We start from the raw sequence: 56,656 nt of genomic DNA, 5'->3' as shown, positions 1-56,656 counted from the left end.
CTGCCGGCTACACGGCAGCGGTCTACGCGGCGCGCGCCAACCTCGCGCCGGTGCTCGTCACGGGTCTCGCGCAAGGCGGCCAGTTGATGACCACGACCGACGTCGAAAACTGGCCCGCCGACGCCAACGGCGTGCAAGGCCCGGAACTGATGGCGCGCTTCCTGGAGCACGCTGAGCGCTTCAACACCGAAATCATCTTCGACCACATTCACACGGCGAAGCTCGACGAAAAGCCGATCCGCCTGATCGGCGATTCGGGCGAATACACGTGCGATTCGCTGATCATCTCGACGGGCGCGTCGGCGCAATATCTCGGCCTGCCGTCGGAAGAAGCGTTCATGGGCAAGGGCGTGTCGGCCTGCGCAACCTGCGACGGCTTCTTCTACAAGCAGCAGCATGTGGCCGTGGTCGGCGGCGGCAATACCGCGGTCGAAGAAGCGCTCTATCTGTCGAGCATCGCGAAGAAGGTCACGGTGATCCATCGCCGCGACAAGTTCCGCGCCGAGCCGATCCTGATCGACCGCCTGCTCGCGAAAGAGAAGGAAGGCGTGGTCGAGATCAAGTGGAACCATACGCTCGACGAAGTGACGGGCGACCAGTCCGGCGTGACCGGTGTGCGCATCAAGCACACGCAAACCGGCGAGACGACCGACATCGCGCTGCAGGGCCTGTTCGTCGCGATCGGCCACAAGCCGAACACGGACATCTTCGAAGGCCAACTGGAGATGAAGAACGGCTACATCATCACGAAGGGCGGCCTGAACGGCTTTGCCACCGCCACCAGCGTGCCGGGCGTGTTCGCGGCCGGCGACGTGCAGGACCACGTGTACCGTCAGGCAATCACGAGCGCAGGCACCGGCTGTATGGCCGCGCTCGACGCGCAGCGCTATCTGGAAACCATCAACGAGATGGCGGGCGAGCACGCGATGAGCCAGGAAGCCGAGCGTTGATCGGCAGCGCTTTCGTGCGAACGCAACGGTAAAATAGCGGCTGGGCGTTGCCCGGCCGCTCGTTGGATCAAAGGCCGCGGCTCATGAGCCGGCGGCCTTTTTTATTCGAAGCCGCACCAGGATCGCGCGAGGCGCCGCGCGACCGAATCGTTATCCGCGTCTACTACCGCCATGCCGAAGAACCACCCTCATCCGAACGAGCCGAAGCGCGTCCGCGCCCCGGCTGCAACGCCCGCGCGCGAACCGGCTGCGCCCGCCGCGACGCCGAAGATCGAGCCGGCCGCGGGCCTAGCCGGCCTCGGCGCATTGCGCGACACGTTGAAGGTCGACGCGCAAAAGCGCGAGCGCGAACGCGCCGCCGCGACGGCTGCACGGCGCGAAGCCGCGGCGGACGCCGATCTGTTTCGCCGCGAAATCGGCGAAGTCGCGCCGCTCGCCGTGCCGCCGCGCGCATCGTTGCCGCGCAATCCTCCGCCGCCGCTGCCCGTGCAAACCCTGCTCGATGAAGAAGCCGTGCTGCACGAAGCGATCTCCGACGAATTCGATCCCGAGGTGCTGCTCGAAACCGACGAAACGCTCTCCTATTGCCGCCCCGGCGTGAGCCAGGAAGTCGTGCGAAAACTGCGGCGCGGCGACTGGATCGTGCAGGCGCAAATCGATCTGCACGGCATGCGGCGCGAGGAAGCCCGCGAGGCCCTGGCGGAATTCATCCGCGAGTCGGTCAAGCGCGGCTTGCGCTGCCTGCGCGTGATTCACGGCAAAGGCCTGGGATCGATCGGCAAGGAACCGGTGCTCAAGGGCAAAGTGCGCGCGTGGCTCGTGCAGAAGAACGAAGTGATCGCGTTCTGCCAGGCGCGGCCGCACGACGGCGGCGCGGGCGCGGTCGTCGTGCTGCTTCAGCCGGGCGCCGCGCCGGCTCACGCCAGGCCGCTGACGGAGCCGCAGTGATCCATCCGAGACTCACACTCGCGCTCTCCCTCATGGAGGCGCTGGCCATCTTTGCCTACGCGATTTCCGGTTTCATCGAAGCGAGGACGCGCCGCCTCGACGCGGTCGGCACGTTCCTCGTCGCCATCGCCACGGCCTTCGGCGGCGGCACGTTGCGCGACGTGCTGCTCGAGCGCCGGCCGTTCTACTGGGTCGAGCATCAGGGCTATCTGATCGCGATCTTCGTGATGTCGCTGTTCGCGCCGACCTTGCTGAAAATGACCTCGCGCCTGCTGTCCGAGCGCGTGCTGCTGGTCGCCGATGCGATCGGCCTTGGCCTCTTCAGCATCGCGGGGACCTCGATTGCGCACGACGCGCAAATGCCCTGGTTCACGTCCGTGATGATGGGCGTGGCGACGGGCGTGTTCGGCGGCGTGATCCGCGACGTGCTGTGCAACGAGGTGCCCCTGATCCTGCGCGATTCGCGGCCTTACGCGACGTGCGCTTTCGTCGGCTGCTGGCTGTATGTGCTGCTGGACTACGTGAATTTCGACACCGTGTATAGCGTGCTGTTCGCCACGGGGTTCATTCTGCTGGCGCGGCTCGCGACGTTCCGCTTCAACGTGCGCCTGCCGCATTAGCGGTTTCTGGCGCGGCGTCAGCATGGCTCCAATAGGCGGCGGCGTGTCGATCTGCGCCGCGCTCGCTCGTCGTGATCTGAACGGCCTTGGGGGGCCGTAACAACCGTACAACCGTCGAAGGCGATCACGATGAAGCTCAAGCTCTACGCACACCCTTTCTCCTCGTACTGCCAGAAGGCGCTCATCGCGCTGTACGAGAACAGCACGCCGTTCGAATTCCGCCTGCTCGCGCACGACGACCCGCAAATCATGGCCGAATTCGCCGAACTGTGGCCGATCAGGCGATTTCCCGTATTGGTCGACGGCGAGCGCACGGTGACGGAGGCGAGCATCATCATCGAATATCTCGGCCTGTACTATCCGGGGCCGGTGGCGCTCGTGCCCGCCGACGCCCGCGCGGCGCTCGACGTGCGCAGCATGGACCGCTTCTTCGACAACTATATTTCGACGCCGCAACAGAAGATCGTGTTCGACAGCCTGCGTCCTGACGCCGAGCGCGACGCGCGCGGCGTGACGGAAGCGCGCGCGATGCTCGATACGGCCTACGCGTGGCTCGACAAAACAATGGCGGCGCGCGAATGGGCCGCGGGCGACACCTTCAGCCTCGCCGATTGCGCGGCGGCGCCGGCGCTCTTTTACGCCGACTGGAGCCACGCGATCGACCCGGCGTTCGCCCATGTGCGCGCCTATCGCGAGCGCTTGCTGGCGCGTCCGTCTTTCGCTCGCGCAGTCCACGAAGCGCGGCCCTACCGCCCGCTGTTCCCGCTCGGCGCGCCGGATCGGGACTGAGCGGCGACGAGCGTGGAACGAGCGGAGACTGAGCCGGATCAGCGGAGTCGCGCGCCAACCCCTTGCGACAACATTATTCCGAGCCTATACACTTCACGTCGAAACCAATTTCCGCTCATTACACATAAGAAGGCCAAACATGGACCGTTTTGAAGCGATGGAGATCTTTACGCGTGTGGTCGAGGCGAACAGCTTCACGAAAGTATCCGAATCGCTCGACTTGCCGCGCGCGAAAGTGAGCCGCACGATTCAGGCGCTGGAAGAGCATGTCGGCGTGCGCCTCCTGAACCGCTCGACGCGCCAGGTCAGCGTCACCGAAGACGGCGCGCTCTTTTACGATCGCTGCGTGCGCATCCTCGCGGAAGTCGCCGACGCGGAATCGTCGCTGTCGAACAAGCGTGAGAATCCGGTGGGCACGATCCGCGTCGACACGTCGGGCACGCTCGCTCGCGCGCTGCTGCTGCCCGCGCTCGACGACTTCTACCGGCGCTACCCTGAAATCGACGTGCGTCTGGGTCTCGCCGACCGCAACATCGACCTGATTCAGGACGCCGTGGATTGCGTGATCCGCATGGGCACGCCGGAAGAATCGAGCCTCGTCGCAAGGCGCATCGGCCATGCGCGTATCGTCACCTGCGCTTCGCCCGCATATTTGGAGAAGTACGGCACGCCGAGCACGCTCGATCAATTGAGCGAGCACCGCGCGGTCAACTACGTGTCGGCGCGTACGGGCAAGACCTTTCCGTTCGAATACGAAGTCAACGGCGAGACCGTGAAAGTCGCGATGAAAAGCGTGCTCGCGGTCAACGACGGCTCGGTCTACATTCGCGCGGGCGAGCTCGGCCACGGCATCATTCAGCCGTCGCGCTTCATGGTCGCGCATCTGATCGAGCGCGGCGTGCTAAAGGAAATTCTCACTGACTACACGAGCCCCGGCACGCCGCTGTCGATCCTGTACGCGCATCGCCGCAATCTGAGCTCGCGGCTGCGCGCGTTCACCGAATGGGTAACGGAAGTCGTGCGCAATAATCCGGACCTGCGCATTCCGGAAGCCTGACTGGCGCCGCCGGCCCAGGCGAAGAAAAGAAAAGCCCCTTGCGTCGCGAGACGCAAGGGGCTTTCTCAATGAGGCAAGGCCAAGCGATCAGACCAAAAAATCAGGCGATGCGCTCTTCATTCGACGGATCGAACAACACCGCTTTCGACGTATCGAACAGCAGCGTCGTATTCGTCAGCGGCTGCGGATTCGACGCCGGGTGTACGCGGCTCACCACGCGCTTGCCGTTGACCTGCGCGAACACCAAAGTGTCCGGTCCGGTCGGCTCGATCACGTCGACCTTCACTTCGATCTGTTGCAGCTTCGCGTGATCGCCATGCGCGCCGCGAGCATCGGTAATGCGCTCGGGACGCAAGCCGAGAATCACTTCACGGCCCACGTGCGACTTGACCTTCGCCGAGTCGAACGGCAGATTCAGCGCCGTGCGCGCAATGCCCGTATCGAGTTCGAGACCCACGCCCGCGCCCTGCTCGACGAGCTTGCCCTGGATGAAGTTCATCGGCGGTGCGCCGATAAAGCCGGCCACGAACAGGTTCGACGGCGAGTCGTAAATCTCCTGCGGCGCGCCGAACTGCTGGACGATGCCGTCTTTCATCACGGCGATGCGGTCGCCGAGCGTCATCGCTTCGATCTGATCGTGCGTCACGTAGACGATCGTCGTGCCGAGGCGTTGATGCAGCAGCTTGATTTCCGAACGCATCTCGATACGCAGCTTGGCGTCGAGGTTCGACAGCGGTTCGTCGAACAGGAACATCACCGGGTCGCGCGCCAATGCGCGGCCCATTGCCACGCGCTGACGCTGGCCGCCGGACAGTTGACCCGGCTTGCGATCCAGCAGATGCGTGATTTGCAGCGTGTTCGACACGCGGTCGACAATCTGCGTCTGTTCCTGCTTCGGCACCTTGCGGATATTCAGACCGAACGAGATGTTCTCGCGCACCGTCATCGACGGATACAGCGCGTACGACTGGAACACCATCGCGATATCGCGATCTTTCGGCGACAGGTTGTTCACCGTCTTGCCGTCGATCTGGATCTCGCCCTTGGTCACCGTTTCGAGGCCGGCGATCATATTGAGCAGCGTCGATTTACCGCAGCCCGAGCCGCCGACCAGAATCAGGAACTGACCGTCTTCGATGTCGATGTTGACACCCTTCAGAACCGGCACCCCGTTCGGGTAGGTCTTGTACACGTCACGGATGGAAAGGCTTGCCATGCTGTGAATCCTCTAGTCTCTGGTACTGCTTGAAAACGTCTTGTTTATGCGCCGGGACACGCCGCCGCGCTCGGATGGTTTGCGAGGCGTTAGCCCTTCACCGCGCCGGCCGTCAGCCCGCGCACGAAATAGCGTCCGGCGATGATGTAGACGAGCAAGGTCGGCAATGCGGCGATGATCGCGCCGGCCATGTCGACGTTGTATTCCTTCACGCCCGTCGACGTATTCACGAGGTTGTTCAGCGCCACCGTGATCGGCATCGAATCGACGCCGGAGAACACGATACCGAACAGGAAGTCATTCCAGATCTGCGTGAATTGCCAAATCAGACACACCATGAAAATCGGCAGCGACACGGGCAGCAAAATCTTCGTGAAGATCGTGAAGAAACCCGCGCCGTCGATACGCGCAGCCTTCACGAGTTCAGCCGGAATGCTCACGTAGAAGTTGCGGAAGAACATCGTCGTGAACGCGATACCGTAGATCACGTGCACCACCACCAGACCGGTCGTGGTGTTCGACAGGCCGAGAAAGCCTTCGAAGCGCGCCATCGGCAGCAGGATCGCCTGGAACGGAATGAAGCAGCCGACCAGCAGCATCGTGAAGATCGGATCGGCGCCGCGAAAACGCCAGTGCGTGAGCACATAGCCGTTGAACGCGCCGATGATCGACGAGATCAGCACCGCCGGAATCACCATCCGCACCGAGTTCATGAAGAACGGCTGCATGCCGTCGCAACGCACACCCGTACACGCGCCGCTCCATGCCTTGATCCAGGGATCGACGGTCCAGTGCGTAGGCGGCGTCAGCAGATTGCCGGTGCGCAACTGGTCGATGTCCTTGAACGACGTGGACAGCATCACGTACAGCGGAAACAGGAAGTACAGGGCAAACAGGACCAAGGCCGCGTAAATGACGGCACGGCTGATCGTCATCTTAGGCTGCATTGCGGGTGCTCCTCGATTCCAGATACATGAGCGGCACGAGCACGGCCACGACGGTTGCGAGCATCATCATCGACGATGCCGCGCCGACGCCGAGCTGCCCGCGATTGAACGAAAACGTGTACATGAAGATAGCCGGCAGCGACGACGACGTACCCGGACCGCCCGCCGTCAACGCGACGACGAGGTCGAAGGTCTTGATCGTGATGTGGCAAAGAATCAGCAGCACCGAGAAGAACACCGGACGCATGCTCGGAATCACGATCTTGCGATAGATGGTGGGCAGATTCGCGCCGTCCATCTGCGCGGCCTTGAAGATTTCGCCGTCCACGCCGCGCAGGCCCGCAAGAAAGAGCGCCATCACGAAGCCGGTGGATTGCCATACCGCCGCGATCACTACGCAGAAAATCGCCTTGTCCGGGTCGCCGAGCCAGCTAAACGAAAAGCTCGTCCAGCCCCAGTCGTGGAAAACTTTTTCGAGGCCGATGCTCGGCGTCATGATCCATTGCCACGCCGTGCCGGTCACGATGAACGACAGCGCCATCGGATACAGAAACACCGCGCGCAATGCGCCTTCGTTGCGGATCTGCTGATCGAGCAGGATCGCGAGAAAGAGACCCAGGCCGATGCAAATGCCGATGAACGGAATGCCGAACCAGCCGAGGTTCGCAGCCGAGGTCCAGAACACGTCGTTATCGAACAGTTCGCGATAACGGTCCAGACCGACGAAATCATAACGAGGCATCAGTCGCGAATTGGACAGCGACAGATAGCCGGTGATGGCGATAAAGCCATAGACGAAGATCAGGCTGATCACGACGCTGGGTGCGAGCACCAGCTTCGGAATCCAGCGATCGGCAAGGGCCGCCATGGGCGACGTGCGGCGGGCGACGCTAGCCGTTTTCCCGTTTCCGCTGATAGAAGCAGTCACTACTCGACTCCTGCTGAAACTGTCAGGTGAAGCCGCGTGCATGCGAGGCGCAGTGCAAACAGCGCACACCGCATTGCGCGAATTCACGCGATCAACGGCGCGAAGGGCGCGCCCGCTTAATACATTCGACGGACGCGCCCTTCGCTACTTCACTTACTTGGTCTTCGCTGCCTTCGCGAGCGCGGTCACTGCGCTCTTCGAATCCTGCTGCGAGTTCATGAACTTCGTGACGACGTCGGAGATCGCGCCGGCTGCCGCATCCGGCTGAGCCATGCCGTGAGCGAGCGACGGCACATAGCCGCCCGACTTGATCGCCGTTTGTTCATCCGCGTACGACTTCTTCGCGCAGTCGTCGAACTTCGCCATCGAGACGCCCAGACGAACCGGAATCGAGCCCTTGTTCAGGCTGAACTGCTCCTGGAACTCCGGCGTCATGATCGTCTTCGCGAGCGCAAGCTGACCCGGCGTTGCCGCCTTCTGGCCTTTCTGCTGGAAGAACACGAACGAGTCGACGTTGAACGTGTACGACTTTTCGGTGCCCGGCACGGCGGCGCAAACGTAGTCCGCGCCCGACTTCTTGCCGGCGTTGGCGAATTCGCCCTTCGCCCAGTCGCCCATGAACTGCATGCCGGCCTTGCCGTTGATGACCATCGCCGTTGCCAGGTTCCAGTCACGGCCCGTGCGGCCCGCGTCGAAGTAACCCTGGATCTTGCGGACCGTGTCGAACACGCCGACCATCTTGTCCGACGTCAGCGTCTTTTCGTCGAGGTCGACCAGCGCCTTCTTGTAGAAGTCCGCGCCTTGCGACAGCACAACGTCTTCCCACAGCGTCAGGTCTTGCCACGGCTGACCGCCCATCGCGATCGGCTGGATGCCCGCGGCCTTCATCTTGTCGGCCACCGCGAAGAATTCAGGCCACGTGGTCGGCACCTTGCCGCCTGCCTTGTCGAGCGCAGCCTTGTTGATGTACAGCCAGTTCACGCGATGCACCGAGAACGGCGCCGCGACATAGTGGCCGTCCGCGTGCATGATCTTGTCGATTTCCGGCGGCAGGTTCTTCTTCCAGTCGCCCGCGACGGAGTCGATCGGCACCAGCACGCCTTGCGAAGCCCAGTCCTGAATCAGCGGACCCTTGATCTGCGCGGCGCTCGGTGCATTGCCCGAGATCACCTGCGTCTTCAGTGCCGTCATGGCAGCCGCGCCCGCGCCACCCGCAACCGCAAAGTCCTTCCACGTGTAACCCTGCTTCGTCATGTCGTCCTTGAGGACGCCGACGGCTTTCGATTCGCCGCCCGAAGTCCACCAGTGCAACACTTCGACCGACTCGGCAGCCTGCACGGCCGAGACGCCACACATCAGACCCGCGGCGCACAGAGCGCCCATGATCGCGCGAAATTTCATTGCTTATCTCCTCCAGACACCTGAACAAAAAACAAATGGCCCCTGATGTCGCCAGGGTGCTGTGGTTGGTTCAAACAGGCAAAACACTGGGCGATCGAGCACGGTCGGGCGCATGCGTTAAGGCATGTGCCGGCGGACCGATGTCCGGCCGCTGGAAGCTCAAGAGATGAGTGATTCGGGATGCAACTGACTGTCTCCTCTTTTGATTTTTGCCCGCCCGCGTCGCGCGGCAGACTCGAGGCTGGCCCATGCCGGCAATGCAATGTCCGTTTGCAATGTCCGTTAACATGCAGGGGACGTTGGCCGATTCGCGAAACGTGCAACTGACATGCAGCGCACGCTTTTTTCATCGAATTAGCGCTACCTCTTGATTTGGATTGTAGTTAAACTACAATTCAGTGTCAAAAAATATTTTATCGGACTACGGTCGCCTGTTCGCGAGGAGCGAGCGGTTGGCGCGGCGGCCCCAGGACATCGACGGAGACTCATGCAAACCGATTCAAGTTTCACCTTCGTTCTCTTCGGCGGAACCGGCGATCTGTCGATGCGCAAGATTCTCCCCGCACTGTTTGAAGCACACCGTGCGGGCGGCATGCTGGCCGACAGCGGCAAGATCGTCGCAGTGGCGCGCCACGCAGCGGATCGCGGCGAATATCTTCAGTGGGTCAACGAGCACGTCAAGCCGCATGTATCGAAGAACGGTGTCGACGAAACGGCATGGGCGAGTTTTCTCGAACGCATCGAGTTCGTGAAGATCGACCTGGGCAATCCCGAAGACTTCACGTTGCTGCGCGATGCGGTGAAGGACTTGCCCGGCATCCGCGTGTTTTACCTGGCCACCGGTCCGTCGCTCTTCGTGCCGATCTGCCGCGCGCTCGCGTCGGTGGGGCTCAATGAAAACGCGCGCATCGTGCTCGAAAAGCCGCTCGGCTACGACCTCAAGTCGTCGAATGCGATCAACGACGCGGTCGGCGAAATCTTCGCGGAAGAACAGATCTACCGTATCGACCACTACCTCGGCAAAGAGCCCGTGCAGAACCTGCTCGCGCTGCGCTTTGGCAATGCTTTGTTCGAGCCGCTGTGGCGCCGCGAGTGGGTCGAGAGCATCCAGATCACGATCGCGGAAGAACTCGGTGTCGAAGCGCGCGGCGATTTCTACGACAATACCGGCGCGCTTCGCGACATGGTGCAGAACCATTTGCTGCAACTGCTTTCGATCGTCGCGATGGAGCCGCCGCATTCGATGGACTCCGACTCGGTGCGCGACGAAAAGCTGCGCGTGCTGCGCGCGCTCAAGCCCATCAATCAGCTCGACATCGGCAAGGTTGCGGTGCGCGGCCAGTATCATTCGGGCGTGATTCGCGGCAACGCCGTGCCCGCCTACGCGACCGAACCCGGCGTGAAGCAGAACAGCACGACCGAAACCTTCGTCGCGCTGAAGGTCGAGATAGAAAACTGGCGCTGGGCGGGCGTGCCGTTTTTCCTGCGCACCGGCAAACGGCTTGCCGATCGCGTCGCGGAAATCGTCGTGAATTTCCGCTCGGTGCCGCATTCGGCATTGGGCGCATCGGCGTTGCGCGCGGGCGCGAATCGTCTGGTGATCCGCTTGCAGCCGAACGAGACCATCCGTCTTTACTGTCTCGCGAAGCAGCCGGGCGAAGGCATGAACCTCGCCAGCGTTCACCTCGATCTCGCGTTCGACCAGTTCTTCCGCGAAGGGCAGATGGAAGCGTATCAACGTCTTCTGCTCGACGTGATCAACGGGGGCGTCTCGCCCTCTTCGTGCGGCGCGACGAACAGGAAGCCGCGTGGCGCTGGGTCGAACCGATTCTGAACGAATGGAAGGCTTCGAACAAACCGCCGAAGCCGTATGCGTCGGGCACATGGGGTCCTGCCGCGGCGAGCGCGATGCTCGCGCAGCACGGCACCTGCTGGCTCGAAGAAGAGAATTGATTCGCGGCGGCTGGTCGCCGCGCTAACAAAAAAGCAGCACGGAGGAGAAGTGATCGAGCTTCACGCTTTCGACGATCAACGCGCGCAATCCGACGCGTTGGCGAAGGCAGTCGGCGACGCGCTACATGCATCGCTGGCCGCCCAGGCGGCAACGTCGGACGCCGGTATTGCCGGCGCGTCCACGGCCGGTACGTCCACCACGACATCTGCGGCCCGCCCGGCGCTGCTCGCCGTTTCGGGCGGCAGCAGTCCGCGCCCGTTCCTGCAGACGTTATCCACGCAAAGTTTCGACTGGGCGCGCATCGCCGTGACCCTCGTCGACGACCGCTGGGTGCCCGAGACGGACAGCGCGAGCAACGCGCAGCTCGCGCACGCGACGCTGCTGCAAAGCGCCGCGCAGAACGCGACCTTCTGGCCGCTCGCCGACACGTCGCAGGACCTGCATTCGCACGTCGCCGCGCTGAACGCCGACGCGCGTTTTGCCAATGCGCCCGACGTCGCGATTCTCGGCATGGGCGAAGACGGCCACACCGCGTCGATCTTCGCCGACGCACCCGAGTGGGATCACGCGATCACCACGCGCGAGCGCTTCGTCGCCGTGCATCCCGGCAGCGCGCCGCATGCGCGCGTGAGCTGGTCGCTTTCCGCGTTGAAGGAAGTGAAGCACCTGTTTTTGCTGATCGCAGGACCGCGCAAGATGGACGTGCTGAACGCCGCCGCCTCTTCGCTACAAAAAAATGCCATCTCGCAGTTGGCGAACGACAAGGGAGTGAGACTCGATGTCTACTGGTGTGCAAACTAAGGCTGCTCCGGGCGCGGGCCAGCACGCCGATGGACCGAGGCTTCTCGCCGACATCGGCGGCACGAACGCGCGCTTCGCGCTCGAAACCGGGCCGGGCGAAATCGGCTCGGTGCAGGTCTATCCGTGCGCGGAGTATCCCGGTGTTGCCGAGGTCATCAAGAAGTATCTGAAGGACATGAAGATCGGCCGCGTGAATCATGCGGCCATTGCGATTGCGAACCCGGTCGACGGCGATCAGGTCAGCATGACGAATCACGACTGGACCTTCTCGATCGAAGCCACGCGCCGCGCGCTCGGCTTCGACACGCTGCTGGTCGTGAACGACTTCACCGCGCTGGCGATGGCCTTGCCGGGCCTCACCGACGCGCAGCGCGTGCAGGTCGGCGGCGGCACGCGCCGCCCGAATAGCGTGATCGGCCTGCTCGGTCCGGGCACCGGCATGGGCGTGTCCGGCCTGATTCCCGCCGACGACCGCTGGATCGCGCTCGGCAGCGAAGGCGGCCACGCGACCTTCGCGCCCGCCGACGAGCGCGAGGACATCGTGCTGCACTATGCGCGCAAGAAGTGGTCGCATGTGTCGTTCGAGCGCGTGGCCGCGGGCCCCGGCATGGAAGTGATTTATCGTGCGCTCGCGGGCCGCGACAAGAAGCGCGTGGCGGCCAACGTCGACACGCGCGAGATCGTCAAGCGCGCGCTCGAAGGCGAGCCGCTCGCCGCCGAATCCGCCGATGTGTTCTGCGGCATTCTCGGCACCTTCGCGGGCAATATCGCGGTGACGCTGGGCGCGCTCGGCGGCATTTACATCGGCGGCGGCGTGGTGCCGCGGCTCGGCGATTTCTTCGCGCGCTCGTCGTTTCGCAAGCGCTTCGAGGCGAAGGGCCGCTTCGAGGCGTACTTGCAGAACGTGCCGACGTATGTGATCACCGCGGAATATCCGGCCTTTCTCGGCGTGTCCGCGATTCTCGCCGAGCAGTTGTCGAATCGCGCGGGCGGCAGTTCGTCGGCGGTATTCGAGCGGATTCGCCAGATGCGCGACGCGTTGACGCCGGCCGAGCGCCGCGTCGCCGATCTCGCGTTGAACCACCCGCGCTCGATCATCAACGATCCGATCGTCGACATCGCGCGCAAGGCCGACGTGAGTCAGCCGACCGTGATCCGCTTCTGCCGTTCGCTCGGCTGCCAGGGACTGTCGGATTTCAAGCTGAAGCTCGCCACCGGTTTGACCGGCACGATTCCGGTGAGCCATAGCCAGGTGCATCTCGGCGATACCGCGACCGACTTCGGCGCGAAGGTGCTCGACAACACCGTGTCGGCGATTCTGCAATTGCGCGAGCATCTGAACTTCGAGCAGGTGGAACGCGCAATCGATCTGTTGAACGGCGCGCGTCGTATCGAGTTCTATGGCCTCGGCAATTCGAACATCGTCGCGCAGGACGCGCACTACAAGTTCTTCCGCTTCGGCATTCCGACCATTGCTTACGGCGATCTGTACATGCAGGCGGCTTCCGCTGCGTTGCTCGGCAAGGGCGACGTGATCGTCGCGGTGTCGAAGTCGGGCCGCGCGCCCGAGTTGCTGCGCGTGCTCGATGTCGCGATGCAGGCCGGCGCGAAAGTGATCGCGATCACGTCGAGCAACACGCCGTTGGCCAAGCGCGCTACCGTCGCGCTCGAAACCGATCACATCGAGATTCGCGAGTCGCAGCTTTCGATGATCTCGCGCATCCTGCATCTGGTGATGATCGATATTCTCGCGGTCGGCGTGGCGATTCGTCGCGCGGTGCCGAGCGCGGACGTTGCGGAAACGGTGGCGAAAGCGCGTCAAGGCGCGGACGACGACGCAACCGCCGTACTCGACTGGCTCAGTCACGGCGCGGCTTCATCGGCGCGCGATTGACGTTTGCAGATTGAGGCTTGCATGAAGGCCACGCTACGGCGTGGCCTTCATGCTTTCTGCTGAAGCATTGCCCGTGCGAGCCTGCGCTTCAATCGCGCGGCTCGCACAACAAGCGATAATAGAAACTCCATCGCTCATGGCACAGCACACCGATGATCATCCGTCCGCATCTCCATTGGTTCCGCATGCTGCTTGCGTGGCGCGGCTCGGTGCTTCCGCAGTTGCTTCCCCGGCTCTTCCTCATTTTCGCGATCTCGATTGTTGCGGTCGCGGCGCACGATCATCTGCTGCCCATCTCGCTGAACCTCAACACGACTGCGCCGTTCTCGCTCGTCGGCATCGCTCTCGCGGTGTTTCTCGGCTTTCGCAACAACGCCAGTTATGACCGCTGGTGGGAAGCGCGCAAGCTCTGGGGTCAACTGCTGAACGACGCGCGTTCGCTCATTCGTCAGGCGCTGACCTTGCGAACGACGCCGTTGCCCAAAGAAGACGCGGCCGAATTTTGCGCGGCATTGGGCGCGTTGCCGCATGCGCTGCGGCATCAGCTTCGCAAAAGCGATCCGCGCGAAGACCTCGCCGCGCGCCTGCCGCCTGCGCTGTTCGAACGCGTGATGGCGTCGCGCTACCAACCGGCGACATTGATGCTGGTTCTCGGCGAATGGGTGCAGCGCCAGGCGCAAAAAGGCTCAATCGATCCGATGGCCGTACTCGCGTTCGACCGGAATCTGAATGGCTTGTCGGATGTGATCGGCGGATGCGAGCGCATTGCCTCCACGCCGCTGCCGTTTGCCTACTCGGTGATGATTCACCGCACGGTCTACTTCTTCTGCGCGTCGCTGCCGTTCGGACTCGTCGACAGCATCGGCATTTTTACGCCGGTGTTCGCGGTGTTCGTCGCGTACACGTTCATGGCGCACGAAGCGATCGCGTCGCAAATCGAAGAGCCGTTCGGCACCGACGACAACGACCTCGCGCTGCACACCATGTCGCTCACCATTGAAGACGCGCTGCGCGATCTGCGCGGCGAACCCGCGGTCGCGCTGCCCGATCTGCAAGCCGACAGCTACGCGTTGACCTGAAGCTCTCGTCTCGATGAGGCGGCGTCTGCGCGCGCAGAAGCCTAGTCGTTGCCGACCGTTTCCGACAAGCGCTTGAGCGTCGCCACACGCGCACCGATGATGTCGATGCGGCCCCGCTCGTCGACCAAAGGCGTGCTTGCGTTCAGATAAGCGGTCCACGCCTTTTGTGCGCGCGTCAGCGTGGAACGCGAACGCGCCGGCATTTTCGCTTGCAGACGACGGTAGTAGCGGTTCATGTCGAACATCGCGTGTTCGCAGCGCGCGTCGGCGGCACAGGCGCGCACACGGCCGCTCCGCGAACGACCGGCCTTAGGTTGCCCACCTGAGCTCGCATCTGCCGCCGCGCTGCGCAGCACGAGCGCGCGGTCGCGCACCGGCTGCAATTGCATATCGGCGGCGGCAAGCACATACATCGTGCCGCGCGTGGTGGCGAACACCGCCGCGAGCAGTTGCGTGTCGGCATCGCGCCAGGCCTGCCAGCTCGCCTGACTCTTCTGCCACTGCTTGCGGCGCGTCTGCGGCGACTCGCCCTGCAACTGCTGCCATGCGTTATCCAACGCGCTCTTCCAGCCGATGCGCGCCGTCTCCATGCACTGCACCTGCCCGGCCGTCGACGACATATCGCTGCGCGCAAGACAGGTGCGCATGGCCGCGTCAATCGGATCGGCGGCCGCGACTTCGGCGCGCGCCGCGAGCGGCGCGGCGCCAAGCAGCAGCGCACAGATGACAGCCCGCGCGAGCAACGTCGATCGCATCGTCAGACGCGCACGCAATCGACGAAATATTCGATGCGCCCGTTGATCATTTCGCCGACGAGTCCGTGGATGTCCGTGTGGAAACCCGGGAACCGCTCGTTGAATTCGCGCGCGAAGCGCAGATAGTTGACGATGGTCTTATTGAAGCGCTCGCCCGGAATCAGCAGCGGAATGCCCGGCGGATACGGCGTCAACAGAATGGACGTCACGCGCCCTTCGAGTTCGTCGATAGGCACGCGGTCGATCTCGCGATGCGCGAGCTTCGCGAATGCGTCGGACGGCTTCATCGCCGGTTCCATGCTCGACAGGTACATCTCGGTGGTCAGGCGCGCAATGTCGTTCGCACGGTAGACGCTGTGAATCTGCTGACACAAATCGCGCAAACCGACACGCTCATACGTCGGATGCAACGCGACGAAGTCCGGCAGCACGCGCCACAACGGCTGGTTGTTGTCGTAGTCGTCCTTGAACTGCTGAAGCTCGGTCACCATCGAGTTCCAGCGGCCCTTCGTGATGCCGATCGTGAACATGATGAAGAACGAGTACAAGCCGGTCTTCTCGACGATAATGCCGTGCTCGGCCAGATACTTCGTGACGATCGCGGCCGGAATGCCGGTCTCGCCGAAATCGCCGTTCATGTCGAGACCCGGCGTGACGATGGTCGCCTTGATCGGGTCCAGCATGTTGAAGCCTTCGGCGAGCGGGCCGAAGCCGTGCCACGAATCGTCGGGGCGCAGCATCCAGTCCTCGCGCGAGCCGATGCCCTCTTCCGCGAACTGGTCGGGACCCCACACCTTGAAGAACCAGTCGTCGCCGTATTCGGCGTCGACCTTGCTCATCGCGCGGCGGAAGTCGAGCGCCTCGGCAATCGACTCTTCGACCAAAGCGGTGCCGCCTGGCGCTTCCATCATCGCCGCGGCCACGTCGCACGACGCGATGATGGCGTACTGCGGGCTCGTCGACGTATGCATCAGATACGCTTCATTGAAGCGATGCTTGTCGAAGCGGCTGTTCTTCGAATCCTGCACGACGATTTGCGAAGCCTGCGAAATGCCGGCGAGCAGCTTGTGCGTGGAGTGCGTCGCGTAGATCATCGCGCCGATACGCGGACGGCCCGCGCCGATCGCATGCATGTCCTGATAGAACTCGTGGAACTCGGCGTGCGGCAGCCAGGCTTCGTCGAAATGCAGCGTGTCGAGCCATTCGCCCAACATCTCCTTGATCATCTCGACGTTGTAGATCACGCCGTCGTACGTGCTTTGCGTGATGGTGAGAATGCGCGGCTTCAGGTTCGGATTATTCGCAAGCGCTTCGCGCGCGAACGGATTCGCCGCGATCTTCTTGCGGATGTTTTCCGGCTCGAATTCGCTGCGCGGAATCGGACCGATGATGCCGAAGTTGTTGCGCGTCGGCGTGAGGAACACCGGAATCGCGCCGGTCATCGTGATCGCGTGCAGGATCGACTTGTGGCAGTTGCGGTCCACCAGCACGATGTCGCCCGGCGCGACCGTGCCGTGCCAGACGATCTTGTTCGATGTCGACGTGCCGTTGGTCACGAAGAACACGTGATCCGCGCTGAAAATGCGCGCGGCGTTGCGCTCGGAAGCCGCAACGGGGCCCGTGTGATCTAGCAATTGACCGAGTTCGTCGACCGCATTGCAGACGTCGGCGCGCAGCATGTTCTCGCCGAAGAACTGATGGAACATCTGCCCAAGCGGGCTCTTCAGAAACGCGACGCCGCCCGAATGGCCCGGACAGTGCCACGAGTACGAGCCTTCTTCCGCGTAGTGCACCAGTTCCTTGAAGAACGGCGGCGCGAGCGAATCGAGGTACACCTTGGCTTCGCGGATGATGTGGCGCGCGACGAACTCCGGCGTGTCCTCGAACATGTGGATGAAGCCATGCAGTTCGCGCAGGATGTCGTTCGGCAAATGGCGCGACGTGCGCGTCTCGCCGTACAGGAAAATCGGAATGTCCGCGTTGCGGCGGCGCACTTCGGTCACGAACGCGCGCAGTGCGACGATGGCCGCCGCGAGTTCCGGCGTCTCGCCTTCGACCACGACGTTTTCGACGTACGGCAGCAGCTCGTCGTCGTCGATGGAAAGGATGAAGCACGACGCGCGGCTCGACTGCTGCGCGAACGAAGTCAGATCGCCGTAGCTCGTCAACCCGAGCACTTCCGCGCCTTCTTTCTCGATTGCTTCGGCCAAAGCCCGGATGCCGGAACCCGAGATGTTCTCGGAGCGGAAATCTTCGTCGATGATGACGACGGGAAAACGGAACTTCATGGGCGATTCTCCAAAAAGAACGACCGCTGCATTCGATAAATTGCAGCGGTCACCCTGTGTACCTGGTGGGTCGATGCGCTGCCGGCGTCAGGTCTTCGGCAACGTGACGCCGTGCTGACCTTGATATTTGCCGCCGCGATCCGCGTACGACGTTTCACAAATCTCGTCGCTTTCGAAAAACAGCACTTGGGCGACGCCTTCGTTCGCGTAGATTTTCGCAGGCAAAGGTGTCGTATTCGAGAATTCGAGCGTGACGTGGCCTTCCCATTCCGGCTCGAACGGCGTCACGTTCACGATGATCCCGCAGCGCGCGTAAGTGGACTTGCCGAGGCACACGGTCAGCACCGAGCGCGGAATGCGGAAATACTCGACCGTGCGCGCGAGCGCGAACGAATTCGGCGGAATGATGCAGACGTCGCCCTTGAAGTCCACGAACGATTTCTCGTCGAAATTCTTCGGATCGACAATGGTCGAGTTGATGTTCGTGAAGATCTTGAATTCGTCGGCGCAGCGAATGTCGTAGCCGTAGCTCGAGGTGCCGTAGCTGACAATCTTCCGGCCGTCTTCGGAGACGCGAACCTGATCGGGCACGAACGGCTCGATCATTTTGTGCGACTCGGCCATGCGCCGGATCCACTTGTCGGATTTGATGGTCATAGGTGAACGCTGCTCGACGTGAATAACAGAGGTGTGACGGATAACCGCCCGGTGCGCGCCGGGCGCCTCGCGGCCGGTTTCGCGCATTGCCGTGACGGCGGGAAGGCTGCTAGCGCGCCGGACGAAGCCGCCCGCGAGTCCTGTTGACGATAACGCCAGCCGGACGCCGCGACGAAAGGCGCTTATTTTACGCGATCACGAAGATGCTGCCGCGGATGCGGGCCACGAATGCGGACCACGAAGGCGCCGCGAATGGACAAGCGCGCGGCAACTGCCGACAAGCGCGCGGCCCGTCATGCGATCGTTCATTGCCGGATCGCGCCGCACGCGAGCGCCGGGACCGGCGCCATGCTGCGGATACGCGTAAGGATCGGTGGGATCGCGATGCAGCAGAACCGCGCGTTGCAGGACCGAACGGATACCGTCGAGCGAAACGTCCGGCGCGACGATGAAGCCGGTTGCCACGCCGTTCGCATCCGCATGAATGTTGCCGAGATCGCCTTCCACGCGCGCGCCTGCTTTCAGACGTTCGGCGGCCGGCGAAAATATCTGGCCGGCGCTCGAGCCGTCGGTCGCATTGCAGTCGCCGCGCTCGTGGACTTGCAGCGCGTGATCGCTATTGGGCGGCAAGCCCGAGAGGTTGTAGGTCACCTGCACGCCGTCCGAGCGCTCGATGAACGTCACGAGGCCGCGCGCCTGATTGCCCACGGTGGGCAGCAACTGCGCGTCGGCGCGCTTTTCCTGTGGTCTCAGGAACGCGCTGCAGCCGCATAACAGCACACTGCAGGCAGTCAGGACGATGAACGCATGCACCGCCTGCCCGTCGATTCGTTTTCCCATGCGATCCTCTTGCCGGCCTGGTGGCCGCCCCTGCGGCCGCCGAGCCGAACTTGTGAAGTCGACATGATACCGCGAGAGAAGGCGCAAATAGAGCGTTGCGCCCGCCGCCGCTCGGGCGCGTCAGGTGTTCTGGACCACGATGTTCGGAAACTTCGAGGTCATGTCGCGCGCCCGTTCCGCGATGTGCACTGCCATCTTCCGCGCAATCGTGCGATAGATGTCCGCGATGCGTCCCTGCGGATCGGCCACGACCGTCGGCCGGCCGGAGTCGGTCTGCTCGCGGATCGCAATGTCGAGCGGCAGGCTGCCGAGCACGTCGACGCCGTATTCCTTGCCCATGCGCTCGCCGCCTCCGGCGCCGAAGATATGTTCTTCGTGGCCGCAATTCGAGCAGATATGCATGGCCATGTTCTCGACGATGCCGAGAATCGGAATGCCCACTTTTTCGAACATTTTCAGGCCCTTGCGCGCGTCGAGCAGCGCGATGTCCTGCGGCGTCGTGACGATCACGGCGCCGGTCACGGGCACGCGTTGCGAGAGCGTCAACTGGATGTCGCCGGTGCCCGGCGGCATGTCGACGATCAGATAGTCGAGATCGCGCCAATTGGTCTGCCGCAGCAACTGTTCGAGCGCGGAGGTGGCCATCGGGCCGCGCCAGACCATCGGATTGTCCTGTTCGATCAGGAAGCCGATGGAGTTGGCCTGCAGACCGTGACCCGTCATCGGATTCATGGTCTTTTCGTCCGGCGATTCCGGGCGCCCCTCGATGCCGAGCATCAACGGCAGCGACGGCCCGTAGATGTCCGCGTCGAGTATGCCCACCGACGCGCCTTCGCTTGCCAGCGCGAGCGCCAGGTTGACCGCGGTCGTGCTCTTGCCGACACCGCCCTTGCCCGACGCCACCGCCACGATGTTTTTAACGTTCGGCAAGAGTTTCACGCCGCGCTGCACCGTATGCGCGGCAATTTCCTGCGATACCTCGACGCGCGTCCCGGCCACGCCCGGCACGGCCTTGAGCGCGTCGTCGAACTGCTTGCGGATCGCGTCGAATTGGCGCATGGCCGGATAGCCGAGTACCACCGCGACGCTAACCGTGTCACCCTCCACGGTTACGTTTTTGATGTTCCTGGCAGCGGCATACGGCCGGCCGGTGTTAGGGTCAGCGACGGCTGCGAGCGCAGCGTCGACCAAAGCCCGATCGATACTCATTGACACTCCGAGGGAACACTCGCGGCGCGGCGGAATCGAAGTCCCGTCCACGCGCCGGAATTTGCAAGAAATTGTTAGGCAGCATTGCGAAAACCGGGCCTGCCGGGCACCCTTCGGGCAGGCGGACGGCCGTGGGGCCGCATCGCTGCGCGCCAGGCTTTATTGTAGTGGCTCGCGTCGTGCGCTGCCGGAAGACCCTTCTTCACTGTCGGACCGGGACTGAAGAGCGGCCCTGGGTTGACGCCCGGGTTCCGTCTCGATGAGCAGTCTGCTTGGCTCCCGCCGCGTTCGCCGTCCAGGCTTGATCCAGACGCAACGCTGCGGAGTGCTTTACCTGCGCGCTTCATGCGCGTCATTCGCTTCACTCAAGAGGACTTAAAAATGAATGCAAGAATCATGACTCGCCTGGCTGTTTTCGCGGTTGCCGGCTCCTTGCTGGCAGGCTGCGCTAGCCAGCAAGGCACCAACACGGCCGTCGGCACGGGCGTGGGCGCCGGCACCGGCGCGGCGCTGGGCGCGATTTTCGGCGGCGGCAAGGGCGCGGCAATCGGCGCCGGCGTCGGCGCTGCGGTGGGCGGCATTACCGGCTACAACTGGCAATCCATTCACAACAAGCTGTCGGGCGCCACCAAGGGCACCGGCACGCAGATCACCGAGCAGCCGGACGGCTCGCTCAAGCTGAACATTCCGAGCTCGGTCACGTTCGACACGAACAGCTACGCGATCAAGCCGTCGTTCGCGCCGGTTCTGGACCAGCTCACGCAAACGCTGCAGCAGAATCCTGAAGTGATCGCGCAAGTGGTCGGCCACACGGACAGCACCGGCCAGCCGGCGTACAACCAGACGCTGTCGGTCAACCGCGCGCAAAGCGTGACGGGCTATCTGGCGCAACGCGGCGTCGCGCCGCAACGCCTGTCGGCAGAAGGCATGGGCCAGAACCAGCCGATCGCCGACAACAACACCGAAGCCGGCCGTGCCGCTAACCGTCGCGTGGAAATCTATCTGCGCGCCACGGCTCAGCACACGACGCAATAAGGACAGCGCGCGAAAGCGCAGGAGAAATGGGCGGGCGAGGGCCGGCCGCAGGGTGGGCCCCGCGCGCCTGGCGTCGACGTGCGCCGCGCCATGATCCAGCCGTAAAAGATGCATCGCGGGAAATCTCGCACGAGGACGAAAAAAATTTCGAACTCTCGCGAAAATCCGCTGTCTGTCTTTACGGTACGTGGCTGGCGAAGCCGCCGCGTCACCATTCTCCTCTTGTCGTTGTTGCTCCGGGGTTAATCGCCCCGGTTTTTTTTGGGCGCTCGCTTTTCGCATCGCCCGGTGCAGCGCGGCATGACTCCGGCTTCGCATCCGGCTCCGCGCGAGCCCGCGCCCGGTGGGCGTCCGCCTGCTAGAATCGACCTTTCGTCCCACCGCAGGCTCCCACCATCCTTATGTCAGCACCCGCTACCGATCTCATCGCAGGCGCGCCGTCGGGCCGCCGCCAGATTCTCGTCACGTCGGCCCTTCCTTACGCGAACGGGCAAATCCATATTGGCCATCTGGTCGAATATATCCAGACGGACATCTGGGTCCGCGCGCTGCGAATGCACGGTCACGAGGTCTACTACGTGGGCGCCGACGACACGCACGGCACGCCGGTCATGCTGCGCGCGGAAAAAGAAGGCATAACGCCGAAGCAACTGATCGACCGCGTGTGGCAGGAGCACAAGCGCGACTTCGACAGCTTCGGCATTTCGTTCGACAACTACTATTCGACCGATTCCGAAGAGACCCGCGTCCTGAGCGAGAACATCTACCTCGCGCTGAAGGAGGCGGGCCTGATCGACGCGCGCGACATCGAACAGGCGTACGACCCGGTCAAGGAAATGTTCCTGCCCGACCGCTTCATCAAGGGCGAGTGCCCGAAATGCGGCGCGAAAGACCAGTACGGCGACAGTTGCGAAGTCTGCGGCTCGACTTATCAGCCGACCGAGCTCGTCAATCCGTATTCGGTCGTGTCGGGCGCCACGCCGATCCGCAAGACGTCGACGCACTACTTCTTCCGCCTGTCCGACCCGCGCTGCGAGAATTTTCTGCGCGCGTGGGTGGGCGGCCTTGCGCAACCCGAAGCGACCAACAAGATGCGCGAATGGCTCGGCGACGCCGGCGAAGCCAAGCTCGCCGACTGGGACATCTCGCGCGACGCACCCTATTTCGGCTTCGAAATTCCGGGCGCGCCGGGCAAGTATTTCTACGTGTGGCTCGATGCGCCGGTCGGCTACTACGCGAGCTTCAAGAATCTCGCGCAAAAGCGCGGGCTCGACTTCGACGCGTGGGTCCGCAAGGGTTCGACGGCCGAGCAGTATCACTTCATCGGCAAAGACATTCTGTATTTCCACACGCTGTTCTGGCCGGCCATGCTCGAATTTTCGGGCCATCGCACGCCGACCAACGTGTTCGCGCACGGCTTTCTGACCGTCGACGGCGCGAAGATGTCAAAGTCGCGCGGCACCTTCATCACCGCGCAAAGCGTGATCGACACGGGGCTGAATCCGGAATGGCTGCGCTACTACTTCGCCGCCAAGCTGAACAGCACGATGGAAGACCTCGACCTGAACCTCGACGACTTCCAGGCGCGCGTGAACAGCGATCTGGTCGGCAAGTACGTGAATATCGCGAGCCGCGCCGCGGGCTTCCTGATCAAGCGCTTCGACGGCCGTGTGCAGGACAGCGCGATGCAGCATCCGCTGCTCGCTTCGCTGCGCGCCGCGGTCCCGCAAATTGCCGCGCACTACGAGGCGCGCGAGTACAGCCGCGCGCTGCGTCAGACCATGGAACTGGCCGACGCGGTGAACGCCTACGTCGATACCGCCAAGCCGTGGGACCAGGCGAAAGACCCGGCCAACGCCGTCGCGCTGCACGAAACCTGCAGCGTGAGCATCGAGGCGTTCCGCCTGTTGTCGCTTGCGCTCAAGCCGGTGCTGCCGAAGCTCGCCGAAGCCGTCGAAGGCTTTCTCGGTATCGAGCCGCTGGTGTGGGCCGACGCCAACGTGCCGCTCAGTTCCGCGCGTCCGATCAACGCCTACAAGCATCTGATGACGCGCGTCGATCCGAAGCAGATCGAAGCGCTGATCGCGGCCAATCGCGATTCGCTGCAGGCCACGCCGGAAACGGCTGGGTCCGCCGCCGACGCGAAGGCAAAGTCGAAGGCTGCCAAAGCAGCCGCTGCTGCGTCTGCGGCGAGCGACGAAACGCCAGGCATCATCTCGATCGACGACTTCGCGAAGATCGACCTGCGCGTCGCGAAGATCGTCGACTGCAAGGTGGTGGAAGGCTCGGACAAACTGCTGCAACTCACGCTGGATGTCGGCGAAGAGAAAACGCGCAACGTGTTCTCCGGCATCAAGTCCGCGTATCAGCCGGAGCAGTTGATCGGCAAGCTGACGGTGATGGTCGCGAACCTCGCGCCGCGCAAGATGAAGTTCGGTTTGTCTGAAGGCATGGTGCTGGCGGCATCGGCGGCGGACGAGAAAGCCGAACCGGGCCTCTACGTGCTCGAGCCGCACAGCGGCGCGAAGCCGGGCATGCGGGTGAAGTAAAACCGGCAGCGGGCTTTCCGCACCACGCTTTCGCCCGGCAAACAAAAACGGCACGTCCTCAAAAGACGTGCCGTTTTTTTACGCCTGCGAAAAAGTCACCACTTGATCCGGTCGTAGCGCCGCGTGTAGAGCAACGTGAGTCCGTCGAACGTGCCGCCATAAGCCGCGACCGACCAGTAGCGCGTCAGATTGACCGTCGCCTTGATCGCGTTGCTCGCCGACTGCAAGCCCTGCTCATAGCCGATCACGAGCCATTCGTTGATCGCCTTCGACACCATCACCACCTGCGGATCGGTGAGCCCCACTTCGCTGTGTCCAATCGAAAACTCGTCGAGCCCGAAGGTCTGCGCAATCCGCTTGCCGCTCGCGCTGCCGAGCAACGCGAGCGCCGTCGTCATCGTGCTCTGCTGGCCGAGGTTATTGCCCTGGTCCGTACCGTGGCCGAACAGCAGCCACGAGAGCTTTTCGTTGTCCGGCACGTTCGGCTCGGACACGAGCTTCGCGACCGGGAACTGAACTGTGCCCGTCACCTGCACGCCCGCCTCGACCTGCTGATTGCGGCGCATGGCCAGAATGTTGAGGCCCGGATTCGCCACCGGTCCGTTGAACGTGAAGAAGCCGTTTTCGATGTTGAGCTTGCGGCCGAACGCGGTATAGGTTGAGCCCGGCGTCACGCGGACGTTGCCGACCGCGCGCAGCGGCAGATTCGGCGCGCTCATCGCGGTGATGGTGCCGGTCAAACCAAGATCCGCGCCTTGTCCGCGAAAACGGAAGCTGTTGCCGAGACTGATGTCGATGTTCGCGCGCGGCGCGAACGGCCCGATCGGCTTGTTGCTGCCGGGCACCGGCCGCGGCCGCTCGCCGGCCACGGTGCCGTCCGGGCGCACCACGACCACGTCGTCGCCGAGTTTGGGCGCCGACTGCTCCGGCATGTCGAACAGCGCGTGATCGACGACAAACTTGCCGTTGATCGCCATGCCGCCCTGCGCACCCGCGTTCGCGACGGTCGCGCTGCCCGTCAGCGACAGATTGCGGTCCGGCGCGGCAAACAACTCCAGTTTGTCGGCGACGATGCTCGCCGTCAGATCCGGCTCCGCGCCGTCGAGGCGCACCCGGCCCGTGGCCCGCAGGGTGCCGCTCGCGCCGTGGAACTCGACCTGCTGGAAGTCCACGAGATTGTGCGACAGCGCGATCCGCACAATGCCGTCCTTCAACTGCACACCCTGATCGACGAGCGTGGCCGACAACTCGTCGCCGAGCAGCGAGCCGGTCAGATTGGGCTTGGCCACCGTGCCGCCGAGCGCGAGCTTCAGCGCGAGATGGCCGTCGAGCAGATAACTCGGGCCGAACAGCCCGCCGGTGGTTTTCAGCGACGGCACATTGGCGCTCACATTGCCGCTGAGCGCGCTCTCTTCGTCGACGGTCAAGAAGCCGTCGCGCGCGACGAGCGTGGTGTGCGCATCCGCGTCGATCACGCCGATGCGGCTCGCCTGCGCGTGCAGCGTGGCATTCAGACGATTGCCGCCGCTGAACTCGGCGCGCGCGGCCATATCGGTAATGCCGAGCGATGCCAGCCCGCGGCCGATTTCAACCGTGACGTCGCCGCTGCGGCGCTTCAGTTGGATATGGCCGCTTGCGGTGCTGCCGAGCGCGAAGTCCCAGTCGCCGTCGAAGATCAGATCGGTCCTCACCGCCGGCGGCGCGCCGGTGATCTCGCGCCGCAAGTCCTGCAGACGCGCGAGCGAAATGCCGGTCAGCGTGCCCGCCGATTGCGCGCGGCCGTGATCGAACGCGAACGACTTCAGGCTCAGCACCGCGCCTTCGAGCGTGAGCCGCGTCGCGCCGAGCGTGAGGTGGCGCGGCCCGGCGCTCACGGCAAGCGGCGACTCGAGATTCAACGCGGGCGTGCCGCGGTTTTGCAGACGCGTCACGGTGCCGTCCCAGCGCGTGCCGTCGCGTGCTTCGGTGAGCTTGCCGTTGGCCGCGAGCGTCAGATCGAGCGGCCGATCCTGCAGCTTGCCGGTCGCGGCTGCTTCGAGCGAATGATTGGCGCGCGTGCCGGTCAGGCGCGCGGTGAGCGTGGCGAGATCGACGCCGCCGGCGCTCACGTTGCGCGCATCCGTCGTGAAGACGAGCGCGCCGTTCGCGCCGTCGCGCACTTCGGCGTGGCCTTCCGCGTGGCCGATGCGGTTGCTGCTCAACACGACGCTGTCGGCCTTGTAGTTCAGCACGACGTTCGGATGGTCGAACGAGCCGGTGAGATCGCCGTCGGCGGCAATCATTCCGGCGAGGCCGAAGCCGAGGCGCTCGAGCGCGGGCGCGTCGATATGAAAACGCAAGCGGTCGCCGCGCGCGCCGAAGCTGCCTTGCAAGTCCACCTGATTGCCCGCCACCGACAGGTTCGCGCGGCTCGGCAGGATTCGCGAGCCGGCCAGTTGGATCGTGCCGCCGCCCGTCAGCGGCAGGCCGTCGTAGACGCTCGGGCCCAGTTTGAATTCGGCCTTGGTGGTGAAGCCCGGAGCCAGGACGCCGGTCGCGGACAAGGTGCCGTTGACCTTCGCCTCGATCTTGCGCGCGGGCGGCGCGGCCCGTTTCGGCGCGGACGTCTTGCGCTGCATGACCTCACTTTTGACGACGGCCTTGCCGGTGTTCTTCACGGCGGCAGCCGCCTTGTCGGCCGGAGCCGCGCTTTTTGCGCCAGCCGTGCTGCCGGCTTGTGCGGCAGCTTCGCTGGAAGCTTCAGCGGCCCGCTTGCCTTTGGCTGCGCGCTGCGGTCCAGAGGACGCGGCGACCGGCGTGCGCGACGGCATCTGCGAGGTCAGCGTCAACGGGTCGAAGTCGGTCAGTTGCGCTTTCAGGTTGTAGCTGGAATTGGCGTCGTGCTTGAGCGCGCCGGACAGTTCGATGCGGCCCTTGCCCGACGTGATGCGCACGTCGTTGAAGCTGAGCCGCGCCGGGTCCATCGTGAGCTTGCCTTGCGCCCGCAACGCCGCTTTCGGGTCGGCGAGATCGAGCGTCACGCTCTGAATGTCGTCATTCAGACGGATGGCGATGGGCCCGGAAAGCTGCGTCGGCCGCACGGTCGCCTGGAGTGCGTTGAGGTCGAGGCCGGCGACCTGCAGGTCGAACTGCCCGCGCTTGCCGGTGAGCGCGCCGCCGCCTGTGAGCGTCGCGTTCTTCACGAGCCGGACGGCGAGGTTCGAGATGCGCTGCGCGTCGGCGTCGAGGCGCACGTCGGCGTTGGCGTCGATGAGCGGCAGCAGGTTCTGATCGATCGCGCCGGGACGCGCGTTGACGATCGAGATATGGCCCGCGACGGCGAACGGGCTCGGCGTTTTGCTGGCGCTTGGGCGATGGGGGGAGCCTGGGGCATGCACAGCGCCGTCACGGCCCGCTCCGCTGTTTGCGCTGTTTGCGCTGGTTGCGCTGTTCGCGCTGTCGCCGGCCTTTCCGCTTGTCGCGCCCTTGCCGCTGGTCGCGCCGTTCACACTGCTCGCGCCGTTTGCGCCGCTCGCGCCCGCCTCCGCCCCCACCGGCTGCAACTCCGCCCTCACGGCCAGATCGGCGAGCGGCGCGCCCGGCGCGAACGCCTGCGGATTGACGTGATCGAACGTCAGCGTCGCGCGCTTGAGCGGCACCTCGGCGAACGGCGTGGCTTCGATTTGCGCGTGCCCGGCGAGCTTCATCCCGCTTGCGTCGAGTTCGGCGAGCACATTCTCCAGCGACCCGCTCAGATGCCCGCCCACCTGCACCGCCTCGTCGTTGACCTTGCCCGAGTAACCGACATCGCCCGTCAGCGGAAACGGTTTGACGCCGTCCAGTCTCGCCGACGCCGTCACCCCGCCGAACGGCGTATCCAGGCGCTCGACCGCGGCCTCGTGATGACGTCCGTCGCTGCGGCCATGAAAAGCGAAGTGCGAAAACTCGCTCGTCGACGTGCCCTGGCGCAGCAGCAGGCTGTCCACTTGCACATCGCGGATCTCGAGCTGCATCGGCAAGCGCAGGTCCTGCGGCAGCTTCAGCGGTTCATTGCTGCTCGGCGACGATGCGCCGATGCGCGCGTCGATGGTGCCGACATGCAGATAGTCGATCGTGAAGCGCCACGGTTCGCGCGTCAGCCCCCAGCGGCCCGACACGCGGTCGATCTGAATGTCGGTGCCGCTGCCGTCCAGCGCTCGCCAGCGCACTGCGCGCAGCCGCACGCCGTTGGCCAGCGCGCCGCCTTCGAGCGTGCCGCTCAGCTTGCCGCCCAGCAGCCGGACCGCCGCCTGCCACGCGTACGCGGTGCCGCGCTCGGTGGTGAGCGCGCCGTACACGAGACCCAGCGCCAGAACGAGCAGCAACACCAGCACCGCGACGGTCCAGCCGAGCGTCTTCAGCAGTAGACGGCCAGCGCCGCGGCGCTTCCGAGGCGGCTGCGGCGCGCCGGGTTGTCCGGCGGCGCCGGCCGGCTCGTTGCCGGGCGGCGGCGCGGGAGGTTGGGCGGAAACGTCCGTGGTCATGCGCGGTTCGGGTAAAAGGAGGTTTCCATCAGAAGGCGATCCCAAGCGTCAGATAAGGCCGCACGCTTCGGTTGCGGATGCCGTAGGCCACGTCGACGTTGACGGGGCCGACCGGGCTGCGCCAGCGCGCGCCGACGCCCACGCCCGGATAAAACACTCTTTCGCCCCAGGTGTCGGTGGCGGTGCCGACGTCGAAGAACGCGGCCGCGCCCCAGTCGTGCGTGAACCAGTGCTGATATTCCGCCGACCCCGTCAGCAGATATTTGGTCGGCAGCACGGAACCCTGAACGTTGTTACCGATGCTCTGGTAACTATAGCCACGCACCGAATTCGAGCCGCCCGCGCGAAACAGCAGCGAGGCCGGAATGCCGCTCGAACTGCCGCTCGTGAACACGCCGCCCAGTTCCGCGCGAAATACCACGAGGTCCTGCTTGCCGATCGGCAGGTACTGCTGGCCGCGCGCGTAGCCGCGGATAAACGTCTGGTCGGTCAGCACGCCCTTCACCGCGAAACCGGCCTCGACGTGGATCAGATTGCCTTTGCGCGGAAACAGCGGGTCGTCGGTATTGCGCCGGGTCCACGACCAGGTCGGCACCAGCGCGCGGCTCGTGGTCGGCGGCCCGACGTTCTGATCGAGCCGATCCTGGTAGAACAGGATCGCGTAGTTGTAGTCGATGAATTGCGACGTGCGCGTGCGCTGCACACCGCCGCGGATACTGTAGATGCGCGTGTCGGAAACATCTGTCGTCGTGTAGGAAGCGAGCACGCTATTGGTCCATGCGCGCGGGCCCGGCGGCATCGCAAGCTGGATCTGGCCGTATTGCTGCACTTGATCGACCCGGCCGTCGATGGTGAACGGCCACGCCTTGCCGAACGTATTCAGATACGAGTACGCGCCCTGCACGAGCGCGCCGTTATCGGTCGAATAGCCGACGCCGCCGCGAATACTGTTGTACGGATATTCCGACACCTTCACATGCAGCGGCGTTTCGGCGGGCTTGGCCGGGTCGCTGTCCACGTCGATCGCGACGCTCGCGTAGTACGGCGTGTTCTGCAACTGCCGCTGCAATTCGGTGATGCGCTGGACGTCGTAAATATCGCCGACCGAAATCGGATTGACGTTGTCGACGATCTGCTCCGGATAGCGCCGCGTGCCCGACACGTCGAGCTTGCCCATCGTGAAGGTCGGCCCGCTTTCATAGGCGACGGAGAGCTTGGCCTCGTGCGTGCGCGGATCGACGCGCGCCTCCGAGTGGTAAATCTTCGCGCCGAGATAGCGGCGCGCCTGCAACGCCTTTAGCGATGCGTTCTTCGCGTCGTCCCAGTCGCCCTGCGAAAACGGATCGCCTTCGTGCAGCGAAAACGCGAAGCGCGCGGTGTTTTCCTGCTCCGGGTCCTCGGTCAGCACCGGGCCGCGAAACGACAGCGAGATCGAACTGATGGTGGTTTGCGGGCCTGGATCGACGCTCACGGTGACGCGCTTCGCGTTGTCGACCGTGCGCACGTCGGTGCGCACAATCGGCGTGAAATAGCCCTGCGTCGCGGCCAGATCGCGTACTTGCTGCGGCGTCGCGGTGATCAGAAATTCGAACTGATCCTCGCTGATGTCGGGACGCTTCGCGAAGCGCGCAATATCCAGATGCTCTTCGAGGAGTTTGCGCAGCGAGCGCGGCGAGGCTTCCACGTCGACCTTGTAGCTCGCCGCCGCGCGCGCCGCGTAAGCGGGCCCGCCGGCGAGCGTCAGCAGCAGCACGGCGGCGGCAAGCCACGCGCGCAGCCAGCGCCGCAGCGCCGCGTTGCCGGCTAACGCGCGCCGCTGCGCTGCGCCCCGCGCGCCGCGTTCACCGCGCCGCTCTAGCGGCTTTTCGATCGCACACCCCGCCAAGCAGGACCTCCGGCCATGGTTGATGAATTTTTCGTTCGGGCGCGCAGTGCCGCCGAAGCTCGCTATTTGACCACATCGGCGGAAGCGCGCTATCTCTAAACGCACGCTCGAACACAAGCTCGAACGCGCTGCCGATCCCGCCGCAGACGCATCCAGCGAGGCGGACGCGCCCGCCTTTGACGCGTCATACGGCGCGCGGTTCCAGCCACGCATGCAGCGCGCAACATCGGCCACGATGCGTGCGCCGTCGACGGGGTTTTTCGACCGCGCGCGGCGCATGCGCTAAAATTGCGAAATAGATGCGGCATCCGCACGAAGACCAGCGAAGCCGCCGTTTCCCCAACCACGGACGTCGAGCCATGTATCAGTCGGACATCACCCAGTTCCTCAATCAGCTCAAGGAGCAGAAGCCCACGCTGGAAGCCGAGCAGCGCCGCGGCCGGGCGCTCTTGTGGGACAAGCAGCCGATCGACCTGGAAGAGCGCGCCGAGCAGAAGGCTTCGCGCGTCGAACAGACGCCTTACCAGTACTATCAGAACTTCTAAGCGCCCGGCGCAACCGATGAGTCACGCCGACGAGGCACACGGCGCGCCGCCGGATTCGTCCGACGCCGCGCTTGCCGCGCCCGCCACCGATTCGACGCCGGACACCGTCGACGGCATTGCTTTCGCGCGCCTGTACGGCGAGCCGCTCTTCAAGCTGCCCACCGACCTGTACATCCCGCCGGACGCGCTCGAGGTGTTTCTCGAAACGTTCGAGGGACCGCTGGATCTGTTGCTCTACCTGATCCGCAAGCAGAACTTCAACGTGCTCGACATTCCGATGGCGGATGTCACGGTGCAATACCTCGGCTACGTCGACCAGTTGCGCCAGACCAATCTCGAACTCGCATCCGAATATCTGCTGATGGCGGCCATGCTGATCGAGATCAAGTCGCGCATGCTGCTGCCCGTCAAGAAGGTGGACAGCGGCGAGGAAGCCGAAGACCCGCGCGCCGAACTCGTGCGGCGCCTGCTCGAATACGAGCAGATGAAGCTCGCCGCGCAGCGCATCGACCAGTTGCCGCAACTGGGGCGCGACTTCCTGCGCGCCGAGGTCTATATCGAGCAAAGCATCACGCCGCGCTTTCCCGACGTGAACAGCGAAGACCTGCGCGCCGCGTGGGCCGACGTCATCAAGCGCGCGAAGCTCGTCCAGCATCACAAGATTTCGCGCGAGGAACTGTCCGTGCGCGAGCACATGAGCTCGATCCTGCGGCAATTGCAAAGCGCACGCTTCATGGAGTTCGCCGAGCTGTTCGATACCGGCAAGGGCGTGCCCGTCGTGGTGGTGAACTTCATCGCGGTGCTCGAACTGTGCCGGGAATCGCTCGTCGAAATTACCCAGGCGGAGCCGTTCGCACCGATCTATGTGCGCCTCGCCTATTTGCCGGCCTGAGCGTCGCTTTCGGGCGGAAGCGCGGCCGTTAGGCCGGCCATTCGCCAGGCCGTTAGCGAAGTCATTCGCCGAGCCGCCAGCCAGGTCATTCGCCGCCGGGGCCAGCATGGAAACCGCGGCGCCGCACCTCCCCATTTCGAGTGGCCGATCAGGCCTCATTTCGGTGCGTCGCGCCGGCAAATCCACTACAATCCCGCGCTTCGAACCTGTCATTACCAGTGAGGCCGCGGGCCGCGCAACCGGCCAGGCCGTTGCGTCAACCCAGTCTCGCGCCGCGCGAGGAATCCCTGTCCGATCATGAAAGTCATCAGCTCGATCCATGAATTGCGCGACCAGTTGCGCGGCCAGAATCGCACGGCCTTCGTGCCCACCATGGGCAATCTGCACGAGGGCCATCTGTCGCTGATGCGCCTCGCGCGCCAGCACGGCGATCCGGTGGTGGCGAGCATCTTCGTCAATCGTCTGCAGTTCGGACCGAACGAGGATTTCGACAAATATCCGCGCACGCTCGAAGCCGACATCGAGAAGCTGCAGAAGGAAAACGTCTACGTGCTGTTCGCGCCGACCGAGCGCGATCTGTATCCCGAGCCGCAGGAGTATCGCGTGCATCCGCCGCACGATCTGGGCGACATCCTCGAGGGCGAATTCCGGCCGGGCTTTTTCCAGGGCGTGTGCACCGTCGTGATGAAGCTGATGTCGTGCGTGCAGCCGCGCGTCGCGGTGTTCGGCAAGAAGGACTATCAGCAGTTGATGATCGTGCGCCGCATGTGCCACCAGTTCGCGCTGCCGACCGACATCATCGCCGCCGAAACCGTGCGCGATGCCGACGGCCTCGCGCTCAGCTCGCGCAACCGCTTTCTGCAGGCAGCCGAGCGCGCCGAGGCGCCGATGCTGGCGGCCGAGCTCAATCGCGTGCGCGACGCGGTGCTCGCCGGCGAACACGACTTCGCGGCGCTCGAGCGCGCGGCGATGGCCGCGCTGAGCGCGCGCGGCTGGCAACCGGATTACGTCGCGGTGCGCAAGCGCTCGAATCTGCTGCCGCCGGGTCCGCAAGACGCGAACGCCGAACTGGTCGTGCTGGCGGCCGCCAAGCTTGGGTCGACCCGTCTTATCGACAACCTCGAAATCTGAAATTGCCTTAGGCGATTTCACTGCGCCTACGAGTCACAAGGGATTGACTAGCCATGCAACGCAACATGCTGAAGTCGAAGATTCACCGCGTCGCGGTCACGCATTGCGAGCTGCATTACGAAGGTTCGTGCGCGATCGACGAAGATCTGCTCGAAGCGGCGAATATCGTGGAAAACGAGCGGATCGACATCTGGAACATCAATAACGGCGAGCGTTTCTCGACGTACGCGATCAAGGGCGAGCGCGGCAGCGGCATGATTTCGCTGAACGGCTCGGCGGCGCGGCGCGCGCAACTGGGCGACCTCGTGATCATCGCGGCCTTCGCCGTGGTCGACGAAGCGGAACTGAAGGCGGGCTGGAAGCCGGACCTGGTTTTCGTCGACGAAAACAACAAGGTCAAGGGTAGCCGCGACCACGTGCCTACGCAGAACTGGACCTGAGAAAGCCGCGGGCGGCGTCGGCCGGCCTAAGATTGCCACGCCGCCCAGCCCCGCAATCGCTCAACCCTTCCTCGCGGCGCCGTTCGTCCACTCGATGATCGGCTCCCACTGCTCCAGGTCCTTCTCCACGCGGCTTTTCGCGACGTCCCACAGCGTCAGGCCGTGCGCCGCGAGCTGCACGTAATTCTGCGTGTCGCGCAAATAGCCGAGCACCGGCAGCTTCAATCCCTCGACGAAACGGTGCAATTGCTCCGCCGAGCGCGTGCGCGCGTCCACCCGCATGCCGACCACGCCGATCTCGATCGCGCCTTTCCTGACGGCCTTCTCCTTGGCCAAGCGCTCCAGAAAATCCTGCGTGGCGAGGATGTCGAACATGGATGGCTGCAGCGGCACGATTACCTTGTCCGCCAGTTCCAGCGCGACGTTCATGCGATTGCCGTGCAGGCCGGCGGGCGTGTCGACGATCGCGTGCTCGAGCCCCTTCGGCGGCCTGGCGGGCGTCTCCGGGTTGACTTCCCACGTTTCGATGGCGGGCAACGTGTCGGGCCGCAACGACAGCCACGCGTGCGCCGACTGCTGCTTGTCCAGATCCGCGAGCGCCACCCACTCGCCGTTTGCGGCGAAATAGCCGGCCAGATTCGTCGACAGCGTGCTTTTGCCCACGCCGCCCTTCGGATTCGCCACCACGATTACCGTCATGAATACTCCCGGAAAGAAGGCTGGGCGCTGCCAGCCGGTTTGCCGCTGTGTGTCTTCAACTGTATGCGTCGGATTTTGCCCTGCTGCACTGCTGCCACGCCGATGTGCCAATGCGCCGATTTGCCCAGGCTTCAGTCCGCGCGCCGATCCAGCCGTTGATAATATCGACAAATGCAGCGAGGCCGAAGCCCCCGAATGGCTAATCGGCGTCGTCCGTCAGCGAATCCATCCTTCGAGGAAGCCACCGCCATGAGCAAGCTCCGTCCGGAATACACCGTCGAACGCCTGCACGAACGCCAGCAGGGCAAGCTGCCCGGCTTGCTGGGCGTGCGTGTGCTGTCGCTGGATCAAGGCATGTTGAGCGCGGAGTTGACCGTGCGCCAGGAACTGCTCGCGCCGAACGGCTTTCTGCACGCGGCCACGGTGATCGGACTCGCGGACACCGCCTGCGGCTACGCGTGCCTCGCGCATCTGCCGGAAACGGCGCGCAATTTCACGACGGTCGAGCTAAAAAGCAACTTCCTCGGCACGGCCACAGAGGGCATCATCCGCGCGGTGGCGAAAGGCGCGCACCTCGGCCGCAGCACGCAGGTGTGGGATGCGACGGTCAGCGATGCGAACGGCAAGACGATTGCGTTGTTTCGCTGCACGCAGATCGTGTTGTATTGAGGGGTTGGAGAAGGAGCAGGCACGCGACTGTCGCGCTTGCGATGCAAAAAAGCACGCGACCTGACGGTGCGTGCTTTTTGAAATGCTGCCTGGATGGGTTCAAGGGGCGCCGGCTAAAGGCGGCCCCGCCCACGCCCCGCCGCACCTCAGGCAACCACCGCCCGCGGCGCCTTCACGCCGCCCAGCGCGAACGCGCCACTGCCGAGCAACGACTGCACGACGAGCGTCACCGCCCAGAACGCCGGATATTCCCAGCCGCCGTGCGGCGAGCCGAATCCCCAGCCGTTGTGCCAATGCGCGGAGACTGCGCCGAGCATGAACGGCAGCAGCACGAGCGCGACCCAGCGCACCTGCACGCCCAGCAACAGCGCGATCCCGCCGATCAGTTCGACGAATGTCGTCACGTAAGCCAGCCATCCCGGCAAGCCGAGCGAGACGAAGAACTGCGCGGTGCCGGGCAGGGTGAACACGAAAATCTTTTGCAGGCTGTGCGCGAGGTACAGCACGCCGAGGGTGACGCGCAAGATCAAAGCCGCCAGATCGGCGGAGCGGTTCGGGTTCATGTCGGGATCCTTCGTGAGAGGTGGGAGACGGCCTGGACGAAGCCGGTCGATGTCCGCCACTCTATTCGAACCACCACGCACGAAAAACCGTCGTTTTCGCTTTGATTATTTCCTGCCGCGATGCAATCGGCGGCCGCGTCCTTTCAAGCGCAACTGCCGTCAAGCCATCGCAGCCATCAATTTCCCGAGATCCAGGTGCTCCGCGAGCGTGTCGGCCAGCCGATCCAGCGACGCTTCGCGCAACGCCGGATAATCGATCGCCTCGGCATCGCTCAGTCCGGCCCACGCCAGGAGCGCCGCGCACGCGGCCGGCGTGTCGAACAGGCCGTGCACGTAGGTCGCGAGAATCTGGCCATCCACGGACAGCGCGCCGTCGGGACGCGACTCGCCCGCTTGCCCGAGACGCAGCGCCGGCGAGTCGAGCGCAGGACCGCGCGTCTCGCCCATATGTATCTCATAGCCCGCGACTTCCGGCGAACCAGGCAGCGCCAGGCGGCCGCTAACATTCTTGAGCGTCTTCTCGCGCGTCAGCACCGTCGAGTAATCGAGCCAGCCCAGCCCCGCCGACGTCCCCGGCGCGCCCTCCACGCCATGCGGGTCCGCCACCTCGCGCCCCAGCATCTGCATGCCGCCGCAGATGCCGATCACCCGGCCGCCATAGCGCAAGTGCCGCTCGAGCACCGCGTCCCAGCCTTGCGCGCGCAGGAACGCGAGATCGCCGGGCACGTTCTTCGAACCCGGCAGAATGATCAGATCGGCGGGCGGCGGCGCCATGCCGCTTCGCACGTAATGAAAATCGACCTGCGGATGCGCGCGCAGCGCGTCGAAATCGGTGTGATTGCTGATATGCGGCAGCACCGGCACGACGACCCGCAACGTGCGCGTGGCGTCGCCGCGCTGCGCCGCGCGCAACTCGGGCGGCAGCATGTCCTCGGCGTCGAGCGTGAGGCCGTGCAGATACGGGAGCACGCCGAGCACCGGCTTGCCGGTCTTCGCTTCGAGCCAGTCGAGCCCCGGCTTCAGCAGTCCGATATCGCCGCGAAAGCGGTTGATGATGAAACCGCGCACGCGCGCCTGCTCGCTCGCCGACAGGCACGCGAGCGTCCCCGTGAGATGCGCGAACACCCCGCCCCGGTCGATGTCGGCCACCAGCACGACCGGACAGTCGACCGCTTCCGCAAAACCCATGTTGGCGATGTCGCGATCGCGCAGATTGATCTCGGCCGGACTGCCCGCGCCTTCGACGAAGATCGTGTCGTAGGCCGCTTGCAGCCGCGCATATGACTCGAGCACCGCCTCGAACGCGACCGGCTTGTAGTCGTGATACGCGCGGGCGTCGAGATTCATGCGCGCCTTGCCGTGGATGATCACCTGCGCGCCGCGATCGCTCGTCGGCTTGAGCAGCACGGGGTTCAGATCGGTGTGCGCGGCGATGCCGGCGGCCACCGCCTGCAGCGCCTGCGCGCGCCCGATTTCGCCGCCGTCGACGGTCACCGCGCTGTTCAGCGCCATGTTCTGCGGCTTGAACGGCGCGACGCGCACGCCCGCGCGCCGCGCGAGCCGGCACAGGCCGGCGACGAGCGTGCTCTTGCCCGCATCGGACGTGGTGCCCTGAATCATCAGCGTGCCGCGCGGCATGAAGACGGCGTCATGCGGGATCGAATGAATGCTCACGGGAAGGTTGGATTCGGTGGGGAAACGCATTATCCCATCGCGCCGACCCGCGCTGCACGCCGGTACAATCACGCGATGATTTCCCGCGACCTCACCTTCGTCATCGGCGGCGCGCGCTCCGGCAAGAGCGTGCACGCGGAACAGCTCGCCAGTCAAAGCGCGCTGCCCGTCACCTACATCGCGACGGCGCGCGTCACCGGCGACGCCGAATTCAGCGCGCGCATCGCGCATCATCGCGCGCGGCGTCCCGCGCACTGGCGCCTGCTCGAAGCGGACGTCGACCTCGCGGGCGCGGTGTGGAAGGCGGACGCGCCCGGGCATTGCACGCTGATCGACTGCCTGACGCTGTGGCTCGCCAACCTGCTATGTCCCGCCGACGGCGACGCGCTGCCGCCCGCTCAAACTCAAGCCCGCATCGAAGCGCTCGAGGCCGCGCTCGCCAACGCTCGCGGCAAGATCATCGCGGTCAGCAACGAAATTGGTCTCGGCGTCGTGCCGCTCGGCGCGGCCACGCGTCTATACGTCGATGAACTCGGGCGGCTCAATCAACGTATCGCGGCCCTCTCCACGCAGGCCACGATGATGGTCGCCGGCCTGCCGCTGTCGCTCAAAACCGCGGGCGGCGCGTGATGCTGTCGCTTCCTCTCATCGTGACGCTCGCCACCGCGGGCGTGGCCGTCGACCGTTGGATCGGCGAGCCGAGCGGCGCGCATCCGCTGGTCGGCTTCGGCAAATGGGCGGCGCGCCTCGAAACGCACTACAACCGTGGCCGGCGCTTGCGGCTCAAGGGCTTGCTCGCGTGGTCGCTGGCTGTGTTGCCGCCGGTGCTGGTCGCCTGGTGGCTTGTCGCGGTGCTGCCGTTTTTTGCGGCGTGCGCCGTGCACGTCGCGCTGCTGTGGTTCGCGCTCGGCGCGCGCAGCCTGCACGATCACATCGAACCGATCGCGCGGGCGCTCGCGCAGCGCGACCTCAGCGAGGCGCGCCTGCTGACCGCGCGGATCGTCTCGCGCGAAACCGCCAATGCGGACGAAGCCGCGCTATCGCGCGCCGCCGTCGAATCGGCGCTGGAAAACGGCAACGACGCGATTTTCGGCGCGCTCTTCTGGTTCGCGATCGCGGGCGGCCCTGGCGCGCTCGGCTTTCGCCTCGCCAACACGCTCGACGCCATGTGGGGTTATCGCACGCCGCGCTATTTGCGCTTTGGCTGGGCCGCCGCGCGCCTCGACGACGTGCTCAACTGGATTCCCGCGCGCCTCACCGCCGCGAGCTACGCGCTGCTCGGCGACACGCGCACCGCGTGGCGCTGCTGGCGCGAGCAGGCGCCGCGCTGGGACAGTCCGAACGCCGGCCCGGTGATGGCCTCGGGCGCGGGCAGCCTGAATGTGCTGATCGGCGGTCCCGCGGTTTATAACGGCATGCTCGAACATCGGCCGATGCTCGGCTTCGGTCATCCCGCGAAGGCCGCTCACATCACGGCCGCGCTGATGCTGGTCGAGCGCACGGTGATCCTGTGGCTCGCGGTGCTGATCGTGCTGGCCTTGCTGAGCGTGCCCCTGCATGTCTGAGCGAAGCGCCGAATCCTGCATGCGTCATGACGCGTCGCCCGACACGGCTTCTCATGCGTCGGCTGGCGCGCTCATCGTGCATGGCGGCAATCTGCACGAAGCGGCCGAGCGCTATTGCATTCCGTACGATCAGTGGCTGGCTGGATTTGTCGACGGGCATCAATCCGCACGGCTATCCGGTGCCGCCCGTTCCCGCCGACGCATGGCGCCGCCTGCCCGACGATGGCGACGATCTCGCCGCCTGCGCCGCGCGCTACTACGGCGCGCCCGACGCGGCGCACGTGTTGCCGGTGGCGGGAAGCCAGGCGGCGATTCGCACACTGCCGGCCTTGCTGCCGCGCGCGCAAGCCGGCGTCGCGGCGCTCACGTACAGCGAATACGCACCCGCGTTCGAGCGGGCCGGGCATCGCGTCATGTCGCTCGATATTTCCTGCGACGTGCTGCCCGACACGCTCACGCATGCAATCGTTGTGAATCCGAACAATCCGACGGCCGAGCATTTGAGCGCTGCGAGGCTGCTTGCCTGGCATGCTCAACTGAGCGCGCGCGGCGGCACACTACTCGTCGACGAAGCGTTCGCCGATACGATGCCCGCCGCTTCGCTCGCAGCGCACGCGAATCGCGAAGGGTTGATCGTGTTGCGCTCGCCTGGCAAGTTCTTCGGCCTCGCGGGCGTGCGCGCCGGTTTTGTGCTCGCCGCGCCCGCGCTGCTCGACAGCCTGCGCCGCACGCTCGGCGCGTGGACGGTCAGCGGCCCCGCGCGTCATGCCGTGAAAGCGGCGTTCGCGGACCGCGCGTGGCAACAGCAGATGCGCTCACGGCTCGCCGCGGACAGCGCACGTCTCGTCGACATGTTGCAAGCCCACGGCATTCGCACGCGCGCCACGCCGCTCTTCGCATGGACCGACGACGCACGCGCCGCGGCCTTGCATCAGGCATTGGCCACGCGCGGCGTGTGGACGCGGCTCTTTGCATCGTCAGGTAGCGTGCGGTTCGGCTTGCCTGCAACCGAAGCGGAATGGGCGCGGCTGCAAGAGAGCCTGCGCGCGGCGATCGATACGATTGACGCTGCGGGCGCTGCCTGATTCCTGGTGCTTTGCCATGCCGACGCGCCACCGAACCCGATCTCTCAACCGATGACTCAATCAGTGCGCCGTGCCCGCCTCACCCTCACCGCCGCGTTGATCGCCGCGACCTTGCCGGCGCGGGCCAGCATCACCGTGTCCGACGACACCGGCGCCGTCGTTACCCTGCCCGCCGCAGCGCAACGCGTGATCAGCGTCGCGCCGCACGTCACCGAACTTTTGTATGCGGCCGGCGGCGGCTCGAAAATCGTGGGCGCGGTGTCGTACAGCGACTATCCGCCCGAGGCAAAGCAACTGCCGCGCGTCGGCGATAACAAGTCGCTCGATCTCGAACGCATCGTCGCGTTGAAGCCCGATCTGATCGTGGTGTGGCGGCACGGCAATGCGCAACGTCAGCTCGACCGTTTGCGCGAATTGCACATACCGTTGTTCTTCAGCGAGCCGCATCGCCTGGACGATATTGCCGTTTCGCTGACGAAGCTCGGCCAGTTGCTCGGCACCTCGTCCACTGCGGATGCAGCCGCGGCCGCATATCGGCGCGACATCGCGAACCTGCGCGCGCAGTACGCGAAACGGCCGGCTGTGAGTGTGTTCTATCAGGTGTGGGATCAACCGTTGATGACGCTCAACGGCGAACACATGGTCAGCGACGTGATCGCGCTATGCGGCGGGCGCAACGTGTTCGCGGCGCTTCAACCGCTCGTGCCCACGGTGTCGACGGAAGCCGTGCTCGCCGCCAATCCCGAAGCGATCGTCACGGCCGCGCCCGGCGCGACGAAACCGGACACCGCGTTGCCGCAATTGAGCGCATGGCGCGCGTGGCCGCGTCTATCGGCGGTGGCGCACGACAACCTGTTCGCCATCGACGGTGATGTGATCAATCGGCCCACGCCGCGCATCGTGCAGGGCGCGACGCGGATGTGCGAGGACCTTGAACTCGCGCGCTCGCGCAGAAAGCAGAACGCGCAGTAACGCTCGATGCGGGAAGCGCGGCAAAGCGTGAACAAAGCATCAGCAAGCAAACATCGCCAAGCGCTCACGCATTCCACTTCACGAGCGACCACGGCTCGCCGTCACCGCCGCGGCGCAGCCAGACGATGGCGCCGGTTTCAAGCGACCATCGCAAGCAGCGTTCGAGCGGCACGTCGAGCGCCAGCGACGCAATCGCGCGCATGACGCCGGCATGCGTGACCACATACGCAGGCGAGAGCTCGCGCGTTTGCGCGTACGCGTCGAACCACGCACGCACTCGAACGACGAATTGCGCGACGCTTTCGCCGCCATGCGCTCGCGCGTGTTCAAAGTTCGAAGCCCAGTCGTCGAGCAATTCGCGATCGATCGAGTCCCAGCGGCGCTCTTCCCACGCGCCAAAATTCATTTCCTTCAGCCGGTCGTCGTGGCTCAGCACGCAGCCGAAATCGTTGGCCATTTCGACGGCGAGCGCCGAGCAGCGCGTCAACGGACTCGACATCACGACGCGCGGCGCGGGCACCTGCAAACCGGCAAGCCTGAGCGCAAGCGCGGCCGACGACACATCAGCCGCCTCGGCGAGCGCCACATCGCTGTGGCCGTAGCACACGCCCGCGTCGAGCGCGACTGCGGGGTGACGGATCAGAACGAGGTCCATGCGAGCCCCACCAGATAGATGCTCAGTTCAAAGATCTGCTGCGCGAAGCCGAGGCAATCGCCGGTATAGCCGCCGATGCGCCGCACGAAGTAGCGGCCCATCGCAAAGCGCAGCACTAGCAGCACGGCAAGCGTCGCGCCGGCAAAGCGCCAATCGGGCATGAGCAGTCCGTGCGGACCATCGGGCCACAGCAGCCACGGCAATCCGAACACCGCCGCGCACAGCAGCGCCATGCCACTCAGGCGTTGCGCGACCGGTTTTGCCTTGCCCTCCGCGCGCACGTAGTCGAGCGTCGCCAGATAGCTGATCGCGCATGCGCGGCTTGCCGCATGGGCCGCGATCATCAGACTGGCGGCGCGCATCGGCGGCAACGCGGCGAGCGTCTGCCACTTGAGCGCGAGCGCGATCACCAGCGCGATTGCGCCAAATGCGCCGATGCGCGAGTCATGCATGATGCGCAAAACATCGTCGCGCGCATAGGCGCCACCGAACGCATCGACGCAATCGGCGAGACCGTCCTCGTGAAATGCGCCGGTAACCAGCAACGTCGACGCCATCGACAGCAACACCGCGACGCCCGCCGGAAACACACGCAGCGCAGCGAGATAGACGAGCGCGCCGACGCCGCCGATCAGCGCGCCGACGAGCGGAAAGTAACGCGCCGCCGCATTCAGATAATGCGGTTCATAGCCGACCCATCGCGGCACGGGCACGCGCGTGAAATAGCCGAGCGCGGTGAAGAAGTAGCGCAATTCCGCCAGCGGGTTCATGGGTGCGTCGTCGCGTGCATGGGTTTGAAAAGCATGCCGAGGATCGCTCAGGCTTCGCGATTCGCGACGCCGGCCGATTCGAAGCTCGCCATCTCGTTGATGAACGCGCAGGCCGCGCGCAGCAGCGGCACGGCGAGCGCGGCACCCGTGCCTTCGCCGCAGCCGCATGTCGAGCGCGAGCAAGGGCGTGGCGCCGAAATGATCGAGCATACGCCGGTGCCCCGCTTCGTTCGACGCATGGGCGAACACGCAGTACTCGCGCACGTTCGGCGCAATGGCGTTTGCAACCAGCAGCGCCGAACTCGCAATGAAGCCGTCGACCAGAATCGTCATGCGCGCCTGCGCTGCCGCCAGATAGGCGCCCGCCATCATCGCGATTTCGAAGCCGCCGAAGGTGGCGAGCACATCGAGCGGATTGTGCCGATTGTGCCGATCGTGCGGATCATGCGAGGCACCGTGATGCGCGAGCGCCGCGGCCAGCACGTTGCGCTTTTTCGCGAGCCCCGCGTCGTCGAGACCGGTGCCGCGGCCCACGCACTCGTCGATCGGCACGCCGCACAAACGGCTCATCAGACACGCCGCCGCCGACGTGTTCGCAATGCCCATTTCGCCAAAGCCGATCACATTGCTGCCGAGCGCCGCGTGATGCCGCACGCGCGCGGCGCCGGCCTGCATTGCGGCGAGCGCCTGGTCACGCGTCATCGCCGGTTCGTGCGCGAAGTTGCGCGTGCCCGCTGCAATCGGAATGTCGATGAGGCCGTCTGTGTGCTGCAGCGGTGTTGCAATGCCGGCGTTCACGACTTCGAGTTCGACGGCGGCCACGCGGCTCAACGCATTGACCGCCGCGCCGCCCGCGAGAAAATTCGCGACCATCTGCGCGGTCACCGCTTGCGGATAAGGGCTGACGCCTTCGGCGGCAATGCCATGATCGCCGGCGAAGACGATCAACGCGGGTCGCTGTACGTTGGGACGCGTGCTGCGCTGGATCAAACCCATCTGACGCGCGAGCGTTTCAAGCTGGCCGAGACTGCCGGGCGGCTTCGTCTTCGTATCGATGATGTGCTGAAGCTCGGCGCGCAACGTCTCATCGAGCGGTTCAACTTCGGACAATGCGGACAAGCCTGGCGTGGAAGTCATGAGTTCGTGAAGATAGATGATGTTGTGGTCTGGCTACCGGCTTGCCGATGTGTCATGAACCGAAGACGATTCATGACGTGAACGCGGCGCGGGAATCAGTGCTTCGTGCTCGCCATCGCGGATCAGTATCAGCGGATAGCCGAATACGCGGCTCGTCAACGCGGGCGTCAGTACATCGTGGGCGGGACCCGCATAGGCAGCGCCCGCGCCGTCCAGAAGCAGCGCGTGCGTCGCAAACCGGCGCGCGAGATTCAGGTCGTGACAGGAAAACAGAACCGTGCGTCCCGGCTCGCGTGTCCATTCGCTTAGCGCTTCCAGGCACTCTATCTGATGATGCAAGTCCAGATGCGACAGCGGTTCATCGAGCAGCAACAGCGGCGCTTGCTGGCACAGCACCCCGGCGAGCGAGACACGCTGACGTTCGCCGCCTGAGAGCGACAGCACGTCGCGCGCGGCGAATTCGGTGAGGCCGAGCACATCGAGCGCGGCGTGCGCCGCCTCGCGATCGGCCTCGCGCTCCCAGCCCCAGCCGGTCAGATGCGGAAAGCGGTTGAGCATGACGATGTCGAGCACGCTTGCGCTGAAAGCGTCGGGCGCGCTTTGCGGCATCAACGCGCGACGTTGCGCAAGCTGTTGACCCTGCCAGTGCGCAAGCGGCACGCCGTCGAGTTCGACCTGTCCCGCCGACGGTTGCTTCAAGCCGGCTAACGTCGATAGAAGCGTCGTCTTGCCCGCGCCGTTCGGTCCAGCCACGCACCAGATCTCGCCGGGATAGAACGTATGCGTGAAGGCGTCGAGCAAGGTGCGTGCGCCCGCACGCAACGTCACGCGTTGCGCGCTGAGCGCGGGCTGAGCCTGGTTGGAGGTGTGATGGGAGGCGTGCATCATCGGCGGGCGCGCAGCAGCATCCACAGAAACACCGGCACGCCGATGATCGACGTAATCACGCCGACCGGCAATTGCGCCGGCGCGATCACGAGGCGTGCGATCAGGTCCGCGCCCATCACCGCGACGCCGCCGCCGAGCGCCGCGGCGGGCAGCAGCATGCGCTGGTCGTTGCCGAACGCGAGCCGCAGCACATGCGGCACGACGAGCCCGACGAAGCCGATGGTGCCCGCCGTCGTCACCGCTGCGGCCGCCGCGAGCGAGGCCGCGAGATAGACGCGCAAGCGCAGCGGCATCACCGCCACGCCGAGCGCTTCTGCGACGGCGTCGCCTCGCAAAAGCACGTTCAGACGCGGCGCAACCGGCACGATGACAACTACAACGACCACGAGCGCCGCAAGCGCCGTCCACGGCATCGCATTGCCGTTGAGGTCGCCGGTGAGCCAGAACAGCATGCCGCGCAGACGATTGTCGGGCGCGAGGTTCAGCAGCAACGTGATCAACGCGCCCCAACCCGCCGCGATGACCGCGCCGGTCAACAGCAAACGCGGCGACGTGTCCTGCGGCTCGCCGCGCCACAACTCGCGGCGCGCGAGACCGAGCACGAGCAGAATCGACACGAATGCGCCTGCGAACGCGGACGCATCGACGAGCCACCACGCGCTGCCGGCGATCATCGCGATCAGCGCGAAGCTCGCGGCCCCGCCCGATACGCCCAACACGTAGGGCTCCGCGAGCGGATTGCGCAACAGCACTTGCAAGAGCGCACCGGCCATTGCGAGCAATGCGCCGCACGCGAAACCGGCCAATGCGCGCGGCAAGCGCAGCGTGCGCACGATTTCGCCGGCGAGATCGTCGGAGGCGCTGGCAGAGCCGGACGCGGACGCCGACGCATGCAGCGGCGACAGCGCCTCGATCAAGCGCGCGGGCGCGAGCGAGACGCTGCCCAACGCGAGCGACGCCATCAGCACGACCAGCGCGGCGAGCGCGAGCACGAGCCAGATCGCGGCGGCGCGCTTCGCGGTCATCGCGTGCAATGCGGCGGGCAGGGAACCTGGATGACGGCTCATCGGCGCGCTCTCAACATGGCGCGCGCATCACTGCTGCTGCCAGCCGAGCGTGACATACGCACCGCGCCCCGGCGAGTTATACGAGTAGGCCGTTTCATAGTCCTTGTTCAACAGATTCTGGATTTGCGCGGCCACGTACCAGGCTTTCGTGATGTTGTAGCGCGCGGACAGATTCACGATGCCGTAGCCGCCGAGCTTGCCGCTGCTGTCCTCGCGCGGGCCGCTCACGATCCACTCGCCGCCCACGCGCCACCCCGCGATGCTGCGGTTCACCGTCAAGGACGCGAAGCGCCGCGCGCGCCGCACGAGGTCCACGTCGTTGTCGAGATCGACGGGATTTTGCAGCGTGACCGATGCGCGCACATCGGTCTTGCCCACATGTCCGCTCCACGATCCCTCGAGCCCCTGCACTTTTGCATGCCCCACGTTCTCCGCCAGATAGATGCCCGGCGTGACCTGCTGATAGTCGATCAGATTCGAATAACGCGTCTGGAAAGCACTCAAACGCATCACGCCCAACGCATTCGACGCGTACTGCAGCGCCGCTTCGAGCGAATGGCTGCGCTCGGGCTGAATCGACGGATTGCCGCTTAGCGGATAGTACAGATCGTCGAAGCTCGGCGCGCGAAACGAATCCGAATAGCTTGCGCTCAGCTTCCAATGCGGCGTGATGTCGAACCCATAGCCGAGATAGTAACTGTTCGCTCCGCCGAAATCGGAGTACTGGTCGCGCCGCACGTTGGCCTGGATTTGGTTGCGTCCGAAGCGCGCCGTGTAGCCCGCGAAGACGGAATCGACATGCCGCGTGGGCGCGGCGAACGTATCGGAGTCGAGGCTCTGATCGAGATGCTCGTAGCCCACGCGCAGTTTTTGCTGCGCGGCCAGCGCGAAATCGTTCTGCCACGTGTATTGCCGGTTGTCGGTATCGAAGCGTCCGTTGTAGAGGCCGTTGGTCTTCGATACGCTGCGGTCGTCGCCTTCGGACACGATGAAGTGCGTGGTCCACCAGTCGGTCAGCTTGCCGTTGGCGAACGCGGACACCTGCCGCACTTTCGTGTAGAGGTTGTTCAGATCGGTCGGCGCGCCGTACGCGTTGTCGTAGCTGTTGTTGCCGTTCGACTGCAGATAGCGGACGCCCGCGTCCCATTGGTCGTTGAACTTGTGGCGCAGCGACGCCGAAATGCTCTCGTTCAGATAGCCGTTCGCGTTCGGATTCGCGTTGGGCGCCTCGCTTGGATTCAGCGCTGAAAAGCCGTCGTCTTTCGAGCGCGCGAGCGAAATGCTGAAGGTCGTGCGGCCGTCTTTATCCAATGCGCCGTTCGCGCCCACCTGCTGCGTCTGCGTGTGATAGCTGCCGTAGCCCACAGAGAAATTGAAACGCGGCGGATGCGCGCCGCCGTCTTTCGTGAACACCTGTACCACGCCGCCGATCGCGCCCGAGCCGTATAACGCGGACACGTTGCCGTTCACGACCTCGACGTGATCGATCTGATCGAGCGGAATCTGCGCGATTTGCGCGGTGCCGAGACTCACGGAATCGACGCGCACGCCGTCGATGAGAATCAGCGATTGCGTCGACGACGCGCCGCGCAAATAAAGGCTCGCCGTCGAACCGGGCCCGCCTGTACGCGAGATTTGCGCGCCGGGCGCGAGTTGCAGCAGGCCGGGCAGATCCGTTGCGGTGGTGTCGGCCAGGTCCTGCTGATCGAATAGCGACGTCTGCGGGATCGTATCGGCAAGCGCTTGCGGTCCGCGCTCGGCGGTCACCACGACGGGCGATAAAACAGTGGACGATGCAGTGGACGAAGCGGTGGACGAAGCGTCGGCGTTTGCAGGCGCGGCGGCCTGCGCATGCGCGAGATGGGGCAGCCCGGCAAAAGCGAGCAGCACCGCGCGGGCGATGGGGGACAGCATGAAGTGAGATTTCCCGTGGATGGCGTGCGCGGCCCGCTTCCCCGCAGGCCGTCGCGTAACGAGGCGCGTGCGCTTTTGACAATTCGCGCCGCGCGCCCCTCCCTCTGGCCGGTATCCGGGCTAACGACTTTCGATCCCGCCTTCCCACGCGTGACGCGCAGTGGCACACTCGCGAGTTGAACCGGAACACGCGATGGGGATCGAACTGCAAAAGCGCGAACTGCTGTTCGAAATACGATTCGTACCGCAGCACTGAACTGCGATGAACTGCAGCGAATGCGACGAACTGCAATGCACGCGAAATGCGGTCGCTTACCGTTGCGGGGGCAGCGCAGGTTGGCGCGTTCGGGTAGAACGGCGCGGCCTGCTTCCCGTTTAACTGCGCGCACAATGAAATGCGCGCGGGCACCAGAGTGCGGCCAGTGTATGAGCGCCCTCTGAGTCAGTCAAGAACGCGGGCCGCGAGAGCGATTCATTCGGACAGGGTCGAGCTATTGTCCGACGCGATCTCCGGCACGCGCGTAGTTTCTCTTCTTCAGTCGAAAAAAGGCTGCAAAAAGCGGGGTTGTTACGTCTCGAAACGAGACAAATGTCGGAACGTGCGACATTCCGCGCTAAAATGCGATGTCTTTAGAGGACGCAGCACATGCTCACCGAACTCGAAACACTTTCACAGAATATCGGCAAGCTGATCGCGATCAGCCAGCGCCACAATGAAGCGCGCCTCGCGCTCGAAGAGCAACTCGCGCAGTCGCGCGCCGAAGCCGAAGCTACGCGCACGGAACTTGCGCTGCTGCGCGAGGAACGCGACGCACTGCAAGCGGAGCGCGACGCGCTGTCGGCCAAGATCGACGACGCGCAGGTGCGTCTGAACGCGATCCTCGAAAAATTGCCGCGTGCGCGTGCGCACAACGAGCCGGACAACCAGCTCGATCTGCTCGAGCCCGCTCCGCACGAGGTCGAAACAGAGAGCGACGCCACTCGCCACGGAGAAAATGCATGACGACCAAGCAGATCGAAGTATCGATTCTCGGCGTGCCCTATCGCCTCGCCTGCTCGCCGGAAACGGAAGGCGCGCTGCTTGAAGCAGTCGCGCGAGTCGACGCCGAAATGTCGAAGATCCGCAATAACAGCAACGTGCGCGGCACGGATCGCATTGCAGTCATGGCTGCGCTGTCGCTGGCATCCGAACTGCTTAAGCTGCAAACAAGCGTGCGTCACGGAGAAGCATTTCCCGCTGAAGAAATCCGGCGTACAATGCATCAAATGAACGAGCAACTGGGTACTGTCATCGAGCAGTACAGCGTGCAGTAAGTTGCAAGTAGCATGTTGAGAGCAGTGCGGCCGGTGCTGATACCGGCTGCGGATTCAAACGGAAAGTAAGCAGGCAAGGTTCGTGAAGCATGCACGAACTGCGCGAGGCGAACAGGTCCCCAACGTTTGAGTCAATCGTTTCAGTGTCATCGGTTTTGCTTCATCGGTTTAGCTTCCCTGCCTGGTTCGCCAAGGTCATATATTCCTTGAACCAATGCCATGTGCACGGTTGCGGAAATTTGTAGCACGGGCGTGCGCGTCACTCTGTCTGATGTACCCGAAGTGCTGCTAACTGCGACCAATTCTGAACCCCCGGTTCAGGATGCCGGCCTAGCGGCTAAGGCGGGGACCTTATTTGGAACGGCATCGGACTTGCGTCCGGTGCCGTTTTTGTTTGGGCGCCGTGCTTCTTCAAACCCCTAACGTTCAATTCGATTCATGCGCTACTGGCTAATGAAGTCCGAACCGGACGAAGCAAGCATCGACCATCTCGCCAACGCCGCGCACCGCACGCTGCCGTGGACGGGCGTGCGCAACTATCAGGCTCGCAACTTCATGCGCGATGGCATGCAGATCGGCGACGGCGTGCTGTTCTATCACTCGAGCTGCCCCGAGCCGGGCATCGCGGGGCTTGCTGAAGTTGCGTCCACGGCCTATCCGGACCCCACGCAGTTCGATAGCAAGAGCCCGTATTACGACCCGAAGTCGTCGCAGGAAACGCCGCGCTGGCTGCTCGTCGACGTCGTGTTCAAGAAGAAGATTCCGTTGATTCCGCTCGCGGCCTTGCGCGAGCATGAAGAACTGAAGGACATGCGCGTGCTCGCGAGAGGCAACCGTCTGTCGATCACGCCAGTGACCGAAGCGGAGTGGCGCTTCATCACGACGCGGCTCGTTTGACGTCGCGCGGCCCACGTTGCCGCAACGCTGCAGCAACGTTGAAGCAAAGTTAAATTAGGGAACCAAGCTCAGGTTACGAGCGCCTAACGGACTCGCAAACGGCTTCGGCAAGCGTCGTGCCGTTGCGTCGCGCTCGCCTCGTCGCGCGCAACCCTGTTCAAGCATGGAGTCCAATAATGACGAAACACACCGCACGTGCACTCGCTTTCGCGCTGGTCTGCGCGGCGCCCGCTGCACTCGCGCTCACGCCCGCCGTTGCGCGCGCGCAGAGCGTCGTGCCCTATCAACCGGCCGGCGTGCTGTCGCTGAATGCACAAGCGAGCGCGGACGTACCGCAAGACGTGGTCGACATCACGCTCTTTTACGAGCAGGAAGCGAGCGATCCGTCGGCGCTCACGTCAACGCTGAATCAGCGTGCCGATTCCGCGTTGCAAAAAGCAAAGGGTGTGAGCGGCGTGACCGCGCGCACCGGTTCGTTCTCGATTTATCCGTCGACCGATCGTGACGGGCGCATCTCCGCATGGCGCGGCCGCACGGAGATCGTGCTCGAGTCGCACGACTTCACCGCGGCGTCGAAGCTCGCGGGGCAAATGGCTTCCATCATGCAGGTCGGCAACGTGCAGTTCTCGCTGTCGCCCGCGGCGCAGCGCGTGGCCGAACAGAAGCTCACCGGCGAGGCGATCAAGTCGTTCCGCGAGCAGGCGGCATCGTCCGCGCAGGCGTTCGGCTACAGCGGCTATTCGATCCGCGAGGTCAACGTCGGGCACAACGGCTCGATGCCGCGGCCGGTCATGATGATGAGCGCGCGCGCGATGGGCGCGGACGCGAAAATGGCTGCGCCGGTGCCGATAGAAGGCGGCACGTCGACGGTGACGGTGAATGTGTCAGGCTCGGTGCAGATGAAGTAATACGCTGGCACTTCGCTGGATATTCGGCCAAACAAAAACGCCACGGGCATGCATTGCATCCCGTGGCGTTTTGCTGTCCATCGCGCGCCGAAAAAAACGCGCGCCGCGCGTTACGGCAACGCGTGAGCCGCTTCGCTGCGGCCGCGCCGATACGACCATACCAGCATCGCGATGCCCGCGAGAATCATCGGCAGCGAAAGCCATTGGCCCATCGAGAGACCCATCGCGAGAAGACCGAGGAAGTCGTCGGGCTCGCGTGCGAATTCCACCGTGAAGCGCGCGAGGCCATAGCCGATCAGGAACACGGCGGAAATCGCGCCCATCGGCTTCGGCTTGCGCGAGAAGAAGAACATGACGAAGAACAGCGCGATGCCTTCGAGCGCGATCTCGTACAGCTCCGACGGATGACGCGGCAGCATGTGATATTGCGCGAACACTTCGTTCAGATGCCATTGCGCGGCGAGTTGCGGATGCGCGGCGAGCCACGCGGCGTCGTCGGGCGCGGCGCCGGGAAAGAGCATCGCCCACGGCGCGGACGGGTCGGTCACGCGCCCCCACAACTCGCCGTTGATGAAGTTGCCGAGCCGCCCCGCGGCGAGCCCGGTCGGCACCATCGGCGCGACGAAGTCGGTGACCTGCAGCCACGAGCGTTTGCGCTGATACGCGAACAGCACCATCGCGAACGTCACGCCGAGAAAGCCGCCGTGAAACGACATGCCGCCTTCCCACACCTTGAAGATGTCGAGCGGATGCGCGAGGTAAAAGCTCGCCTTGTAGAACAGCACGTAGCCGAGCCGGCCGCCGAGAATCGTGCCGAGCACGCCGTAAAACAGCATGTCGTCGATGTCTTTCGGCGTCCAGCCTTGCGCGGCGACGTACGGCAAGCGCAGCCGCAGCCGGCCGACGACGATCGCCGCGATGAACGCGACGAGGTACATCAGTCCATACCAGCGCACGGCGAGCGGCCCCAGGTGAATGGCGACGGGGTCGAAGTTCGGGTGAATGAGCATCGTGTTGTTATGGGCAGTTCGGGTTCAGAAGCGGGTTGGTAGGGATGACGGACGGCTCACGCCGCCCGCATTGGACGGCTTTGCGCGCAATGCGTTCGCCGCCGTGGCGCTAGATGCGTGACGTGGCCGGCTGCGTGTCAGCAGCGGCGGCATGCGCCCGCGCGATGTCGATAAAGCCCGCGAGCACCGGACTCACCTCGGCGCTGCGCCAGACGAGGCCTGTCTCGATGGCGGGCACGGACTCGCGCAACGGCCGGTACACGACGCCGGTGCGGCGCAGGTTACGCAGCGATTGCGGCACCAGTGCGACACCCATGCCGGCCGACACGAGGCTCACGATGGTCTGCATCTGTATCGCCTCCTGGCCGATGCGCGGCGCGAGCCCCGCGACGCCGTAGCAATCCATAATGATGTCATAAAAGCCCGGCGCCAAACGTCTTGGGAAGATGACGAGCGGCGCGTCGGCGACCTCGCGCAGACTGACCGGCGCGTCGAGCCATTCGGCGTGCGGCTCGCCGGCGCTGTCCGTGGCCGCCGCGGCATGCGCCCCATGCGCCCCACCATGCGCGACCCGCGCCGCCATCTCCGTCGACATCGCGATGACAAGCGGCTCGCGCTCGATCGGCAGCCACGAAAGCTGCATCGCATGACGCGACGGCAGCGGCGCGATCACGAGGCCGGCGTCGATGCGGCCGGCCACGAGTTCATCCACCTGCACGTCGCTCGTGGCTTCGGTCAGTTCGAGCCGCACGCGCGGATAACGCGCGCCGAACTCGCGCAAGAGCCGCGGCAGCAAACCGTAATCCGCCGTCGATACGAACGCCAGCGAGAGCACGCCCGCCTCCCCGCGCGCGAGGCTTTGCGCAAGCGGCCGCAATCCTTCGGCGCCCGCCAGCAGACGCTGAACTTCGGGCAACAGATCGGCGCCGACGCGCGTCAGCTCCACCGAGCGCTTGGTGCGCGCGAACAGCTCGACGCCGAGCGTCTCCTCGAGCGCGCGAATTGCCTGCGACAACGGCGGCTGCGTCATCGACAGGCGCGCGGCGGCGCGGCCGAAGTGCATTTCTTCGGCCACGGTCACGAAATAGCGCAATTGACGCAGGTCGGGAACGGCTGGCAGCATGATTAAGACATTTTACGACCTAATAAGCCGTCAATAATATATTGGACACGCATCTCGCAAAATTGCATTCTTGCCCGACGCGTCCGAACTACACTGGACCGACCAGCAAAACAAACAGACTGGAGCTCCCCATGCCATACAACCGTCGTTCGAAGAACATCACGCAAGGCGTGGCCCGTTCGCCGAACCGCTCGATGTACTACGCACTCGGCTATCAGAAGGAAGACTTCGACAAGCCGATGATCGGCATCGCGAACGGCCATTCGACGATCACGCCATGCAACGCCGGCCTGCAGCGTCTTGCCGACGCCGCCGTCGCCGCGGTCAAGGGCGCGGACGCGAATCCGCAGATCTTCGGCACGCCGACCATCTCGGACGGCATGTCGATGGGCACCGAAGGCATGAAGTACTCGCTCGTCTCACGCGAAGTGATCGCCGACTGCATCGAGACCTGCGTACAAGGTCAGTGGATGGACGGCGTGGTCGTGATCGGCGGCTGCGACAAGAACATGCCGGGCGGCATGATCGGCCTCGCGCGCATGAACGTGCCGGGCATCTACGTGTATGGCGGCACGATCCGTCCGGGCAACTGGAAGGGCACCGATCTGACCATCGTGTCGTCGTTCGAGGCGGTCGGCGAATTCACGGCGGGCCGCATGTCGGAAGAGGACTTCGAAGGCATCGAGAAGAACGCGTGCCCGTCGACGGGTTCGTGCGGCGGCATGTACACGGCCAACACGATGAGCTCGTCATTCGAAGCGCTCGGCATGTCGCTGCTGTATTCGTCGACGATGGCGAACCCCGACGAGGAAAAGGTCGACTCGGCCGCTGAGTCGGCGCGCGTGCTCGTGGAAGCGGTCAAGAAAGACCTGAAGCCGCGCGACATCATCACGAAGAAGTCGATTGAAAACGCCGTCGCGCTGATCATGGCGACGGGCGGCTCGACCAACGCGGTGCTGCACTATCTGGCGATCGCGCACGCGGCCGAAGTGGAGTGGACGATCGAGGACTTCGAGCGCATCCGCAAAAAAGTGCCGGTGATCTGCAATCTGAAGCCGTCGGGCCAGTACGTCGCGACCGACCTGCACAAGGCCGGCGGCATTCCACAGGTCATGAAGATTCTGCTCGACGCGGGTCTGTTGCATGGCGACTGCATCACCATCACGGGCAAGACGCTCGCCGAAGAACTGAAGGACGTGCCGGGCAAGCCGCGCGCCGATCAGCAGGTGATCTTCCCGATCGAGAAGGCGCTGTACAAGGAAGGCCATCTCGCGATCCTGAAGGGCAATCTCGCCGAAGACGGCGCGGTGGCGAAGATCACGGGCCTGAAGAACCCGGTGATCACCGGGCCGGCTCGCGTGTTCGACGACGAGCAAAGCGCGCTCGAAGCGATTCTGGCGGACAGGATCGTTGCCGGCGATGTCGTCGTGCTGCGCTATCTCGGCCCGAAGGGCGGTCCGGGCATGCCGGAAATGCTCGCGCCGACGTCGGCGATTATCGGCAAAGGGCTCGGCGAAAGCGTCGGCCTCATCACCGACGGACGCTTTTCGGGCGGCACATGGGGCATGGTGGTCGGCCACGTCGCGCCGGAAGCGTTCGTCGGCGGCACGATCGGGCTCGTGCAGGAGGGCGATTCGATCACCATCGACGCACACAGGTTGCTCTTGCAACTGAACGTCGACGACGCCGAATTGCAGCGCCGCCGCGCCGCCTGGCAGCAGCCGAAGCCGCGCTACACGCGCGGCGTGCTGGCGAAGTACTCGGCGCTCGCGTTGCCGGCCAACAAGGGGGCGGTCACGGGTTGATGGCGATGCGGTTTGGAAGCGACGCGGGAAGGTTTGTAACGATGCAGGCGGGCAAAACGTCGCTGCATTAGCCCTACGTAAAAGCGAAAGGGGCGCACGAAAAACCGTGTGCCCCTTTCCTTTTATAATGCCTGCACCACAAGCCGGGCATCCGCACCGGCGGAGACCAGAATGAAATCAATGTCGTATGCGGTGCTTGCAGCGGCTGCCGTGTTCGCCGCGTTGTCGATGGGCGTCAGCGCGACCGCGCATGCGGAAGCGGCGGCGGGACTCGCGCTTGCACAACAGCAAAACTGCATGAGCTGCCACTCGGTAGCACGGCCGTTCATGGGCCCGGCGCTGCACGACGTGGCCGCGAAATATTCGGGCCGCGAAGACGCGACCACCTATCTCAAGCACAAGATTCTGGATGGCAGCACCGGCGTGTGGGGCCAGGTGCCGATGCCCGCGAATACGCAGCTAACGCCCGACCAGGCGGCCACGCTCGCGAGCTGGGTGTTGACGTTGAAGTAGCGCGGCTTGCTTTGATCGGCGTTGGTCGACCTTGGTCGGGTACGAGCGGGCCGCGCCTGAACTATCAGCGCCACGGCGCGAGCCGCGCTCGATACGCGACCCTCTCTTCGATCACGCTTTCGGTGTTCGCCGCGCGATCTCCGCTTCCACCGCTTCGCGTACCCAGCCCGTCATTTCGTTCGCGAGCGTGGACACCACTTCGCGTGTGATCTGATCGACGAGCCGCGTGGTGTGCTCCTGCACGGCGCTGCGGCAGCGCGCTTCGACGATGCCGCGCCCATCGCCCGCGAGAAAATCCGCGAATCGTTCCTGTAGACGCCCGGCGATGACCTCTGCATCGACGGCGGACGATGCCTGCTCGCCCACTTCGTGCGCGAAGTCCGGCGGGACGGTGGCGCCCGCCTCGAGCGGCGTCGGCGGCTCGGTGCGATCGAACACGCCCGCCGATGCAGCCAGCACCTCGTCATGCGCGTGCTCGGCTTCGGCTGCGCGATGGGCATCGTCGGGATAGGTGGTTGGCTGTGCGTGCTGTGCGGAATGCGCCGGCGTCGCTGCGCCAGGCTCCGGTGCAAGCACGGGCTCGGGGGTCAACGTTTGTTCGGGCGAGAGAACCGGCTGCGGCGCGAGTTCGGGCTCTGGTGTCAGGCTGGGCTCACGCAGGTCCTCGGGTTCGCGAAGAGGTGTATCGGAGCGAGCCGCGGGCTGAGCTGCACTCTGAGGGGCACTCGGAGCCGTAGGCTGAATAGCGGCCTCAGCGGGCTGAGCGGCAGTTGGAGTACCGGCCTGAGCCGTGCCCTGAGTATCGGTCCGGGTAGTAGCCGGCGCCGCCGCAGTACCAGCCGCCGCAGTACCAGCCGCCGCAGCACCAGCCGATTCACCACCGCCCGGCACAGCCCCCGGCACACCAGCCGCACCCGCACCCCCACCGCCGCTCTGCGGCTCGCGCCGTTGCGCCGCATGGCCCGGCACGAGCACCTCTTGCAGAATAGGAATCGAATTATCGTTGGAATCGGACACGTGCGCCCTCCGTGTTTGAGTCGTAGCGGAAGCAGGCCGCGTATGCGCCGGCGCGCCTTGACAGGACACAACGCAACACATGACGCGAGGCGGGACGAAGCTCTAGCCGCCCTGCTTATAGTTGTTCAAAGCATAGCCGCGATCGCGATAGAAGCGATAGCGCTCGCGCCCGGCAATGAGTTCGTCATGTGCGTTACCGACCACTTCGAGCAACCTTTCGAAGCGCGCGAACTGCGAGGGCACCGTCGCACCGAGATTGAGAAGCACCTGATGATGCGGCACGTCGTCGAGGTTCGCGGCCAGCACGATCGGCGTTTGCGCGGCGAGCGGCGTGCCCGCCATGCAGTGCGGCACGAAGTCGAGCGCCGAGAAAGTCCACAGCTGCTCGTCGAACGCGCGCAGCCGCTCGGGCTCAGCCACGACGATGGTGGGCTGCCCCGCCTGATACGCCTTGCGCACCAGGCGGCACGCATAAAGCAGCGAGTCGCCGACGTTCGAATGGAAGTCGATTCGAGTCATCGGCGGCCCCGCTTTACGCTTTCGGCGCGCTCTGCGACACGTGGGACACCTGCGACGCGCGCAACGTTACTGCGATGCGTCATTGCGCCGCGCGGCCGTCCACGGCCCGACCGTCCGCGGCGCGATCGATCAAGAACTGCGCGAGCAACGGCACCGGACGTCCGGTGGCGCCCTTCGCCGCGCCGCTCTTCCACGCCGTGCCGGCAATGTCCAGATGCGCCCACGGATACGCGTCGGTGAAGCGCGACAGGAAGCACGCCGCCGTCACGCTGCCCGCCGGCCGGCCGCCGATATTCGCGAGGTCCGCGAAATTCGACTTGAGCTGTTCCTGATACTCGTCGTCGAGCGGCAGCCGCCACGCCGGGTCCGATGCCTCGCGCGATGCGTCGAGCAGCTCGCCCGCCAGCGCGTCGTTTTTGGAGAAGAGGCCGCTGTTGTGATGACCGAGCGCGATGATGCAAGCGCCCGTCAGCGTGGCAATGTCGATCACCGCGGCGGGCTTGAAGCGCTCCGCATAAGTGAGCGCGTCGCACAAGATCAGACGGCCTTCGGCGTCCGTGTTGAGCACTTCGATTGTCAG

General features: G+C 64.6%; 47 protein-coding genes, 1 other RNA gene, 4 pseudogenes and 1 riboswitch (2 of these 53 cut by a window edge). Of the genes and pseudogenes, 27 read left to right on the top strand and 25 right to left on the bottom strand.

Translation table 11 applies throughout. The features are described from left to right. The 5 genes from trxB to ABIE53_RS06215 form a co-directional block, all read left to right on the top strand. Nucleotides 1–950: the 3' portion of a thioredoxin-disulfide reductase gene (gene trxB / locus ABIE53_RS06235; protein WP_192700156.1), read on the top strand. It extends 52 nt beyond the left edge of the window; the window shows 950 of its 1,002 coding nt (coding positions 53–1,002); its start codon lies off the left edge, out of view; its stop codon occupies nt 948–950. Nucleotides 951–1,121: 171 nt separating this feature from the next. Further along, the gene (locus ABIE53_RS06230; RefSeq protein ID WP_107707194.1) at nt 1,122–1,898 is read left to right on the top strand and encodes a Smr/MutS family protein; all 777 of its coding nucleotides are present in this window, start codon (nt 1,122–1,124) and stop codon (nt 1,896–1,898) included. Next, on the top strand, nt 1,898–2,518 hold the full coding sequence (locus tag ABIE53_RS06225; protein WP_029971883.1) for a trimeric intracellular cation channel family protein: 621 nt from the start codon (nt 1,898–1,900) through the stop codon (nt 2,516–2,518). The genes ABIE53_RS06230 and ABIE53_RS06225 overlap by 1 nt, the downstream gene beginning before the upstream one ends. A 129-nt stretch (nt 2,519–2,647) precedes the next feature. Continuing rightward, nucleotides 2,648–3,307 (top strand): glutathione S-transferase family protein, encoded by a 660-nt coding sequence (locus ABIE53_RS06220; protein ID WP_107707195.1) that lies wholly within the window; start codon nt 2,648–2,650, stop codon nt 3,305–3,307. A 139-nt stretch (nt 3,308–3,446) separates the two neighbouring features. Beyond that, on the top strand, nt 3,447–4,364 hold the full coding sequence (locus ABIE53_RS06215) for a LysR family transcriptional regulator (protein ID WP_029971881.1): 918 nt from the start codon (nt 3,447–3,449) through the stop codon (nt 4,362–4,364). A gap of 100 nt (nt 4,365–4,464) precedes the next feature. Here the strand turns inward: ABIE53_RS06215 and ABIE53_RS06210 are convergent, their stop codons facing one another. From ABIE53_RS06210 to ABIE53_RS06195, 4 genes are all read right to left on the bottom strand, one after another. Beyond that, a complete protein-coding gene (locus ABIE53_RS06210) occupies nt 4,465–5,580 on the bottom strand; it encodes an ABC transporter ATP-binding protein (RefSeq protein WP_006048507.1) in 1,116 nt (371 codons plus the stop codon). An 89-nt stretch (nt 5,581–5,669) separates the two neighbouring features. Further along, the gene (locus ABIE53_RS06205) at nt 5,670–6,527 is read right to left on the bottom strand and encodes a carbohydrate ABC transporter permease (RefSeq protein ID WP_006048508.1); all 858 of its coding nucleotides are present in this window, start codon (nt 6,525–6,527) and stop codon (nt 5,670–5,672) included. Further along, nucleotides 6,517–7,455: a carbohydrate ABC transporter permease gene (locus tag ABIE53_RS06200; protein WP_006048509.1), complete on the bottom strand. Its 939-nt coding sequence runs from the start codon at nt 7,453–7,455 to the stop codon at nt 6,517–6,519. Before ABIE53_RS06200 ends, ABIE53_RS06205 begins: the two co-directional genes overlap by 11 nt. A gap of 153 nt (nt 7,456–7,608) precedes the next feature. Further along, nucleotides 7,609–8,856, bottom strand: a complete 1,248-nt coding sequence (locus ABIE53_RS06195) for an ABC transporter substrate-binding protein (protein ID WP_006048510.1) — start codon at nt 8,854–8,856, stop codon at nt 7,609–7,611. Between the two features lie 487 nt (nt 8,857–9,343). On the opposite strand from ABIE53_RS06195, the pseudogene zwf reads away from it, so the two are divergent. The 4 genes and pseudogenes from zwf to ABIE53_RS06175 all read left to right on the top strand — a co-directional run bounded on the left by zwf (nt 9,344) and on the right by ABIE53_RS06175 (nt 14,584). After that, nucleotides 9,344–10,809: pseudogene (zwf, locus tag ABIE53_RS06190) on the top strand (glucose-6-phosphate dehydrogenase). A gap of 49 nt (nt 10,810–10,858) precedes the next feature. Then, on the top strand, nt 10,859–11,611 hold the full coding sequence (gene pgl, locus ABIE53_RS06185) for a 6-phosphogluconolactonase (RefSeq protein WP_006048512.1): 753 nt from the start codon (nt 10,859–10,861) through the stop codon (nt 11,609–11,611). Then, nucleotides 11,589–13,505, top strand: a complete 1,917-nt coding sequence (locus ABIE53_RS06180) for a bifunctional transcriptional regulator/glucokinase (protein WP_006048513.1) — start codon at nt 11,589–11,591, stop codon at nt 13,503–13,505. The genes pgl and ABIE53_RS06180 overlap by 23 nt, the downstream gene beginning before the upstream one ends. Before the next feature lie 152 nt (nt 13,506–13,657). Next, nucleotides 13,658–14,584: a bestrophin family protein gene (locus ABIE53_RS06175; protein ID WP_029971138.1), complete on the top strand. Its 927-nt coding sequence runs from the start codon at nt 13,658–13,660 to the stop codon at nt 14,582–14,584. 41 nt (nt 14,585–14,625) lie between these two features. On the opposite strand, the gene ABIE53_RS06170 is transcribed toward ABIE53_RS06175, so the two are convergent. From ABIE53_RS06170 to apbC, 5 genes and pseudogenes are all read right to left on the bottom strand, one after another. After that, a complete protein-coding gene (locus ABIE53_RS06170; RefSeq protein ID WP_107707358.1) occupies nt 14,626–15,339 on the bottom strand; it encodes a lysozyme inhibitor LprI family protein in 714 nt (237 codons plus the stop codon). A 2-nt stretch (nt 15,340–15,341) separates the two neighbouring features. Continuing rightward, on the bottom strand, nt 15,342–17,627 hold the full coding sequence (locus ABIE53_RS06165; RefSeq protein ID WP_006048516.1) for an arginine/lysine/ornithine decarboxylase: 2,286 nt from the start codon (nt 17,625–17,627) through the stop codon (nt 15,342–15,344). An 87-nt stretch (nt 17,628–17,714) separates the two neighbouring features. Next, nucleotides 17,715–18,284 (bottom strand): dCTP deaminase, encoded by a 570-nt coding sequence (gene dcd / locus ABIE53_RS06160; RefSeq protein WP_006048517.1) that lies wholly within the window; start codon nt 18,282–18,284, stop codon nt 17,715–17,717. A gap of 305 nt (nt 18,285–18,589) precedes the next feature. Beyond that, nucleotides 18,590–19,124 (bottom strand): annotated as a pseudogene (locus ABIE53_RS06155) (superoxide dismutase family protein). 120 nt (nt 19,125–19,244) lie between these two features. Then, a complete protein-coding gene (gene apbC / locus ABIE53_RS06150) occupies nt 19,245–20,333 on the bottom strand; it encodes an iron-sulfur cluster carrier protein ApbC (RefSeq protein ID WP_053857684.1) in 1,089 nt (362 codons plus the stop codon). Nucleotides 20,334–20,714: 381 nt separating this feature from the next. On the opposite strand from apbC, the gene ABIE53_RS06145 reads away from it, so the two are divergent. Then, nucleotides 20,715–21,368 (top strand): YiaD family glycine zipper/OmpA-like lipoprotein, encoded by a 654-nt coding sequence (locus ABIE53_RS06145; protein ID WP_029971135.1) that lies wholly within the window; start codon nt 20,715–20,717, stop codon nt 21,366–21,368. Nucleotides 21,369–21,769: 401 nt separating this feature from the next. Then, nucleotides 21,770–23,917: a methionine--tRNA ligase gene (gene metG, locus ABIE53_RS06140; RefSeq protein WP_107707196.1), complete on the top strand. Its 2,148-nt coding sequence runs from the start codon at nt 21,770–21,772 to the stop codon at nt 23,915–23,917. Nucleotides 23,918–24,012: 95 nt separating this feature from the next. Here metG and ABIE53_RS06135 read toward each other — a convergent pair whose 3' ends face one another. Both ABIE53_RS06135 and ABIE53_RS06130 read right to left on the bottom strand, forming a co-directional pair. Beyond that, nucleotides 24,013–28,419 carry a translocation/assembly module TamB domain-containing protein gene (locus ABIE53_RS06135; RefSeq protein WP_192700155.1) on the bottom strand — a complete coding sequence of 1,469 codons (4,407 nt, stop codon included), beginning with the start codon at nt 28,417–28,419 and terminating at the stop codon, nt 24,013–24,015. Nucleotides 28,420–28,447: 28 nt separating this feature from the next. After that, nucleotides 28,448–30,304, bottom strand: a complete 1,857-nt coding sequence (locus ABIE53_RS06130) for an autotransporter assembly complex protein TamA (protein WP_029971132.1) — start codon at nt 30,302–30,304, stop codon at nt 28,448–28,450. 359 nt (nt 30,305–30,663) lie between these two features. Here ABIE53_RS06130 and ABIE53_RS06125 point away from each other — a divergent pair, with 359 nt between their 5' ends. The 4 genes from ABIE53_RS06125 (at nt 30,664) to panD (ending at nt 33,312) form a co-directional block, all read left to right on the top strand. Then, entirely contained in the window at nt 30,664–30,849 is a 186-nt protein-coding gene (locus tag ABIE53_RS06125; protein WP_029971131.1) for a DUF3460 family protein, read from the top strand. Nucleotides 30,850–30,865: 16 nt separating this feature from the next. Then, on the top strand, nt 30,866–31,741 hold the full coding sequence (locus ABIE53_RS06120; RefSeq protein ID WP_029971130.1) for a segregation and condensation protein A: 876 nt from the start codon (nt 30,866–30,868) through the stop codon (nt 31,739–31,741). A gap of 297 nt (nt 31,742–32,038) precedes the next feature. Beyond that, on the top strand, nt 32,039–32,872 hold the full coding sequence (gene panC / locus ABIE53_RS06115) for a pantoate--beta-alanine ligase (protein ID WP_006048526.1): 834 nt from the start codon (nt 32,039–32,041) through the stop codon (nt 32,870–32,872). Nucleotides 32,873–32,925: 53 nt separating this feature from the next. Beyond that, nucleotides 32,926–33,312 carry an aspartate 1-decarboxylase gene (panD, locus tag ABIE53_RS06110; RefSeq protein WP_053857680.1) on the top strand — a complete coding sequence of 129 codons (387 nt, stop codon included), beginning with the start codon at nt 32,926–32,928 and terminating at the stop codon, nt 33,310–33,312. A 60-nt stretch (nt 33,313–33,372) separates the two neighbouring features. Here panD and ABIE53_RS06105 read toward each other — a convergent pair whose 3' ends face one another. After that, the gene (locus ABIE53_RS06105; protein WP_107707198.1) at nt 33,373–34,011 is read right to left on the bottom strand and encodes a ParA family protein; all 639 of its coding nucleotides are present in this window, start codon (nt 34,009–34,011) and stop codon (nt 33,373–33,375) included. Between the two features lie 249 nt (nt 34,012–34,260). On the opposite strand from ABIE53_RS06105, the gene ABIE53_RS06100 reads away from it, so the two are divergent. Beyond that, nucleotides 34,261–34,680 carry a PaaI family thioesterase gene (locus ABIE53_RS06100; RefSeq protein WP_107707199.1) on the top strand — a complete coding sequence of 140 codons (420 nt, stop codon included), beginning with the start codon at nt 34,261–34,263 and terminating at the stop codon, nt 34,678–34,680. A gap of 146 nt (nt 34,681–34,826) precedes the next feature. On the opposite strand, the gene ABIE53_RS06095 is transcribed toward ABIE53_RS06100, so the two are convergent. Together ABIE53_RS06095 and ABIE53_RS06090 are read right to left on the bottom strand one after the other, a co-directional pair. Continuing rightward, nucleotides 34,827–35,243 (bottom strand): DoxX family protein, encoded by a 417-nt coding sequence (locus ABIE53_RS06095; protein ID WP_107707200.1) that lies wholly within the window; start codon nt 35,241–35,243, stop codon nt 34,827–34,829. A 159-nt stretch (nt 35,244–35,402) separates the two neighbouring features. After that, nucleotides 35,403–36,947: a cobyric acid synthase gene (locus ABIE53_RS06090; protein WP_374710222.1), complete on the bottom strand. Its 1,545-nt coding sequence runs from the start codon at nt 36,945–36,947 to the stop codon at nt 35,403–35,405. A 45-nt stretch (nt 36,948–36,992) separates the two neighbouring features. On the opposite strand from ABIE53_RS06090, the gene cobU reads away from it, so the two are divergent. The 4 genes and pseudogenes from cobU to ABIE53_RS06070 all read left to right on the top strand — a co-directional run bounded on the left by cobU (nt 36,993) and on the right by ABIE53_RS06070 (nt 40,539). After that, entirely contained in the window at nt 36,993–37,547 is a 555-nt protein-coding gene (cobU, locus tag ABIE53_RS06085) for a bifunctional adenosylcobinamide kinase/adenosylcobinamide-phosphate guanylyltransferase (protein WP_029971126.1), read from the top strand. Continuing rightward, the gene (cbiB, locus tag ABIE53_RS06080) at nt 37,547–38,482 is read left to right on the top strand and encodes an adenosylcobinamide-phosphate synthase CbiB (protein WP_107707201.1); all 936 of its coding nucleotides are present in this window, start codon (nt 37,547–37,549) and stop codon (nt 38,480–38,482) included. Before cobU ends, cbiB begins: the two co-directional genes overlap by 1 nt. A 19-nt stretch (nt 38,483–38,501) precedes the next feature. Next, a pseudogene (cobD, locus tag ABIE53_RS06075) lies at nt 38,502–39,567 on the top strand (threonine-phosphate decarboxylase CobD). A gap of 51 nt (nt 39,568–39,618) precedes the next feature. Then, the gene (locus tag ABIE53_RS06070; RefSeq protein WP_192700154.1) at nt 39,619–40,539 is read left to right on the top strand and encodes a cobalamin-binding protein; all 921 of its coding nucleotides are present in this window, start codon (nt 39,619–39,621) and stop codon (nt 40,537–40,539) included. 64 nt (nt 40,540–40,603) lie between these two features. Here the strand turns inward: ABIE53_RS06070 and cobC are convergent, their stop codons facing one another. The 6 genes and pseudogenes from cobC to ABIE53_RS06040 all read right to left on the bottom strand — a co-directional run bounded on the left by cobC (nt 40,604) and on the right by ABIE53_RS06040 (nt 46,970). Then, nucleotides 40,604–41,194 (bottom strand): alpha-ribazole phosphatase, encoded by a 591-nt coding sequence (cobC, locus tag ABIE53_RS06065; RefSeq protein ID WP_107707203.1) that lies wholly within the window; start codon nt 41,192–41,194, stop codon nt 40,604–40,606. Continuing rightward, nucleotides 41,179–41,964, bottom strand: a complete 786-nt coding sequence (locus tag ABIE53_RS06060; RefSeq protein ID WP_107707204.1) for an adenosylcobinamide-GDP ribazoletransferase — start codon at nt 41,962–41,964, stop codon at nt 41,179–41,181. The genes cobC and ABIE53_RS06060 overlap by 16 nt, the downstream gene beginning before the upstream one ends. Before the next feature lie 47 nt (nt 41,965–42,011). Next, a pseudogene (gene cobT, locus ABIE53_RS06055) lies at nt 42,012–43,101 on the bottom strand (nicotinate-nucleotide--dimethylbenzimidazole phosphoribosyltransferase). Nucleotides 43,102–43,134: 33 nt separating this feature from the next. Then, on the bottom strand, nt 43,135–43,989 hold the full coding sequence (locus ABIE53_RS06050) for an ABC transporter ATP-binding protein (RefSeq protein ID WP_107707360.1): 855 nt from the start codon (nt 43,987–43,989) through the stop codon (nt 43,135–43,137). Continuing rightward, on the bottom strand, nt 43,986–45,056 hold the full coding sequence (locus ABIE53_RS06045; protein ID WP_107707206.1) for a FecCD family ABC transporter permease: 1,071 nt from the start codon (nt 45,054–45,056) through the stop codon (nt 43,986–43,988). The genes ABIE53_RS06050 and ABIE53_RS06045 overlap by 4 nt, the downstream gene beginning before the upstream one ends. A gap of 27 nt (nt 45,057–45,083) precedes the next feature. After that, nucleotides 45,084–46,970: a TonB-dependent receptor domain-containing protein gene (locus ABIE53_RS06040; protein ID WP_107707207.1), complete on the bottom strand. Its 1,887-nt coding sequence runs from the start codon at nt 46,968–46,970 to the stop codon at nt 45,084–45,086. 89 nt (nt 46,971–47,059) lie between these two features. Further along, nucleotides 47,060–47,398, bottom strand: a riboswitch (cobalamin riboswitch). Nucleotides 47,399–47,616: 218 nt separating this feature from the next. Between ABIE53_RS06040 and ABIE53_RS06035 the strand changes: the two genes are divergently transcribed. The 5 genes from ABIE53_RS06035 (at nt 47,617) to ABIE53_RS06015 (ending at nt 50,089) form a co-directional block, all read left to right on the top strand. After that, the gene (locus tag ABIE53_RS06035) at nt 47,617–47,973 is read left to right on the top strand and encodes a hypothetical protein (protein ID WP_006048544.1); all 357 of its coding nucleotides are present in this window, start codon (nt 47,617–47,619) and stop codon (nt 47,971–47,973) included. After that, complete coding sequence (locus ABIE53_RS06030; RefSeq protein WP_006048545.1) at nt 47,970–48,284, top strand: cell division protein ZapA; 315 nt, start codon at nt 47,970–47,972, stop codon at nt 48,282–48,284. The genes ABIE53_RS06035 and ABIE53_RS06030 overlap by 4 nt, the downstream gene beginning before the upstream one ends. 171 nt (nt 48,285–48,455) lie before the next feature. Further along, a non-coding RNA gene (ssrS, locus tag ABIE53_RS06025) (6S RNA) lies at nt 48,456–48,637 on the top strand. Between the two features lie 85 nt (nt 48,638–48,722). Next, the gene (locus tag ABIE53_RS06020; protein ID WP_006048546.1) at nt 48,723–49,181 is read left to right on the top strand and encodes an EVE domain-containing protein; all 459 of its coding nucleotides are present in this window, start codon (nt 48,723–48,725) and stop codon (nt 49,179–49,181) included. Nucleotides 49,182–49,357: 176 nt separating this feature from the next. Then, a complete protein-coding gene (locus ABIE53_RS06015) occupies nt 49,358–50,089 on the top strand; it encodes an SIMPL domain-containing protein (protein WP_006048547.1) in 732 nt (243 codons plus the stop codon). A gap of 110 nt (nt 50,090–50,199) precedes the next feature. On the opposite strand, the gene lgt is transcribed toward ABIE53_RS06015, so the two are convergent. Together lgt and ABIE53_RS06005 are read right to left on the bottom strand one after the other, a co-directional pair. Further along, on the bottom strand, nt 50,200–51,099 hold the full coding sequence (lgt, locus tag ABIE53_RS06010) for a prolipoprotein diacylglyceryl transferase (protein WP_029971117.1): 900 nt from the start codon (nt 51,097–51,099) through the stop codon (nt 50,200–50,202). Between the two features lie 109 nt (nt 51,100–51,208). Further along, nucleotides 51,209–52,222 (bottom strand): LysR family transcriptional regulator, encoded by a 1,014-nt coding sequence (locus ABIE53_RS06005; protein ID WP_192700153.1) that lies wholly within the window; start codon nt 52,220–52,222, stop codon nt 51,209–51,211. A 131-nt stretch (nt 52,223–52,353) separates the two neighbouring features. Between ABIE53_RS06005 and ilvD the strand changes: the two genes are divergently transcribed. Both ilvD and ABIE53_RS05995 read left to right on the top strand, forming a co-directional pair. Next, nucleotides 52,354–54,027 carry a dihydroxy-acid dehydratase gene (ilvD, locus tag ABIE53_RS06000; RefSeq protein ID WP_029971115.1) on the top strand — a complete coding sequence of 558 codons (1,674 nt, stop codon included), beginning with the start codon at nt 52,354–52,356 and terminating at the stop codon, nt 54,025–54,027. Between the two features lie 171 nt (nt 54,028–54,198). Then, nucleotides 54,199–54,540 (top strand): c-type cytochrome, encoded by a 342-nt coding sequence (locus tag ABIE53_RS05995; protein ID WP_006048551.1) that lies wholly within the window; start codon nt 54,199–54,201, stop codon nt 54,538–54,540. A gap of 111 nt (nt 54,541–54,651) precedes the next feature. Here the strand turns inward: ABIE53_RS05995 and ABIE53_RS05990 are convergent, their stop codons facing one another. The 3 genes from ABIE53_RS05990 to ABIE53_RS05980 all read right to left on the bottom strand — a co-directional run. Next, a complete protein-coding gene (locus tag ABIE53_RS05990; RefSeq protein WP_107707209.1) occupies nt 54,652–55,557 on the bottom strand; it encodes a DUF2486 family protein in 906 nt (301 codons plus the stop codon). A gap of 102 nt (nt 55,558–55,659) precedes the next feature. Further along, on the bottom strand, nt 55,660–56,076 hold the full coding sequence (locus tag ABIE53_RS05985) for a DNA polymerase III subunit chi (protein WP_107707210.1): 417 nt from the start codon (nt 56,074–56,076) through the stop codon (nt 55,660–55,662). 79 nt (nt 56,077–56,155) lie between these two features. Continuing rightward, on the bottom strand, nt 56,156–56,656 hold the final stretch of the coding sequence (locus tag ABIE53_RS05980) for a leucyl aminopeptidase (RefSeq protein ID WP_107707211.1). It continues 1,041 nt past the right edge of the window; 501 of the gene's 1,542 nt are visible here — the last part of the coding sequence; its start codon lies beyond the right edge, outside the window — the gene reads right to left on this strand; it ends in the stop codon at nt 56,156–56,158.

Origin of the sequence: Paraburkholderia sp. OAS925 (assembly GCF_040543975.1) — a bacterium.
Lineage (GTDB): Bacteria > Pseudomonadota > Gammaproteobacteria > Burkholderiales > Burkholderiaceae > Paraburkholderia > Paraburkholderia graminis.
This window is presented reverse-complemented; position numbering and strand designations above follow the sequence as displayed.

What these genes read in the sequence shown, in the direction of transcription:
- ABIE53_RS06175 (WP_029971138.1), top strand. Translation starts at nt 13,658, where the DNA reads ATGATCATCCGTCCGCATCTCCATTGGTTCCGCATGCTGCTTGCGTGG.
- metG (WP_107707196.1), top strand. Translation starts at nt 21,770, where the DNA reads ATGTCAGCACCCGCTACCGATCTCATCGCAGGCGCGCCGTCGGGCCGC.
- ABIE53_RS06020 (WP_006048546.1), top strand. Translation starts at nt 48,723, where the DNA reads ATGCGCTACTGGCTAATGAAGTCCGAACCGGACGAAGCAAGCATCGAC.
- ABIE53_RS06215 (WP_029971881.1), top strand. Translation starts at nt 3,447, where the DNA reads ATGGACCGTTTTGAAGCGATGGAGATCTTTACGCGTGTGGTCGAGGCG.
- ABIE53_RS06090 (WP_374710222.1), bottom strand. Translation starts at nt 36,947, where the DNA reads ATGCGTTTCCCCACCGAATCCAACCTTCCCGTGAGCATTCATTCGATC.
- ABIE53_RS06050 (WP_107707360.1), bottom strand. Translation starts at nt 43,989, where the DNA reads ATGATGCACGCCTCCCATCACACCTCCAACCAGGCTCAGCCCGCGCTC.
- ABIE53_RS06070 (WP_192700154.1), top strand. Translation starts at nt 39,619, where the DNA reads ATGACTCAATCAGTGCGCCGTGCCCGCCTCACCCTCACCGCCGCGTTG.
- ABIE53_RS06120 (WP_029971130.1), top strand. Translation starts at nt 30,866, where the DNA reads ATGAGTCACGCCGACGAGGCACACGGCGCGCCGCCGGATTCGTCCGAC.
- ABIE53_RS06220 (WP_107707195.1), top strand. Translation starts at nt 2,648, where the DNA reads ATGAAGCTCAAGCTCTACGCACACCCTTTCTCCTCGTACTGCCAGAAG.
- ilvD (WP_029971115.1), top strand. Translation starts at nt 52,354, where the DNA reads ATGCCATACAACCGTCGTTCGAAGAACATCACGCAAGGCGTGGCCCGT.
- ABIE53_RS06170 (WP_107707358.1), bottom strand. Translation starts at nt 15,339, where the DNA reads ATGCGATCGACGTTGCTCGCGCGGGCTGTCATCTGTGCGCTGCTGCTT.
- panC (WP_006048526.1), top strand. Translation starts at nt 32,039, where the DNA reads ATGAAAGTCATCAGCTCGATCCATGAATTGCGCGACCAGTTGCGCGGC.
- ABIE53_RS05995 (WP_006048551.1), top strand. Translation starts at nt 54,199, where the DNA reads ATGAAATCAATGTCGTATGCGGTGCTTGCAGCGGCTGCCGTGTTCGCC.
- cobU (WP_029971126.1), top strand. Translation starts at nt 36,993, where the DNA reads ATGATTTCCCGCGACCTCACCTTCGTCATCGGCGGCGCGCGCTCCGGC.
- panD (WP_053857680.1), top strand. Translation starts at nt 32,926, where the DNA reads ATGCAACGCAACATGCTGAAGTCGAAGATTCACCGCGTCGCGGTCACG.
- ABIE53_RS06145 (WP_029971135.1), top strand. Translation starts at nt 20,715, where the DNA reads ATGAATGCAAGAATCATGACTCGCCTGGCTGTTTTCGCGGTTGCCGGC.
- ABIE53_RS06045 (WP_107707206.1), bottom strand. Translation starts at nt 45,056, where the DNA reads ATGAGCCGTCATCCAGGTTCCCTGCCCGCCGCATTGCACGCGATGACC.
- ABIE53_RS06105 (WP_107707198.1), bottom strand. Translation starts at nt 34,011, where the DNA reads ATGACGGTAATCGTGGTGGCGAATCCGAAGGGCGGCGTGGGCAAAAGC.
- ABIE53_RS06035 (WP_006048544.1), top strand. Translation starts at nt 47,617, where the DNA reads ATGCTCACCGAACTCGAAACACTTTCACAGAATATCGGCAAGCTGATC.
- ABIE53_RS06095 (WP_107707200.1), bottom strand. Translation starts at nt 35,243, where the DNA reads ATGAACCCGAACCGCTCCGCCGATCTGGCGGCTTTGATCTTGCGCGTC.
- ABIE53_RS06040 (WP_107707207.1), bottom strand. Translation starts at nt 46,970, where the DNA reads ATGCTGTCCCCCATCGCCCGCGCGGTGCTGCTCGCTTTTGCCGGGCTG.
- dcd (WP_006048517.1), bottom strand. Translation starts at nt 18,284, where the DNA reads ATGACCATCAAATCCGACAAGTGGATCCGGCGCATGGCCGAGTCGCAC.
- cobC (WP_107707203.1), bottom strand. Translation starts at nt 41,194, where the DNA reads ATGGACCTCGTTCTGATCCGTCACCCCGCAGTCGCGCTCGACGCGGGC.
- ABIE53_RS05985 (WP_107707210.1), bottom strand. Translation starts at nt 56,076, where the DNA reads ATGACTCGAATCGACTTCCATTCGAACGTCGGCGACTCGCTGCTTTAT.
- ABIE53_RS06015 (WP_006048547.1), top strand. Translation starts at nt 49,358, where the DNA reads ATGACGAAACACACCGCACGTGCACTCGCTTTCGCGCTGGTCTGCGCG.
- apbC (WP_053857684.1), bottom strand. Translation starts at nt 20,333, where the DNA reads ATGAGTATCGATCGGGCTTTGGTCGACGCTGCGCTCGCAGCCGTCGCT.
- ABIE53_RS06230 (WP_107707194.1), top strand. Translation starts at nt 1,122, where the DNA reads ATGCCGAAGAACCACCCTCATCCGAACGAGCCGAAGCGCGTCCGCGCC.
- ABIE53_RS06165 (WP_006048516.1), bottom strand. Translation starts at nt 17,627, where the DNA reads ATGAAGTTCCGTTTTCCCGTCGTCATCATCGACGAAGATTTCCGCTCC.
- ABIE53_RS06195 (WP_006048510.1), bottom strand. Translation starts at nt 8,856, where the DNA reads ATGAAATTTCGCGCGATCATGGGCGCTCTGTGCGCCGCGGGTCTGATG.
- ABIE53_RS06210 (WP_006048507.1), bottom strand. Translation starts at nt 5,580, where the DNA reads ATGGCAAGCCTTTCCATCCGTGACGTGTACAAGACCTACCCGAACGGG.
- ABIE53_RS06180 (WP_006048513.1), top strand. Translation starts at nt 11,589, where the DNA reads ATGTCTACTGGTGTGCAAACTAAGGCTGCTCCGGGCGCGGGCCAGCAC.
- ABIE53_RS06135 (WP_192700155.1), bottom strand. Translation starts at nt 28,419, where the DNA reads ATGACCACGGACGTTTCCGCCCAACCTCCCGCGCCGCCGCCCGGCAAC.
- ABIE53_RS06030 (WP_006048545.1), top strand. Translation starts at nt 47,970, where the DNA reads ATGACGACCAAGCAGATCGAAGTATCGATTCTCGGCGTGCCCTATCGC.
- lgt (WP_029971117.1), bottom strand. Translation starts at nt 51,099, where the DNA reads ATGCTCATTCACCCGAACTTCGACCCCGTCGCCATTCACCTGGGGCCG.
- ABIE53_RS06125 (WP_029971131.1), top strand. Translation starts at nt 30,664, where the DNA reads ATGTATCAGTCGGACATCACCCAGTTCCTCAATCAGCTCAAGGAGCAG.
- ABIE53_RS06205 (WP_006048508.1), bottom strand. Translation starts at nt 6,527, where the DNA reads ATGCAGCCTAAGATGACGATCAGCCGTGCCGTCATTTACGCGGCCTTG.
- cbiB (WP_107707201.1), top strand. Translation starts at nt 37,547, where the DNA reads ATGCTGTCGCTTCCTCTCATCGTGACGCTCGCCACCGCGGGCGTGGCC.
- ABIE53_RS06005 (WP_192700153.1), bottom strand. Translation starts at nt 52,222, where the DNA reads ATGCTGCCAGCCGTTCCCGACCTGCGTCAATTGCGCTATTTCGTGACC.
- ABIE53_RS06100 (WP_107707199.1), top strand. Translation starts at nt 34,261, where the DNA reads ATGAGCAAGCTCCGTCCGGAATACACCGTCGAACGCCTGCACGAACGC.
- ABIE53_RS06060 (WP_107707204.1), bottom strand. Translation starts at nt 41,964, where the DNA reads ATGAACCCGCTGGCGGAATTGCGCTACTTCTTCACCGCGCTCGGCTAT.